The organism is Mycobacterium sp. pW045 (assembly GCF_041287085.1).
In the GTDB taxonomy this organism is placed as follows: domain Bacteria; phylum Actinomycetota; class Actinomycetes; order Mycobacteriales; family Mycobacteriaceae; genus Mycobacterium; species Mycobacterium algericum_A.
The window spans coordinates 1-56,201 of sequence record NZ_JBGGKU010000015.1; the positions used below are offsets into that span (position 1 = coordinate 1).

Sequence of the window (56,201 nt, forward strand, 5' to 3'; positions counted from 1 at the left end):
CGGTGGTGCTGTTCCAGCCGGCGCCGCCGTCGCCGAACAGCCAGCCGCCGTCGCCGCCGTCGGGGTTGTCCTCGGTGCCTGCGGCGCCGTTGCCGATGACCGTCGAGCCGAACAGTGTGTTGATGACGCCGTTGACCTGGCTGCCCAGGTCGCTGTTGATCCAGGTTTGGGTGGCGTCATTTAGCACGGCGTAGAAGTCGAAGCCCACCGCCGGTCCCGGTTCGGCCAGTGCGGCCAGCGCGGCATCCCAGTGCTCCGCTGACAGGAAGGACTCCCATGCGGTCGCGTCGAATACGGCCTCGCCGTCGAATGCGCCCGCAGTGGTCACAAACGGGTCGAACAGCACGTCCATCATGTCGCCGAGGTCGGCCTGCGCCGGCGCGGCCGGGACGGTCAAGGCCAGCAACGCGGCGACCCCGACAACCTTGCTACCCACGACCTTGCTGCGGCGACGAGCCATCTCGGCAGACCCTTCCCAGGACGCGCGCTGTTTCTGAGGCGCGTCTGAGAAGGGTAGACGAGTTACTTATCGCGCGGAAGGGTCCGCGGTAAAACGTGCCGGTTCAAGCCAATCAACACTGGGTCGAGGCGCGGATCCATTCGCGACGGGCGTCGCTTTGACCTGCGCCACACGCCGCGGCGGCGCGCAGCAGTTGAACCGCCCGCTGCTCGTCGCGGTGGCCGCCGCGCGGCTGGGCATGCAGGCAGGGCTGCGTGTTCATGTTCAATACCTCCTGCAGGTCACGCATAGAGAACTGCAGTACGCGACTGCCCGGGGTCGGTCAGTGCACACAGCTAGTCAACGACGCTGCCGCGTAAATATTTCCGAGCGGCAGAGTGAGGCTGCGCACGGCGAGCGCCGTACTGTGATCGCCGTCACCCCGCCTTGGCGATCACGTGCTCGGCGAATCGTTCCAGGTTGCGGATCTTGTCGTCCAGCGGCTCGGTGTCGGGACCGACGATGTAGGGAATCCGGAATCCCACGATGACGTCGGTCACCCCCTTGTCCTCCAGCCGCTTGATCCCGTCGAGGGTGAATCCGTCGGTAGAGATCACGTGGATCTCGAACGGGCCGGACCGACCTTCCTCCTCGCGCAGCTGCTTCAGCCGTGCGATCAGGCCGTCGAGCTCGGCCGGGTCACCGCCGCCGTGCATCCAGCCGTCGTTGCGCGCGGCGCGACGCAGGGCGGCGTCGGCGTGGCCACCGATCAGGATCGGGATGGGCTTCGCCGGCGCCGGGGTCATCTTGGTCTTGGGTATGTCGTAGAACTCGCCGTGGAACTCGAAGTAGTCGCCAGTGGTGAGCCCGCGGATGACGTCGATGCATTCATCCATCCGCTTGCCGCGTCGGGCGAACGGCACCCCCATCAGCTCGTAGTCCTCCGGCCACGGACTGGTGCCGACACCCAGGCTCAGCCGGTCGCCGATCATCGCGGCCAGCGAACCGGCCTGCTTGGCCACCAACGCCGGCGGGCGGATCGGCAGCTTGACCACGAACGGTGTGAACCGCAGCGTGCTGGTGACCGCGCCCAGCGCCGCGATCAGCACGAACGTCTCGATGAATGCCTTGCCGTCCAAAAACTCCCGGTTGCCGTCGGGGGTATAGGGATACTTCGAGTCCGACTCGAACGGGTAGGCGATGCTGTCCGGGATCGACATGCTGTGGTAGCCGGCCGCCTCGGCGGCTTTGGCGAGCGGGATGTAATAGCTCGGGTCGGTCATCGCCTCGGCATAGGTGAATCGCACGTCGTCTCCTCGGTGGTCGCTGGGCGTACTCTTTGAGGAGCTTAGACCCGAGGCGGCATCGCGATTTCGACGTCCTCCAACGGGAACGGTGGATATCCGCCGGCGCCGGAAACCGTCAGCGTCCCCCACGGCGTCCGCTCGGCGACCCGCCCGTCCGCGGTGTGCTCACCGACCCGGATGCTGACCTTGGAGCCGGTCGCATTGCTTCCCGGTAGGTCGACGAAAAACGTGCCTTGCCAATGGTATTGACCGTCAATGGGATCGAAGTGGCCCGCCAGTCGCACCCTGGTCGGGTAGTCCTGGCCGTTGTGGGTCAATATCGCCGGCCCGTCATAGACCTCGGTGTCGGTGCTCTCCGATCCAGTCAGATAGAACCGGGAGAGCCCGCGGGTCGGCAAATACCGGCGCACCCGCACCCGCGCGGGGCGGGCCTCGATGCGGCTGGCTCCACTGCGGCGCATGCCGTCGACGAGCCGGGCCACGTACCGGGCCTGCCGGCGGGTGTGCGGGCCGGGGATCCGGAACCGGTTGGGCATGCCGTGGGCGGCGACGACGCCGTCCGGCGAAGCGGCGGCGTGGATGATCACCCGGGCGGTGAGCCGCTCACCGTCGGCGGCGATCACCGTCCAGGTGTCGCTGCCGCTGTCGAACCGGGTCGCCGCATCCGGGCCGACGACCCGGGCGGCGTCGAGCAGTCCGTGCAGGCGGGCCGGGTCGCCCAGCACGACCACCTCGCAGCTGTCGTTGTGGCTCACAGGAATCCGGCTCGCCGCCACATCCGCCGCGCCAGTCGGCCCATCAACCCGACCTCTTCGAAGAAGGCGGCCAATGGTGCGAACGACGAGCGGCAGGCGGCGTGGAAGTGCGGGTTGGCCCGGGCCACCCGGCGGGCTTCACGTCCGTCCAGGCCGACCCGGTTGTAGACGATCGGCAGGGTGAACAGGTGGTGGTAGAACGGCCCGCCGACACCCTGCAGGTTCGCCAGCATGGCACGGCGATAACGCGGCATCGCCGGGACGCTGCGCCGCAGGCCGTCCCGGGCGTACTGGATGTGGCGGGCTTCCTCGGTGACGTGGATGCGCATCACTCGCCGCACGAGCGGCTGCAGCTCCGGATCATCGAGGATCTGGCGTTGCAGCGCGTCGAAGATCTCCTCGCCGACCAGGGCCGCACCCCACAGGATGCTGCCGCGGAACAAGAACGGCAGCGAGTTGATGACGATGCGCTGATAGAGCTTCGGGCGCACCGGCACCCCACCGATCCGGTCGATGGTCTTGCCGAACATCAGCATGTGACGGGTCTCGTCGCCCAGCTCGGTCAACGAGTAATGCGTGGTGCGTGAAGTCGGGTTCTTGTGCATCATGTCGCGCAGCAGGGCCTGGTTGAGGATGTTCTCGAACCAGACGCCGGCCGAGAGCACGTTGACCAGCTCTTGGCGCGACATCTCGATCTGCTGCTCGCGGGTCATCGACTCCCACAGCTCGGTGCCGTAGAGGGTGCACATCCGCGGCGGCAAGAAGAACTTGTCCGGGTCGATGTCGGCGTCCCAGTCGATGTCGACGACGGGGGCGTAGGACTTCTTCACCGAACCCTTCAGCAGGCGCTCGGCGAACTCCTCGCGGGACGGGCCGCTGGGCCGCGTGACAGTGGTCATCGGGAATCCCTTCTCGATTTGGTCCCTAAAGGTAGGAGCCGCCACCAAAGATGTCAATACCGACGGTACCGGATACTTGCGGTCCGGGTGTGGCGGATGCCGCCCCATGCGCGGCTCAGCTAAGTTTTGCTCAGCGCATTCACAAACAGGCGTTAACTTTGAGCTGCCGTCACGCGTAATCCCTGCCACAATTGTGGCCATGCGTGGAGGTCTGGCGGACCGAAAAGCGGAGAACGTCGCAGTGGTCGCCTTCCTCGAACGCGTCCTGGTCGAACCGGGAACGCTGGTGCTCGAAGGCGAGGCCGGGATCGGCAAGTCGACCCTGATGTGGGAGGCGGCAGAGGCTGCGGTCGCGGCCGGATACTGGTGGTCTCGGCGGTGGGCGCTCCAACGGAGGTGCGCTACGCCTACGCGGCGGTCGCCGACCTGCTCGCCGGTATCGATGACAAGGTGCTCGCCGAGCTGCCCGGTCGGCAACGCGCGGCATTGGATCGGGTCCTGTTGGGCGGTGGCGATGGGCCGGCCGGCGATGAGCGGCTGGTGGCCACCGCGTTCCTGGCGGCGATCCGCCGCATGAGTTCGGCTGCGCCGGTGTTGCTTTGCGTCGACGACGCCCAGTGGCTGGACATGTCGAGCCAAGCGGTGATCGGGTTCGCGGAACGCCGGTTCATCGGCCGGGTCGGTTTGTTGGTCACGGTCCGGACCGGTCCTCAGGGCGCCGCCGACCTGAGCTGGCTGAGCCCGGCCCGTCCCGGATCGTTGGCGCGGCTGCGTATCGGCCCGCTGACGTTGGGCGGTGTGCACGCTCTGATATCTGCACGGCTGGGGCGTACATTGCCGCGGCCGTCGATCACCCGGATTTACGAGATCTCCGGTGGTAACCCATTTTTCGCCCTCGAGCTGGCGCGGTTCATCGCCGAGCAGCCAGACCGGTCCGCGGTCGAGCTCCCCGACGCCCTGGCCGCGCTGGTTCGGCACCACATCGGTTGCCTCGACGATGACGTCGCCGCGGTGCTGTTGGCCGCGGCGTGTGCTGCCGTGCCGACCGTCGAGCGGGTGAGTCAGGCCACCGGCATCGGTGCTGACCGCGTTGTCGAGCTGGCCGAATCGGAGCAGGTCGGCGGCGTGGTCGAGCTCGTCGGTAACGAGATACGATTCCGACATCCCCTTTTTGCCACCGGTGTCTACAGCGCCGCCGGGCCGTCGGTGCGTCGGTCCATGCACCGCCGGCTGGCCAACATCGCCGAAGAGCCCGAGCTGCGGGCGCGCCACTTGGCACTGGCGGCCACCATCGCCGATCCGGACACGGTGCGAGCTCTCGACGAGGCCGCCGCCGCCACCCGTTCGCGCGGGGCTCCGGCGGTGGCCGCTGAGTTGATCGAGTTGGCCATCAAGCTCGGTGGCGACACTCCGGTGCGCCGGATTCAGGCCGCTGAACAGCATTTCCGCGCCGGTGAGCTCGCCCGGGCGCGTTCTCACCTGGAATCGGCGTTGGGTGTTTTGCCCTCGGCGAACCCGTTGCGCTGCATGGCGCTGATGGCTCTGGCCGCGGTCATCGGTTTTGACGAGAACTTGGTGGCGGCCGCCGATCTGCTGACGCAGGCCGTCGATGAAGCCGCCGATCATCCGGTGTTGCAGCTGCGGGCACGGCTGCTGCTGGTACCGCTGACTGGTCTGATCGGCGACATGAAGGGATCTGTTGCCCTGGCGAAAACCGCTGTGACACAGGCCGAACAACTGGATTCCGCAGCACTGCGCAGCCAGGCGCTGACAATCGAAGTGGTGGTCGCGACGATGTACGGTCTCGGCGTGGACTGGCCGGCCCTTCAGTTGGCGCTCGACTTGGAGGACCAGGACGCTCGCGCGCCGGCCACCTATCAAGCCAGCGCCGTCGCGCCGGTGATAGGGGCCTGGAGCGGAGACCTGGTGGCGGCGCGGGACCAGTTGCGCGACGTCCACGAGCGTTTCTTGCTGCAGGGCACCGAGATCGACATCCTGTGGGCGGCCGACTTTGCCGCGATGATCGAGTTGTGGTCGGGGCGCTTCGCGGCGGCGGCCGACATCGCCGCAGACTGCACGCAGCGTGCCGAGCAGCTGGGCGGTCAGACCCTGCTCATCCAAGCCTGGGCCACGCAGGCGGTGATCGCTGCCCACCAGGGCCGCGAAGCGGATACGCGCAACGCGGCATACGCCGTCTTCGAAGCGACGCGTGCCACCGGCGGGGTGCACCAGTCGGGTGCTGCGGCGACGGCTTTGGGGTTGCTAAAGGTGTCACTGAGCGACTACGCGGCTGCTATCGCGGTGCTCGAACCGCTGCTGGCTTCTTTCGATCCCGAGCACGGCACCGAGATCAGCGTCGGGTCCTATCTTCCCGATGCAGTGGAAGCACTGGCCGGGCTCGGTCGGCTCGATGAGGCTGAACCCTTGATCGCTGCGCTCGAACGCAACGGAGCGGGTCACGACCGGCCAGGGATGCTGGCCGTAGGCGCCCGCGGGCGCAGCCACTGGCTGTCTGCGCGCGGTGAGCTCGGCGCCGCCGAGGAGGCCGCCGAAGAAGCGTTGCGACATCACGAACGGCTGCCGATGCCGTTTGAAAAGGCGCGCACCCAGTTGTTGCTGGGCCAGGTTCAGCGCCGTCGCCGCCACAAGCAGGCCGCCCAGGCCAGCCTGCGCGAAGCGGTGGAGACGTTCGAACGCCTCGGGGCGCCACTGTGGGAGCGACGCGCCCGCGCCGAGCTGGACCGGCTGTCCGCGACCTCGGCGGGTGCCGAGCTGACCGCCGGTGAGCGACGAGTCGCCGAGCGCGCTGCGGCCGGACTGTCCAATAAGCAGATCGCCGCCGAGTTGTTCATCGCCCCCAAGACGGTGGAGATGACGTTGAGCAGCGTGTACCGCAAGCTGGGCATCCGCTCCCGTGCCGGGCTGTTCGCGGCGTTGAACTCCGGAGATGTCCAGGGAAAACCCTGATTCACTTTCGGCGCTGACTCACTAGCGTCGACTGGGTGAGCGACAGCGGGCCGGCGCGCCAATGCTTCCTGGTCGAGTGGTATCAGCCTGACCTGATCGACGCGGCCGTGGACGCCGCCATCGATCGGCTCGTCGACGCCGCGGCCGCCGTGAACGCGCAGGTGCTCGTCACGCTGACCTCGCCCAGCGACGAAACCCTGTTCGGGGTGGTCGCGGCGGACTCTGTCGATGCCGTCGCGACGGCCTGCCGGCAAGCCGGCTGGCACATCGACCGGATCACGGCCGGGGTGCGGGCGCGTCTCGGAGTCAGTGCGGACTAGCGGGCCGGACGAAAAGCCGGTTCTTCGTCGCACCGTGCGGCAAGATCTACCCATGGCAGCATTCCTGATCCGTGCCGCGCTGACCGGGTTGGCGCTGTGGATCGTCACGCTGATCGTTGGCGGAATCCGCTTCGTCGGCGGTGACACCACGGCTCAGCGGATCGGCATCATCTTCGTCGTCGCGGTGATCTTCGGGCTGGTCAACGCCTTCATCAAACCGGTGGTGCAGCTGCTGTCGATCCCGCTCTACATTCTCACGCTGGGACTGTTCCACATCGTGATCAACGCGTTCATGTTGTGGCTGACCGCGTGGATCACCGAGAACACCACGCATTGGGGGCTGCAAATCGACCACTTCTGGTGGACGGCCATCTGGGCGGCAATCGTGCTGTCGCTGGTGAGCTGGGTGCTGTCGCTGGTGCTGCGAGACGCCCGGCGGATCACCCGCTGACCGGGCAGACTCGAGTGCATGCCGGAACTGCCCGAAGTCGAAGCCCTCGCCGACCACCTGCGCGGGCATGCCGTGGGTTGCAGCATCGGCCGCATCGACGTGGCGGCGTTCTCGGTGCTCAAGACCTTCGATCCACCGATCGACGCGTTGCACGGCCAGACCGTCACTGGGGCGCGCCGCTGGGGTAAGTACCTCGGCCTGGAAGTCGGCGACCTGTTCCTGATCGCGCACCTGTCCCGGGCGGGCTGGCTGCGCTGGTCGGACAAGCTGGCGCCGGCGCCGCTGCGCCCCGGGAAAGGTCCGATCGCGCTGCGGGTGCACCTGGGCACGCCGGGGCAGGCGCCGGGGTTCGACCTCACCGAGGCAGGCACCCAGAAACGCCTGGCGGTCTGGCTGGTCGACGACCCGGACAAGGTTTCGGGCATCGCCGGTCTCGGTCCCGACGCGTTGGAGGTGACGGCCGACGAGTTGGGCGCGCAGCTGGCCGGCAACACCGGGCGGATCAAGACAGTCATCACCGACCAAAAGGTGCTCGCCGGTATCGGCAACGCCTACAGCGATGAAATCCTGCACACCGCACGTCTTTCGCCGTTCGCCACCGCCGCCAAGTTGTCCGAGGAACAGGTCGCCGGCCTGCACCAGGCGATGCAAGCGGTTCTCGCCGACGCGGTGACCCGTTCCGTCGGCCAGCAGACCGCCACGCTCAAGGGGGAGAAACGCTCCGGGATGCGGGTGCACGCCCGGACCGGGTTGCCGTGTCCGGTCTGCGGCGACACCGTTCGAGAAATATCGTTTGCCGATAAGTCTTTTCAGTACTGCCCGACCTGTCAGACGGGCGGCAAAGTGCTGGCTGACCGACGGATGTCGCGGCTGCTCAAGTAGGCTGACCCCGCGGTTGTTTGACAACCGCGGTTCCGGGATACGCTGCCCGGGTGACCCGCCGCAGAATCCTCATCACCGGCGCCAGCTCAGGACTGGGTGCAGGTATGGCCCGCGCATTCGCCGCACGTGGCCGCGACCTGGCCCTGTGCGCCCGCCGGATCGATCGGCTTGAGGAGCTGAGAGATGAACTGGGCCAGCAGTATCCCGGTGTCAAGGTCTCGGTGGCTGCCCTCGACGTCAACAACCATGATGAGGTGCCCAAGGTGTTCGCCCGGTTCGCGGATGAACTCGGCGGAATCGACCGGGTCATCGTCAACGCCGGGATCGGCAAGGGCGCCCCGCTGGGATCAGGCAAGTTGTGGGCCAACAAGGCGACCATCGAGACCAACCTCCTTGCCGCACTGGTACAGATCGAGACCGCGATCGAGATGTTCACCGCCGCCGGCGGCGGGCATCTGGTGCTGATCTCCTCGGTGCTGGGCAACAAGGGGGTGCCTGGTGTCAAGGCGGCCTACGCGGCCAGCAAGGCCGGGGTGTCATCACTGGGCGAGTCGCTGCGTGCCGAGTACTCGAGCGGCCCGATCAAGGTCACGGTGCTCGAACCGGGCTACATCGAATCGGAGATGACGGCCAAGTCAGCGTCCACAATGTTGCTGGCGGACAACGAAACCGGGGTCAAGGCGATGGTGCGCGCGATCGAACGCGAAACCGGCCGCGCGGTGGTGCCGCCGTGGCCGTGGGTTCCGCTGGTGTGGCTGCTGCGCCGAATGCCGGCGCGATTCACCAAACGCTTCGCCTGAGGCCCGCCGTCTCGGCGTGTCGCGTCGTCAGATTCTCAGTCGTGGGGTTGGTCAGCCGCGGCCCGCTCAGCCGGCTCGGCCGCGGTCCACTCGGTAGCGACGCACCAGTGCATCGGTGGAGCTGTCGGTCTGCGGCTGCGGGGAGGCGTCGTCGGTCAGCACCGGCAGCAGCGCCTTGGCCTGCGTCTTGCCCAACTCCACGCCCCACTGGTCGAAGGAGTCGATACCCCACACCACGCCCTCGGTGAACACCTGATGCTCGTAGAGCGCGATCAGCTGGCCCAGCACCGACGGCGTGAGCCGGGTGGCCAGAATCGAGGTGGTCGGCCGGTTACCCGGCATCACCTTGTGCGGCACCACATCTGCGGGAGTTCCCTCGGCGGCGATCTCCTCGGCGGTCTTGCCGAACGCCAACACCTGGGTCTGGGCGAAGAAGTTGCTCATCAACAGGTCGTGCATGCTGCCGGTGCCGTCGGCGGTGGGCAGGTCATCGAGGGGTTGGGAGAAGCCGATGAAATCGGCCGGCACCAGCCGCGTGCCCTGGTGCAGCAGTTGATAGAACGCGTGCTGGCCGTTGGTTCCCGGCTCGCCCCAGAAGATTTCGCCGGTGTCGGTGACGACCGGGGTGCCGTCGGCGCGGGTCGACTTGCCGTTGGATTCCATGGTGAGCTGCTGCAGGTAGGCCGCGAACCGGTCCAGGTCGTTCGAGTAGGGCAGCACCGCCCGGGACTGGGCGCCGAAGAAGTTGGAGTACCACAGCCCGATCAGACCGAGCAGTGCCGGCGCATTGGATTCCAGTGGCGCGGTGCGGAAATGCTCGTCGACGATGTGGAAGCCGGACAGGAATTCGGCGAAGCGCTCGCGGCCGATCACGGCCATCACCGACAGCCCGATCGCCGAGTCCACCGAGTACCGGCCACCGACCCAGTCCCAGAAGCCGAACATGTTCGCGGTGTCGATACCGAACTCCTCGACCAGCCGGGCATTGGTGGAGACCGCCACGAAATGCTTCGACACCGCGTCGTCGCCCAGCGCATCGGTCAGCCAGCGCCGGGCCGCGGTGGCGTTGGTCAGGGTCTCCAGCGTCGAGAACGTCTTGGAGGCCACGATGAAAAGCGTTGTGGCGGGGTCTAAGCCGGTCAGCTTCGCGGTCAGGTCAGCGGGATCGACGTTGGAGACGAACCGCGCTGAGATGCCGGCGTCGGCGTAATGGCGCAACGCCCGGTCGACCATTACCGGGCCCAGATCCGAGCCGCCGATACCGATGTTGACCACGGTCTCGATGCGTTTTCCGGTAGCGCCGGTCCAGTCTCCGCCGCGGAGCCGGTCGGTGAACTCGCCCATCGCGTCGAGCACGGCATGCACGTCGGCGACCACGTCCTGGCCATCGACATGCAGATCGGCGTCGCGCGGCAACCGCAACGCGGTGTGCAGCACCGCCCGGTCCTCCGACGTATTGATGTGCACCCCGGCGAACATCGCGTCGCGGCGCTCCTCCAGGCCGGCCGTCCGGGCCAGGTCGACCAGGAGGCTCACCGTCTCGCCGGTGATGCGGTGCTTGCTGTAGTCGATGTAGAGATCGCCGACGGCGATGGTGAACTTCTCGCCCCGGTCGGGATCGTCGGCGAACAACTGCCGCAGGTGGGTGTCGCCGATCCGCTGGTGATGGTTGCGCAACGCGTCCCAGGCCGCGGTGGCGGAGATGTCGGGGATGTGTGGAACGGAGCTCATCACACCGACAGTAGCGGCGACACCGCGTCGGGGCGTGGCCCTCAGTGACCGAGCCGGCCGCGGCCCATTCGCAGCAGCAGCATCGCCAGATCCTTGCCGTCCTGGCCGAGCTCGCTGTAACGCTCGAGCACCTGCATCTCGCGACTGTGCACCAAGCGGGTGCCCCCGGACGCCATCCGGGCTTTACCGATCTGCTGGGACACCTCGGTACGGCGTTTCACCGCCGCCAGGATCTCGGCGTCGAGCCGGTCGATCTCCTGGCGCAGTTCGTCGATGTCCGGAAGCTGCTGAGTTTGGTTGGTCATGGGTTCGGACTCCAGATTCTCGCTGTTGGTGTGTTCTGGTCCCATCGGCGATCCGGCCTCACACAACAGACGAGCCCCGGGTCGGCGAAGCGGACCCCGGGGCTTGACGTTGCAGCTAAACCACGGGCACCGCTGACCGGTACCCGTAGAAAAATCGTTGCTGCATGTCGAGCACGAACCGAGTCTGCCACTAAGGGCCGTGCCAGCGCAAAGAGTGTCCCTGCCCGGCGGTACGTTGGGTTGCGTTATGACCGTGCATGCGACGCCAGAAATCGATCACCTCCTCGACGGGCTCAACCCCCAGCAACGCCGTGCCGTGCTGCACGAGGGTTCCCCGCTGCTGATCGTCGCCGGGGCCGGCTCGGGCAAGACCGCGGTGCTCACCCGGCGCATCGCCTACCTGCTGGCCGCCCGCGACGTCGGCGTGGGGCAGGTGCTGGCCATCACCTTCACCAACAAGGCCGCCGCCGAGATGCGGGAACGGGTGGTGGGGCTCGTCGGCCCGCGGGCGCGGGCGATGTGGGTGTCGACGTTTCACTCCACCTGCGTGCGGATCCTGCGCAACCAGGCGTCGGTGGTTCCCGGGCTGAACTCCAACTTCTCCATCTACGACGCCGACGACTCGCGCCGGCTGCTGTTGATGATCGGCCGCGACATGGGCCTGGACGTCAAGCGGCACTCGCCGCGGCTGCTTGCCAACGCCATCTCGAACCTGAAGAACGAGCTGATCGACCCCGACCGGGCGCTGGCCGACCTCACCGAGGACTCCGACGACCTGAGCCGGGTGGTGGCCGCGGTCTACGTCGAATACCAGCGTCGGCTGCGCTCGGCCAACGCGCTGGACTTCGACGACCTGATCGGCGAGACGGTCGCGATCCTGCAGGCGTTCCCGGAGATCGCCCAGCATTACCGGCGCCGGTTCCGGCACATCCTGGTCGACGAGTATCAGGACACCAACCATGCGCAATACGTGCTGGTGCGCGAGCTGGCCGGGCACGGCCAGGAATCGGGTGACATCTCGCCGGCGGAGCTGTGCGTGGTCGGTGACGCCGATCAGTCGATCTACGCCTTCCGCGGGGCCACCATCCGCAACATCGAGGACTTCGAACGCGACTACCCCGACGCCACGACCATGCTGCTGGAGCAGAACTACCGCTCCACGCAGAACATCCTGTCGGCGGCCAACGCGGTGATCGCCTGTAACTCCGGGCGCCGGGAGAAACGGCTGTGGACCGACGCCGGCGACGGCGAGCTGATCGTCGGCTATGTCGCCGACAACGAACACGACGAGGCGCGGTTCGTCGCGCAGGAGATCGAGGGGCTGTCGGACGCGGGGGAGCTCAACTACGGCGACATCGCGGTGTTCTACCGCACCAACAACTCGTCACGGTCGCTGGAAGAAGTGTTCATCCGGACCGGCATTCCGTACAAAGTCGTTGGCGGCGTGCGTTTTTACGAGCGCAAGGAGATCCGCGACATCATCGCCTACCTGCGGGTGCTGGACAACCCCGGTGATGCGGTCAGCCTGCGGCGCATCCTCAACACGCCGCGCCGCGGGATCGGGGACCGCGCCGAGGCGTGCGTGGCGGTGCACGCCGAGAACACCGGCACCGGCTTCGGCGCCGCACTACGTGCGGCCGCGGAGGGGCAGGTACCGATGCTCAACACCCGGTCGCAGAATGCGATCGCCGGATTCGTCGCGATGCTCGATGAGCTTCGGGCGCAGCTGCACTCCGGCGACGACGACCTCGGCGGTCTGGTCGAGCTGGTGCTGGATCGTACCGGCTACCGGGCCGAGCTGGAAGCCTCCACCGACCCGCAGGATCTCGCCCGGCTGGACAACATCAACGAACTGGTCAGCGTCGCACACGAATTCAGCATCGACCGGGCCAACGCGCTCGCCGAACAGGACAGCCTGCCCGAGGAGGAGGACATCCCCGACGTCGGGGTGCTGGCGGCGTTTTTGGAGCGGGTCTCGCTGATCGCCGACACCGACGAGATCCCCGAACATGGCGCCGGCATGGTCACGCTGATGACGCTGCACACCGCCAAAGGCCTGGAGTTCCCGGTGGTGTTCGTCACCGGCTGGGAGGACGGCATGTTCCCGCACATGCGGTCGCTCGGCGATGCCCGCGAGCTGTCCGAGGAACGCCGGCTGGCATACGTCGGCCTCACCCGGGCGCGGCAACGGCTCTACCTGTCCCGCGCGAAGGTGCGCTCGTCGTGGGGCCAGCCCATGCTGAACCCGGAATCACGTTTCTTGCGGGAGATCCCGCAGCAGTTGATCGACTGGCGGCGTACCGATGCCGCTGCGTCGCCGAGTGCTCCGGTCAGCGGTGCCGGCCGGTTCGGGACGCCCAGACCGGCACCGACGGCCCCGAGCCGCTCCGGCAACCGGCCGCTGGTGGTGCTGGCGCCCGGAGACCGGGTTTCGCACGACAAGTACGGGCTGGGCCGGGTGGAAGAAGTGTCCGGCGTCGGGGAGTCGGCGATGTCGCTGATCGACTTCGGCAGTTCCGGGCGGGTCAAACTGATGCACAACCACGCGCCGGTCACCAAGCTTTAGCGCCGGGTCACCGCCGCGGTCAGACGCCGAGCCAGCGCCGGGTGGCCGGGTGCAAGGCGAGCACGACGGTGACGGCCTGGATGATCGGTATGGCGTGCACGATCCACGGCACCCGGGCGCCCGCGAGGAACAGGCTGCCGAAAGTCAGCAGCGCAATCACGGCCCCGATCGCGATCAGGTAGCGGCCGAGCGGGCGTCGCAGCAGCAGCATGATCACGCCGGAAATCGACGTCACCGCGAACACCAGGCTCAAGAATCCGACCGCGACGCAGAACAGCCGGTCGGTATGCCACCAGCTGGCGATCAGATCGGTGGTCACCACCGAGGTGGCCCAGCATCCGATGATGGCGAACACGCAGGCGCTGATCGCCACCGTCGCCGACGGCAGTCGGGTTCCGACCGGCTGGAGCGCTTCGGACGGAAGCATCGCCGGCGGTATCCGCCCGGTGACGATCGGAATGGCACCGGTCGGGGCCCGCCGAATGATGCGACTGGGTGTACTGGCCGGGTTATCGCCGGAACGAGCCGCGCCGGTGGGCGGAGGGTGGCGGTCGGTCACCCAACCAGGTTAAGCGAAATTGATCCCGCGCTTGGCGAGCCAGGCGGTCGGGTCGATCCGGCTGGTGCCGTTCTGCAGCACCTCGAAGTGCAGGTGCGGGCCGGTGGAGTAGCCGCGGTTGCCCATCTCGGCGATCTGATCGCCGGCCATCACGCGCTCGCCGACGCTGACCAGCGACCGGTTGATGTGACCGTAGAGCGTCACGGTGCCGTCAGAATGACGCAGTTTGACCAACATGCCGTAGCCGGCGCTGGCACCGGACTCGATCACGACGCCGTCGGAGGCCGCCACGATCGGGGTGCCGATGGCATTGGCGATGTCGATGCCGGCGTGCAGCACACCCCAGCGGTAGCCGAAGTTCGAGGTGAATGCGCCCTGGGTCGGCGCGACGAACAGCGGCCGCTGCAGCCGGGCCTCACGCTCGGCGCGCTCCTGCGCGTAGGCCACCCCCTTGGCCAGTTCCTCGTTGTGCACGACGACATTGGCCGCGGCCTTGACGGTGATCATCTGCATGCCGTGGCTGGAGGTGGTGGTGCCGTCGTTCAGCGTCGTCTTGCTGGCAGCCAGCACGGCGGGCCGCGAGACCGTCTCGTCCGACTGGTGGGTGGCGGCGTGCGCGGCGGCGGCTGCCGCTCCGGCGGCCATGGCGGCGATCATCACGCGGCTCTTGACCGCACTGGTGGGCTGGCTGCGGTGTCGTCCGCCACGAGCGGGCCGGACCGGCAGGTCGGCTGCGCTGCGCGGACCGTAGAGGTACTCGTCGGGGTAGCCGCCACGAGGGAAGGCCAGCTGCAGGACCGGCATGTTGTCGGTGTCGGTCAGATCATCCAGCTCCGGGGCCAGCAGCACCTCGGATGCGTCGTCGAAGGCATTGCCGCTGATAGTGGCGGCGTCGAGCCGTCCGAACTCGTTGAACGGGATGATGTCGGTGACCTCGGTGGGGCCGGGAACCGAAGACCGGGCCGCAGTGCCGTTCCAATGGCGGCGGGGGGCTCCACCGGGAATCGGGCGCAAGGGCGATCCGTGCTGCATCAGCCTGGAAGATCCTCTGGTCGTGATCAGAACGTTATAAAGACCTGGACTTGGGAACGGTAACCAGTTCCGCGCCGCCTAGGCAAGCTATCGGTCAAATACAGCCTGGAATGTGAAACGAATCACGTTATTTCCGGCGGTGAGATCTACCACAGCGGTGGTAGGGGAGTTCGGAACGTCGCCATCGTGTCGATACAGTGCCTCCGGGGCGAAATCCTCCTCAATCCGAAACCGCCGGCGCGCCGGCACCCATATAAGACAGTGAGCCCATGGATCTATTCGAGTATCAGGCGAAGGAACTGTTCGCTAAGCACAACGTACCGACCACGCCGGGCCGGGTAACCACCTCGGCCGAGGACGCCAAGGCCATCGCCACCGAGATCGGTCGGCCCGTCATGGTGAAGGCCCAGGTCAAGGTCGGTGGCCGCGGCAAGGCCGGTGGTGTCAAGTACGCCGCCACCCCGGAAGACGCGTTCAGCCACGCGCAGAACATCCTCGGTCTGGACATCAAGGGCCACGTCGTCAAGAAACTGCTGGTGGCCGAGGCGAGCGACATCGCCGAGGAGTACTACATCTCGTTCCTGCTCGACCGCTCCAACCGCACGTACCTGGCCATGTGCTCGGTCGAGGGCGGCATGGAGATCGAAGAGGTCGCCGCGACCAAGCCCGAGCGGCTGGCCAAGGTCCCCGTCAACGCGGTCAAGGGCGTCGACCTGGCGTTCGCCCGCTCGATTGCCGAGCAGGGCCACCTGCCCGCCGAGGTGCTCGACGCCGCCGCGGTGACCATCCAGAAGCTGTGGGAGGTCTTCGTCGCCGAAGACGCCACGCTCGTCGAGGTCAACCCGCTGGTGCGCACCCCCGATGACCAGATCCTGGCGCTGGACGGCAAGGTCACCCTCGACGGCAACGCCGAGTTCCGCCAGCCCGGCCACGCCGAGTTCGCCGACATCGAGGCGACCGACCCGCTGGAGCTCAAGGCCAAGGAGAACGACCTCAACTACGTCAAGCTCGACGGCCAGGTCGGCATTATCGGCAACGGCGCCGGCCTGGTCATGTCCACGCTGGACGTCACCGCCTACGCCGGTGAGAAGCACGGCGGCGTCAAGCCGGCCAACTTCCTCGACATCGGCGGCGGCGCCTCCGCGGAGGTGATGGCCGCCGGCCTGGATGTGATCCTGGGCGACCAGCAGGTCAAGAGCGTGTTCGTAAACGTGTTCGGTGGCATCACCGCCTGCGACGCGGTGGCAAACGGAATCGTGTCGGCGCTGAAGATCCTCGGCGACGCGGCCACCAAGCCGCTGGTGGTCCGGCTCGACGGCAACAACGTCGAGGAGGGCCGGCAGATCCTGGCCGACGCCAACCACCCGCTGGTGACGCTCGTCGACACCATGGACGAGGCCGCCGACAAGGCCGCTGAGCTCGCGTACGCCGGAAAGGACGCATAAGCATGTCGATCTTCGTCAACAAGGACAGCAAGGTCATCGTCCAGGGCATCACCGGCAGCGAGGCCACCGTCCACACCGCCCGGATGCTGCGGGCCGGCACCCAGATCGTCGGCGGGGTCAACGCCCGCAAGGCCGGCACTGTAGTCACCCACTTGGACAAGGACGGCAAGGGTGTCGATTTGCCGGTGTTCGGCGGCGTGGCCGAGGCCATGGAGAAGACCGGCGCCGACGTGTCCATCGCGTTCGTGCCGCCGAAGTTCTCCAAGGACGCGATGATCGAGGCGATCGACGCCGAGATCCCGCTGTTGGTCGTCATCACCGAGGGCATCCCGGTGCAGGACAGCGCCTACGCGTGGGCGTACAACGTGGACAACGGTGAGAAGACCCGGATTATCGGGCCGAACTGTCCGGGCATCATCACCCCGGGTGAGTGCCTGGTGGGCATCACCCCGGCCAACATCAGCGGCGCCGGTCCGATCGGCCTGGTGTCGAAGTCCGGCACGCTGACCTACCAGATGATGTACGAGCTGCGGGACTTCGGGTTCACCACCGCGATCGGTATCGGCGGTGACCCGGTGATCGGCACCACCCACATCGACGCCATCGAGGCGTTCGAGAAGGACCCTGCCACCAAGGTCATCGTGATGATCGGCGAGATCGGCGGCGACGCCGAGGAGCGCGCGGCCGACTACATCAAGGCCAATGTCACCAAGCCGGTCGTCGGCTATGTCGCCGGCTTCACCGCGCCGGAGGGCAAGACCATGGGCCACGCCGGTGCCATCGTGTCCGGTTCGTCGGGCACCGCGGCCGCCAAGCAGGAGGCGCTGGAGGCCGCCGGGGTGAAGGTCGGCAAGACCCCGTCGGCAACCGCGGCGCTGGCTCGGGAGATCCTGCAAAGCCTGTAGGCGTTTCTTTGGCGCGAGCAGACGTGAACGCACCCAAATCCGTGCTAATCCGGGGGCGTTCACGTCTGCTCGCCGTAGACGAGGTGAGCACATGAGCATCGATCCGCGCACGCCCGTCGTCGTCGGTGTGGGCCAGGCCGCCGAACGCATCGACGACACCGACTACCGCGCCATGTCGCCAGTGGAGTTGGCCGCTGCCGCCGCGCAGGCCGCACTGGTCGATTCGGGTGTCGAGCCCTCCCGTGTGGCGCATGCCATCGACACGGTGGTGGCCACCCGGCAGTTCGAGAATTCGATCCCGAAAGCGCCTGCGCCACTGGGCAAGTCGAACAATTTCCCGCGCTCGGTGGCCCGGCTGATCGGGGCGGATCCGGCTCGGGCGGTGCTGGACAAGGTGGGCGGTCAGGGGCCGCAGAAGCTGCTCAGCGAGTTCGCCGCCGAGATCGCCGCGGGCACCACCGACGCGGTGCTGCTGTGCGGATCGGATGCGACCTCGACGCTACGGCACTTCGCCAAGCGCGACGACAAGCCGGATTTCAGCGAGACCATCGACGGTCAGCTCGAAGACCGTGGTTACGGCCTGGAGGAGTTCGTCGAGCACTACACCGTCATCCACGGGCTCACCGGTGCACCGGTGCAGTACGGGCTGCTGGAGAACGCCCGGCGTGCCCGGCTGGGCATGGGCACGGCCGACTATCTGCAGGCCATGGGGGAGCTGTTCGCCCCGATGTCCAAGATCGCTGCGAAGAACCCGTTCTCGGCCTCGCCGGTGGAACGCTCGGTCGATGAGCTGACCACCATCAGCACCACCAACCGGATGATCTGCGACCCCTACCCGCGGCTGCTGGTGGCGCGCGACCAGGTCAACCAGGGTGCCGCGGCGCTGCTGATGTCGGTGGCGGCAGCCCGGCGCCTGGGTGTGCCCGAAGACCGCTGGGTGTATCTGCACGGCCACGCCGACATGCGTTCTCAGCGCCTGCTGGAACGCACCGACCTGGGCGCCTACCCGGCCGCCGTGGCGGCCACCACTGCGGCGCTCGCGATGGCCGGCATCGGCTTCGACGACATCACGGCGATGGATCTCTACAGCTGCTTTCCGGTTCCGGTGTTCACCATCTGCGACGCCTTCGGTCTTGCCGGTGACGACCGCCGCGGGTTGACGCTGACCGGCGGGCTGCCGTTCTTCGGCGGCGCCGGCAACAACTACTCGATGCACGCCATCGCCGAGGCGGTCGCGGTAGCCCGAAGCGCCCCGGGGCAATTCGCGTTCGTCGGCGCCAACGGCGGCATGATGAGCAAGTATTCGGCCGGCGTGTACTCGGCTGCCCCGGCGCCGTGGACACCAGATCGCAGCGCCGAACCGCAGGCCGAGCTCGACGCCGCGCCCAAGGTGGCAGTCACCGAGCGGGCCGAAGGTCCGGCGACGATCGAGACCTACAGCGTCCGCTACGACTGGGAGACCCGGACCGGCATCATCATCGGCCGGCTCGACGCCGACGGCAGCCGGTTCCTGGCGACCACCGAGGACGACGATCTGGTGGCGCTGCTCTCCGACGGCGAGCCGCTGGGAACGCCCATCACGGTGCGCGCCCTGGACTACGGCAACCGCTGCTCGTTGCGCTGAGATTTTCCCGCCGAACAGTCCGCGCTAGGAACTGAGCCCGAGCTTGCCGGCCAAGCGCTCGACGTAAGCAGCCACCTCGGCTTCGGACTTGTCCGGGAGCCCGAACAGCACCTCGGTGACCCCGATTTCGGCCCAGTGCGCGATCTTCTCGGGCACCGGCTTGAAGTCCAGCGCGACGATCTGCGGTGCGCCCTCGCGGCCGGCGCCCGCCCAGACGTCCTGCAGCAGCTTCACCGGTTCGTCGATGTCGAAGTCGCGCGGCGTGGTGATCCAGCCGTCGGCGCTGCGGGCGATCCACTTGAAGTTCTTCTCGGTGCCGGCCGCACCCACCAGCACCGGAATGTGCGCCTGCACCGGCTTGGGCCACGCCCAGCTGGGACCGAAGTTGACGAACTCGCCCTCGAAGGAGGCTTCCTCTTCGGTCCACAGCGCGCGCATCGCCTCCAGATACTCGCGCAACATGGTGCGTCGGCGCCCCGGCGGCACCCCGTGATCAGCCAGTTCGTCGGTGTTCCAGCCGAACCCGACTCCCAGGCTGACCCGTCCACCGGAGAGGTGATCGAGCGTGGCGATCGATTTCGCCAGGGTGATCGGATCATGCTCGACCGGCAGCGCCACCGCGGTGGACAACCGCACCCGTGACGTCACCGCACACGCGGTTCCCAGGCTCACCCAGGGATCCAGGGTGCGCATATAGCGGTCATCGGGCAGCGACTCGTCGCCGGTGGTCGGATGGGCGGCCTGGCGCTTGACCGGAATATGGGTGTGTTCGGGCACGTAAAACGTGGTGAATCCATGGTCATCGGCGAGTTTGGCGGCCGCCGCCGGGGTGATTCCACGGTCACTGGTGAACAGCACAAGCCCGTAATCCATGTCCGTGATTAGAACGTGTTCTTGTTCTGGGGGCAACCGCGGGTCCCCTTACCGCGCGGTTATCGCGCGGTGCTGACCCACCGGCCACAGCCGCAAGTGCGCTAGCGTGGATGATCGAACCGCGCCGCCCCGCCGCACCGGCCCACAAGCACAGGAGAGGTCATGACCTACCCGCCCGGGAATCCCGGTTTCCAGCCTGCCCAGCCGCCCGGCTCCTACGGACAGTCGCCCCCGTCGTTCGCCAAGTCCGGCGGCGACACCGAGAGCAAGTTGCCGCTGTACCTGCAGATCGCCGTGGTGGTGTTGGGTTTCGGTGTGTACCTGGGGAATTTCGGTCCGATCGTGACCGTCACCGATGGTGAATTCCCGTTGATCCTCGGCGACGCCGGTCATACGGTTCCGCTGGCGCTGCTGGCGGCGCTGTTGGCCGGGGCGGGCCTGTTGCCCAAGGCGAAGGTCTATACCGCTGTGGTCGCCGCGATCGCCACGCTGGCAGCGTTGCTGGCGATTGCAACCATCGCCGAGGCGGGCGAGAACTACGAGATCGGCTGGGGACTCTGGCTGGTGTTGACCTTCAGCGTCCTGCAGGCCGTCGCCGCCGTCGGATCGCTGTTGCTCGAGGCCGGCGTCGTCACCGCTCCGGCTCCGCGCCCCAAGTACGACCCCTACGCGCAGTACGGGCTGCCGCCGGGCGGCAACTACTACGGCCAGCAGGGTTACGGACACCAGGGTTCGCAGCAGTCCGGCTACCCCTCGTACGGCAACTACCCGTCCGCGCCGTCCAGCGGAGGCTTCGGCGCCCAGTCGGCACCGCCGACCGGCGGATTCAATTCCGGCCCCCAGCAGGCGCAGTCGGCTCAGCAGGGCCCGCCCACGCCGCCGACCGGCTTCCCCAGCTTCAGCCCACCGCCGAGCGGTGGTTCGGGCGGTTCCTCGACGGGCGGCCAGGGCTCCGCGACGGGCGGCCAGAGCGGATCCGGGCAGGATCAGGGCTCGACCGGTGGCCAGCAGTCGCAGGGCGGCTCCGCCCCGTCGGGGCCGGCGCAGTCCTGACGCGCGCCGGCGCGCCGAGTCGATCGTGCTCGCAGCGTGACACCGGTGGCAGGCGGTAAACCAGCCTCGAACCCGACCCGCGACCTGGTGCGGGTTGCGTTCGGTCCCTCCGTCGTGGCGTTGACGGTCATCGCAGCGGTGACGCTACTGCAGTTGCTGATCGCCAACAGCGACATGACCGGGGCATCCGGCGCCATAGCCAGCATGTGGCTGGGGGTGCATCAGGTGCCGATCTCGATCGACGGTCGGGAACTGGGCGTGTTGCCGCTGCTGCCGGTGCTGCTGATGGTGGCCGGCACCGCGCGGACCACCGCGCAGGCCACCTCCGAGGGCGCCTCCTGGTTCGTTGTCCGCTGGATCGTGGCATCGGCATTGGGCGGCCCACTGTTGATCGCGGCGATCTCGTTGGCGGTCATCCACGATGCCGCGTCGGTCATCACCGAGTTGCAGACCCCGCAGGCGCTGAACGCCTTCACGCACGTGTTGGTGGTCCATGCGATCGGCGCCGCGATCGGGGTGGGATCGCGGATGGGCCGGCGGGTGCTGGCCGAGACGCCGCTGCCGAGCTGGCTGGCCGACTCACTGCGGGCCGCCGCCGCCGGCATGCTGGCGTTGTTCGGGCTGGCCGGCGCCGTGACGGTCATCTCGCTGGTCGTGCACTGGGGAACCATGCACGAGCTCTACGCGATCACCGATTCGTTGTTCGGCCAACTCAGCCTCACCCTGCTGGCGGTGCTGTACGTGCCCAATGTGGTGGTCGGCGCCGCAGCGATGGCGGTCGGATCGAGCGCGCACATCGGGCCGGCGTTGTTCAGCGCGTTCACCGTGCTCGGCGGCGACATCCCGGCGGTGCCGATCCTGGCGGCGGCGCCCACCCCGCCGCTGGGCCCGGTCTGGGTGGCGCTGCTGATCATCGGCGCCGCCTCGGGTGTCGCAGTCGGCCAGCAGTGTGCGCGCCGGGCGCTGCCGTTGCTTCCCGCCTTGGCCAAGGTCGTGAGCGCCGCGTTCATCGCCGCGGTGGCGATGGCGCTGCTCGGGTTCGCCGGCGGGGGCCGGTTGGGCAACTTCGGCGACGTCGGGGTGGACCAGGCCACCTTCGGCCCGGCAGTGTTCGGCTGGTTCGCTGCGATCGGTGCGCTGACCGTCGTGATGGTCGGCGGGGTCGCGCGAGGCACGGCCGGGACGCCCCCGATGTCGCCGACGGCTCCGCACCGCGCCGCAGACGCCGACAGCCTCCCGCAGCCCGACTCGCAGCCCGAATCGGCGCCGGAGCCGGCCCCGGCCCAGGTCGAGGTCGTCGATCCCGAGGAACCCGGCCGGCTGTTCGAGCCCGACGAGCTGTTCGAGCCCGACGAGGTGGCCGGCGGCGCCGAGCTGAGCTGGACGCCCGAGCCCGATGCGCCGCGGCAGTTCGAATCGCAGGCACCGACCGAGCCGCCCGGGCCGCTGGAAGATCCCGAAGACCTGATGTTCACCGACGACGACGGATTCGACACCAGAAATTGAGGACTTCGGTCCCTTATATCCGGACCGGCGGCCTGGTCGCATAGGGACATGACCCATGCCGTAAGCGCCGCCGACGTCGGTGTCCGGAATCTGCACAGCCTGGCGCGCGCACGTGCCGAGCTGCTGACGCGGCTGGTGCTGCCGCCCGGGCACGACCCGATCCTCGATGTCATGGCGATGATCTGGCTGGATGGCGCCGCGGCCGGTTTTCAGATGGTCGAGCACCCGGCGCCGGCCGGGCTGACCACGCCGTTGGCCGGCGCGCTGTACGACAGGCTGGCGGGCGCCGAGCTGTGCAGCGAATACGAGGAATTCCCGGAGCTGGACGACTCGGATTTCCAGGACCTGGCGTGCGGACGGGTGGAGAAGATCAGCCACGGCATCCACCCGGCCGGGCATCCCGACGTGATCTGGGACAAGGTGGAGATCTGGACCGACGGGGTGGCCGCCGCCCTCAGGATCAGCCGGGACGAAGCCCGGCAACAGGCCTGATTGTCCGGCCGGCCTGCACGCTAGGCTCCTTCACGTGCAACCGATCCACGTGGCCCCGAGCGTTCCGGCCCGGCTGGTGGTGTTGGCGTCGGGGACCGGATCGCTGCTGGAGTCGCTGCTGGCTGCGGCGGTCGGTGACTACCCTGCGCGGGTGGTGGCCGTCGGTACCGACCGGGACTGCCGTGCCGTGGAGGTCGCTCGTTCGGCCGGGTTGCCGGTGTTCACCGTGCGAATGGCCGACTTTCCCGACCGGGCGGCGTGGGATCTCGCGCTGGCGGAGGCCACCGAGGCGCACGCCCCCGATCTGGTGGTCTCGGCCGGCTTCATGAAAATCCTGGGGTCACACTTCCTCACCCGGTTCCTGGGGCGCACCGTCAACACGCACCCGGCGCTGCTGCCCGCCTTCCCCGGTGCCCACGCGGTGCCCGAGGCGCTGGCCTACGGAGTGAAGGTCACCGGGTGCACCGTGCATCTGGTGGACGCCGGCACCGATACCGGCCCGGTGCTGGCCCAGGAACCGGTCGCCGTGCTCGACGACGACGACGAAGAAACCCTGCATGAACGCATCAAGACAGTGGAACGCAAGCTTCTGGTGGACGTGCTGGCCGCGCTGGCGACCGGCGGCGTGACCTGGACCGGACGAAAGGCAACCATAGGATGACCGACGGCAAGCGACCGATTCGGCGGGCGCTGATCAGCGTCTACGACAAGACCGGCCTGGTCGACCTCGCCACCGGACTGCATGCCGCCGGGGTGGATATCGTCTCCACCGGGTCCACCGCGAAGACGATTGCGGCCAAGGGTATTCCGGTCACGCCGGTGGAGCAGCTGACCGGCTTCCCGGAGGTGCTCGACGGCCGGGTCAAGACGCTGCACCCGCGGGTGCACGCCGGGCTGCTGGCCGACCTGCGCAAGCCGGAGCATGCCGCGGCGCTGGGCGAACTCGACATCGCTCCGTTCGAGCTGGTGGTGGTCAACCTCTACCCGTTCAGTGAGACCGTGGATTCCGGTGCCGGGATGGATGACTGCGTCGAGCAGATCGACATCGGTGGGCCCTCGATGATCCGGGCGGCCGCCAAGAATCACCCCAGCGTGGCGGTGGTGGTCGACCCACTGGGGTACGACGGTGTGCTGGCCGCGGTCAATGCCGGCGGGTTCACCCTGCCCGAGCGGAAACGACTGGCGTCACTGGCATTTCGCCACACCGCCGAGTACGACGTGGCGGTTGCCGGTTGGATGTCGTCGACGCTGGCGCCGGAGGAGCCACGCCAGCCGATGCCCGAGTGGTTCGGCCGCACCTACCGCCGGGCGGCGCAGCTGCGCTACGGCGAGAACCCGCACCAGCAGGCCGCCCTCTTCTGTGACGGTGGCGCCTGGCCGGGTATAGCCCAGGCTGACCAGCTGCACGGAAAAGAGATGTCCTACAACAACTTCACCGATGCCGACGCAGCCTGGCGCGCCGCATTCGACCACGAAGAGACCTGCGTGGCGATCATCAAGCACGCCAACCCGTGCGGGATCGCGATCTCGTCGGTCTCGGTGGCCGACGCCCATCGCAAGGCGCACGAGTGCGATCCGTTGAGCGCGTTCGGCGGGGTGATCGCGGCGAACACCGAGGTCAGTGCGGAGATGGCGGAGTATGTGAGCACCATCTTCACCGAGGTCATCGTCGCGCCGGCCTATGAGTCGGGCGCGGTCGAGATCCTGGCGCGCAAGAAGAACATCCGGGTGCTGCTGGCCTCCGAACCGCTGCGCGGTGGTGTCGAGTGGCGCCAGATCAGCGGCGGACTGCTGATGCAGGGCCGCGACGGCCTCGACGCAGCCGGCGACAACCCGGTGAACTGGACCCTGGCCACCGGGCCCGCCGCGGATCCGGCCACCATGGCCGACCTGCTCTTCGCCTGGCGCGCCTGTCGCGCGGTCAAATCCAACGCGATCGTCGTCGCCGCCAACGGCGCCACCGTTGGCGTCGGGATGGGCCAGGTCAACCGGGTCGATGCCGCCCGGTTGGCGGTGGAGCGCGGCGGTGACCGGGTGGCCGGGGCGGTGGCCGCCTCCGATGCGTTCTTCCCGTTCCCCGACGGGCTGCAGACGCTGACCGGGGCCGGCGTGAAGGCGATCGTGCACCCGGGCGGCTCCGTCCGTGACGACGAGGTGACCGCGGCGGCCGCCGAGGCCGGGATCACGCTGTATCTGACCGGGGCGCGGCACTTCGCGCACTAGCCTTGACAAAAAGATTGTAGGCGCTCACTATCTAACTCAATCCCGAGTTAGGAGACGTCGTGGCCTACGACCTCATCATCCGCAACGGCCTGTGGTTCGACGGCCTGGGCAACCCACCGCAGGTTCGCACGCTGGGTATTCGCGACGGTGTCGTCGCCGACATCGTGACGGGCGACCTGGACGAAGCGGCCTGCCCGGAGGTGATCGACGCGGCCGGCAAGTGGGTGGTCCCGGGGTTCATCGACGTGCACACCCACTACGACGCCGAAGTGCTGCTGGACCCGGGGCTGCGAGAATCCGTGCGCCACGGCGTCACCACGGTGCTGCTGGGCAACTGTTCGCTGTCAACGGTCTACGCCGACGCCGAGGACGCCGCCGACCTGTTCAGCCGGGTGGAGGCGGTGCCGCGCAAATTCGTGCTGGATGCGCTGCGGTCCCGCAAGACCTGGTCGACACCGGCGGAGTACGTGCAAGCCCTCGACGAGTTGCCGCTCGGACCCAATATCGGCTCCATGCTTGGTCATTCGGACCTGCGGACCGCGGTGCTCGGCTTGGATCGCGCCACCACCGACGGTGTCGTGCCGACCGACGCCGAACTGGAGAAGATGGCCGCGCTGCTCGACGACGGACTGGCCGCCGGACTGCTGGGCATGTCCGGCATGGACGCGGCCATCGACAAACTCGACGGTGATCGGTTCCGGTCGCGGGCGCTGCCGTCGACGTTCGCCACCTGGCGGGAGCGCCGGCGGCTGATCAAGGTGCTGCGCAAGCGCGGCCGGATGCTGCAGAGCGCCCCCAACGTCAAGAAGCCGCTGACGGCGCTGAACTTCTTCTTGACCAGCAGCGGGATGTTCGGCCGCCGGCGCGGCGTGCGGATGAGTCTGCTGGTCTCCGCCGACGCCAAGTCGTCACCGGGCGCCGTCCGGGTCATGGGTCCGGCCACCCGGCTGCTCAACGCCGTGCTCGGCTCATCGGTGCGCTTCCAGCATCTGCCGGTGCCGTTCGAATTGTATTCCGACGGAATCGATCTGCCGGTCTTCGAGGAGTTCGGCGCCGGCACCGCCGCGCTGCACCTGCGAGACCAGTTGGAGCGCAACGCGTTGCTGGCCGACACCGAGTACCGCCGCCGCTTTCGCAAATCCTTCGACCGCAAGAAGCTGGGTCCGTCGTTGTGGCATCGCGACTTCCACGACGCGGTGATCGTCGAATGCCCGGATGCGAGCCTGATCGGCAAGAGCTTCGGCCAGATCGCCGACGAACGCGGGCTGCACCCGTTGGACGCCTTCCTGGATGTGTTGGTGGACAACGGTGAACGCAACGTGCGCTGGACCACCATCGTGGCCAACCACCGGCCGAAGTACCTCGACATGCTGGCCAAAGAACCGGCCATCCACATGGGGTTCTCCGACGCCGGTGCCCACCTGCGCAACATGGCCTTCTACAACTTCTCGCTGCGACTGCTCAAGCGAGTTCGCGACGCGCAGGCGGCCGGCCGGCCGTTCCTGAGCACCGAGCGGGCGGTGTACCGGCTGACCGCTGAGGTCGCCGACTGGTTCGGCCTCGACGCCGGCACGCTGCGCCGCGGTGACCGTGCGGACTTCGTGGTGATCGACCCGGCCGGCCTGGATGACGCTGTGGACGGCTACCACGAGGAGCAGGTGCCGTTCTACGGGGGGCTGTCGCGGATGGTCAACCGCAACGACGACGCCGTGGTGGCGACCGGCGTGGGCGGCACCGTGGTGTTCCGCAACGGACAGTTCCGCGACGGCTACGGCACGACGGTGAAATCCGGCCGCTTCTTGCGCGCCGGATCCCCTGAGCTGCAACCGGTCTGACCATGGCTCGTACCCAACGGGAGCGCCGTGAGGCCACCGTCGCAGGATTGCTGGACGCCAGCATCGCCACCATCGCCGAGGTCGGCTATGCGCGGGCGTCGGCCAAGGTGATCGCGGCGCGCGCCGGGGTCTCCGATGGGGCGTTGTTCCGCCACTTCGACACCATGGGCGACTTCATGGCCGCCACTGCGCAGGAAGTCCTGCGCCGCCAGCTGGAGCGGTTCGGCAAGCAAGTCGCCGAGATCCCGGCCGAGGTGCCGGCGCTGGAGGCGGTGCTGACCGTGCTGCGCGACCTGACTGCCAATTCCACCAACGCGGTGCTCTACGAGCTGCTGATCGCTGCGCGCACCGACGAGAAGCTGCGAGCCACCCTGCAGCATGTGCTCACCGAATACAGCGCCAAGATCGGCGAAGCCGCCCGGGTGCTGCCTGGCGCGGATGCCTTTCCGCCGGAACTCTTCCCGAATCTGGTGGCGCTGTTGACCAACACCTTCGACGGTGCGGCGATCGTGCGCGCCGTGTTACCCCAGCCCGAGATCGAGGCGAATCGGATTCCGCTGCTGTTGACGCTACTGGAGGGCCGTATCTGAGCGCGTCGAGTCGGCACCCGCCGATGCTGCGGGCGTCACGTAATCGACGAAGGCTGCGATCTCGGCGACGGCACGGCGAGCGTCGGGGTTGAAGTCGAAGGTCAGCTGGAACATGTGCAGCGCGCGGTCCCAGACCTGTACCCAGTTCGGCACCCCGGCGGCGGTGAGCTTGTCGGCCAGCACGAAGGTGTCGTTGCGCAGCATCTCGTTGTTGGCGACTTGCAGCAGAAACGGGCCCAGCCCGCGCAGCTCCGCTTCCGGGGGCATCACCGGCAGCTCGCGGGTGCCGTTGACGGTGGCGAAGACCCGGTAGATGAACATGAACGCCATGAACGGGAAGAACGGGTCGCGGTGGGAGCGCGCGGCCTGTCGTTTGATCTCCATGTCCGACGACGTCAGCGCCGACATCAGTACCTGACCGGCGGGTACCGGCAGCCCCGCGTCGCGCGCCGTCAGCGCAGTGTTCACCGCCATCAGGCCGCCGGCCGAATCCCCCGCCACCACAATGCGGTCCGCGGTGAATCCGGCGTCGAGCACATGGCGGTAGGCGCACAGTCCGTCGGCGATGGCCTCGTCCACACCGGCCAGCGGCGCCAAGCGGTAGCCGACATTGAACACCTTCGCTCCGGTGACCTCGGACAGCTTGCTGGCAAAGCGGCGGTGCGAATTGAGGCCCAGCGTCACCAGCGCCGAACCATGGAAGTAGACGATCACCCGGTCCGAGTCGCGGGCGGCAGGGGCCACCACCCACTCTGCCGGACAGTCGGTCAGGCGCTCCCGCGTCACCTCGGTGCCCGGCAGCGCCCGGATGTAACGCATCGGTTGGTCGATGAGGTCGAGGCGCGCCCGCTGCAGTCCGGCGGGCCAGATCCGATTGACGATCATGCCGATGACCGTCAGCACGGCGATAGAGGTCCGCAGGAAGATCGCGGCGCCCACGGCCAGCAGGCGGGCCTGCCATGATGCCGGACCGAAGTATGTCTGAGCCGGTCGATCCCGCCATTCCAGTGAGTTCACGGTACCCAGGGTATCGGGTATTTGGCGGCGTGATGACGTGGGACGCCGTGACGGACCACCGCGCCCGTCGTAGCGTGGAGTGGTGACCGCGCTGACTACCCCGCACGATCTGCCCACCACACTCGGCGAACTCCGGGCCGCCGGCCACCGCGAAAGGGGGGTCAAGCAGGAGATTGCCGAGAACCTGCTGGCCCGCCTCGCCGACGGCGACGACGCCGCGACCGTCTGGCCCGGCATCTTCGGATTCGAGGACACCGTGCTGCCGCAACTGGAGCGGGCGCTGATCGCCGGCCACGACATCGTGCTGCTGGGGGAACGCGGCCAGGGCAAGACCCGACTGCTGCGGGCCTTGACCGGGTTGCTCGACGAGTGGACGCCGGTGATCGCCGGTGCCGAACTCGGTGAGCACCCGTATTCGCCGATCACCCCGGAGTCGATCCGGCGGGCCGCTGAGCTCGGCGACGACCTCCCGGTGGCCTGGCGGCACCGCAGCGAGCGTTACACCGAGAAGCTGGCCACCCCGGACACCAGCGTGGCCGACCTGGTCGGCGACATCGACCCGATCAAGGTCGCCGAGGGACGTAGCCTGGGCGATCCCGAGACCATCGCCTACGGGCTGATCCCCCGCGCGCACCGCGGCATCGTGGCCGTCAACGAACTTCCCGATCTCGCCGAGCGCATCCAGGTGGCGATGCTCAACGTGATGGAGGAACGCGACATCCAGGTGCGCGGCTACACGCTGCGGCTGCCGCTGGACGTGCTGGTGGTGGCCAGCGCCAACCCGGAGGACTACACCAACCGGGGCCGCATCATCACCCCGCTCAAGGACCGGTTCGGCGCCGAGATCCGCACCCACTACCCGCTGGAACTCGACGCGGAGGTCGGCGTGATCGCCCAGGAGGCCCACCTGAGCGCGCAGGTGCCCGACTATCTGCTGGCGGTGCTGGCCCGGTTCGCCCGCTACCTGCGCGAGTCCCGCTCGGTGGATCAGCGCTCGGGCGTCTCGGCGCGGTTCGCAATCGCGGCCGCCGAGACCGTGGCGGCCGCAGCGCGACACCGCGGCGCGGTGCTGGGTGAGACCGATCCGGTGGCCCGGGTGGTCGATCTGGGCACCATCGTCGACGTGCTGCGCGGAAAGCTGGAGTTCGAATCCGGTGAGGAGGGCCGCGAGCAGGCGGTGCTGGAACACCTGCTGCGCCGGGCCACTGCCGACACCGCATCGCGCGCACTGGGCGGGATCGACGTCGGGCCGCTGGTGGCCGCTGTCGAAGACGCGGCGGTGACGACGGGGGAGCGGGTGTCGGCCAAGGCGGTGCTGGCGGCGCTGCCGGATCTGCCGGTGATCGATGCCATCGCGCAGCGGTTGGGTGCGGAGTCCGACGGCGAACGTGCCGCGGCACTCGAATTGGCCTTGGAGGCGCTGTATCTGGCCAAGCGTATCGACAAGACCTCGGACGAGGGCGAAACCGTCTATGGCTAGAAGCCACGGCTCACGGTATTCGGCCTACACCGGTGGGCCGGATCCGTTGGCGCCGCCGGTCGATCTGGCCGAGGCGCTGGAGGAGATCGGCCGTGACGTGATGGAGGGGACCTCGCCGCGGCGGGCGCTGCAGGAGCTGCTGCGGCGCGGCACCAAGACCATGACCGGTGCCGACCGGCTGGCCGCCGAGGCGCAGCGTCGGCGTCGGGAATTGTTGCGCCGCAACAACTTGGACGGCACCCTTGCCGAGGTCAAGAAGCTGCTCGATGAGGCGGTGCTGGCCGAACGCAAGGAACTGGCCCGGGCGCTGGACGACGATGCCCGGTTCGCCGAGATGCAGATCGAGGGCCTGTCGCCGTCGCCGGCCAAGGCGGTGCAGGAGCTGTCGGACTACAACTGGCGCAGCAACGAGGCCCGCGAGTCCTACGAGAAGATCAAGGACCTGCTCGGTCGCGAGATGCTCGACCAGCGCTTCGCCGGCATGAAGCAGGCGCTGGAAGGCGCCACCGACGAAGACCGGCAACGGGTCACCGACATGCTGGATGACCTCAACGACCTGTTGGACAAGCATTCTCGCGGCGAGGACACGAGGGCGGACTTTCAAGACTTCATGGCCAAGCACGGCGAGTTCTTCCCGGAGAACCCGCGCAACGTCGAGGAGTTGCTCGATTCGCTGGCCCAGCGGGCCGCCGCTGCGCAGCGCTTCCGCAACAGCTTGAGCGCCGATCAGCGCGCCGAGCTGGATGCGTTGGCCGAGCAGGCGTTCGGCTCCCCGGCGCTGCAGCAGGCGCTGGGCCGCCTGGACGCACACCTGCAGGCGGCCCGGCCGGGCGAGGACTGGAGCGGCTCGTCGGAGTTCTCCGGCAACAACCCGCTCGGCATGGGGGAGGGTGCTCAGGCGTTGAGCGACATCGCCGAGCTCGAGCAGTTGGCCGAGCAGTTGTCGCAGGCCTATCCGGGCGCGAGCATGGACGACGTGGATCTGGACGCGCTGGCCCGCCAGCTCGGCGACCAGGCTGCCGTCGATGCGCGGACGCTGGCCGAGCTGGAACGTGCCCTGCTCAATCAGGGCTTCCTGGATCGCAGCTCCGATGGACAGTGGCGGCTGTCGCCCAAGGCGATGCGCCGGCTCGGCGAGACGGCGCTGCGCGATGTGGCGCGCCAACTCTCGGGGCGCCGCGGCGAGCGTGACCATCGTCGGGCCGGGGCGGCCGGTGAACTGACCGGGGCCACGCGGCCGTGGCAGTTCGGTGATACCGAGCCCTGGAACGTCACCCGCACCCTGACCAACGCGGTGCTGCGGCAGGTCGCCGGCGGTTCAGGCGGCGGTTCAGCCGGCGGCCGGCTGTCGATCAGCGTTGACGACGTCGAGGTCTCCGAGACCGAGACCCGCACCCAGTCGGCCGTCGCGTTGCTGGTGGACACTTCGTTCTCGATGGTGATGGACAACCGCTGGCTGCCGATGAAGCGCACCGCGCTGGCGTTGCACCACCTGATCAGCACCCGGTTCCGTTCGGATGCATTGCAGATCATCGCATTCGGACGCTACGCGCGCACCGTGACCGCCGCCGAGCTGACCGGCCTGGAGGGCGTCTACGAGCAGGGCACCAACCTGCATCACGCGCTGGCGCTGGCCGGCCGGCACCTGCGTCGGCACCCGAATGCCCAGCCGGTGGTGCTGGTGGTCACCGACGGCGAGCCGACCGCGCACCTGGAGGATTTTCGCGGCGACGGTGCATCGGTGTTCTTTGACTACCCGCCGCACCCGCGGACCATCGCCCACACCGTCAAGGGGTTCGACGACGTGGCCCGCCTCGGTGCGCAGGTGACGATCTTCCGGCTGGGCGACGACCCCGGGCTGGCCCGGTTCATCGACCAGGTGGCGCGACGCGTCCAGGGCCGGGTCGTGGTGCCCGAACTCGACGGGCTGGGCGCGGCCGTGGTCGGCGACTACCTACGGTCACGGCGCCGCTGATCATCCCCGAGACAGCAGTCGCCGCTTCTGTTCGGCGAACTCCGCCTCGGTCAGATACCCGGCGTCGTGCAGTTCGCCGAGCTCGCGGATCCCGGCTGCCAGTTCGACGACCGAGCTCGGCGGTGCATACGCTGCGGCCGCCGGGGCGCCTGCGCCCGACTCCGCTGCCGCCGGGTCCGCCGAGGCCGCCGGCGCCGCCTTGCCGGCTTCTGGCGACTTGGTCTGTTGACCGCGGTTCTGGTTGACGGCGCCGGCCAACGCGCTGCCCCCCATGCCGGCCAGCGCCATCTGACCGAAAGCCGTCCCCAATCCGGCCGGCGTTGGTGAAGCGGCAGCGCTGAGCGGCGTCGAGAAGCTGGCATGACGGATCTCCGGGGCCAACTCCGCCCAGCTGATCGGCACCGAGAGCGCTCCGAGGGGGAATCCCTCGGCCAAGGCGGCCACCACCGAGGCGTGGGGCACCCGAAGGTTCTCGGTGCCGGGCAGCTCCGCGAAACCGCCGATCTGGCCCAGCGCCTCCAAGATGCTTCGCTGGCCGCCGCGGAGAATGTCCTGGGTATCGAAGATCTCGCGAGAGTCCAGCTCCGCGAAGTACATCGCGGCGCCCGCCAGCCAGACGCCGAGAATCGACAGCGGCAGGGCGATGCCGAGAGCGGTCTCGTCGGCGATGATGCCCAGCCAGTCGAAGGGCCCGGTCGGCACGTCGGCCTGCGCCAGCATGGCCGGAAACTGCGAACCGGCATCGGATGAGCCCGGCAGCGCCGAGGCCAGCTTTGACGGCAGCGTCTGGGCCGTGTTGGCGGCCGAGTTGAGTCCGGCGGACTCCGAGCCGTTGAGCGGCCCGGCCGGGTTGGCGGTGTGCGGCGGCGGCTGGAACGGCTCCATCTCGGTGGCAGTCGCCGACAACGACGCATAGCTGTACATGGCGCCGGCGTCCTGGGCCCACATCGCGGCGTATTCGGCTTCGTTGGCCGCGATGGCCGCCGCGTTCTGGCCCAAGATGTTGGTGGCCAGCAGCGTCAGCAACGCAGCGCGGTTGGCCGCGATCGCCGGTGGCGGCACCACCGTGGCGAAGGTGGCCTCGTAGGCGGCCACGGCGGCCTTGGCCTGCATGCCGGTCTTCTCGGCCTGGACCGAGGTCATGTTCAACCACGACACGAACGGGGTGATCGAGGCCGCCATGGCTGCGGCCGAGGGTCCCAGCCAGGGTCCGCTCGTGAGCTCGGTGACCACTGACTCGTAGGCCGTGGCGGCCAGGTGAAGTTCGGCGGCCAGCCCGTCCCAAGCCGTGGCAGCAGTCAGCATCGATGCCGGGCCGGCGCCCGCATACATCAGACCGGAGTTGACCTCCGGTGGTAAGGCCGCGAAATCCATTTCTCAGCCCCGGGCAGGGCGCGGCATCCGGACCACGCTGTCACCGGTAGCCGGTGGATGCGCCCCGGTAATGCGATTCATGGCGGTTGCATCCCTCCGTTTACTGGGTCGTCTGGGTGATGTGGGTTACTCTACGGTCTGATCCCCTCGATCTAACCCGCTCAGAACTGGCCGGCGCGCTCGACACCCGGGTCGCTGCACGCCGTCGATTGTCGCGCAGCGCTGGGCGCAATTCCATTCTCCGAGCGGCAACCGCTCGGTCGCCATGGTGTTTGACACCCATTCGGGCTTCGCGGCAACCCGTATGGACAACCGGGTGCTGCGGAGACGATGGTGGTGGCATGCACCGTTGGACAGCGGTCATCGACAGGTTTCGGCAGCGGGCGCGCCCGCCTGCGCGCGGGCTGTTTCGCCGGGTCGTGCTGATCAATGGTCTGGTCTTCACCCTGGGCACACTGGTGCTTGCCATGTCCCCGGCGAGGGTGTCGACGCGCATCCAGCCGGCCGAGATCCCGGTTCTGGTCATCGGGCTGGCCATCGTGGTGGGCGCCAACGCACTGCTGTTGCGATCGAGTCTTGCCCCCCTGGATCGGCTCGCCGCGTCAATGCGGCGAGTCGATCCGCCCCATCCCAGTGACCGCGTGCACGACCCGGGTGCCGGCGACCTGCATCACCTCATCGAATCCTTCAACGCCATGCTCGACCGGCTGGAAACGGAGCGGGCCTCATCGAACGCGTCGGTGCTGACCGTGCAGGAGAACGAGCGGCAGCGGATCGCCCGGGAGTTGCACGACCAGATCGGCCAAACCCTCACCGTCGCGCTGCTCACGCTCAAGCGGGCGGTGGACGCCGCGCCCGCGGAGATTCGCGGTGATCTCGGGGACGCCCAAGAAATCGTGCGGGCCAGTCTCGACGAAGTGCGCAGCATCGCCCGCCGGCTGCGCCCGGACGCGCTGGAAGACCTCGGGCTGCGCAGCGCACTGCAAGCCCTGTGCAACCAATTCACCCAGGGGACCGGCATCGACGTCGTCAAACAGATCAGCTCGCACGCCGATCACGTGAGTCCCGACGTCAGCCTGGTCTGCTATCGCGTCGCCCAGGAGAGCCTGACCAACATCGCCCGCCATTCCGGAGCGCAGAAGGCATGGCTGGACCTGCACATCGACGCCGCGTCAAAACTGACGCTGCGAATCGCCGACAACGGCAAGGGCGGCGTGAGCGCAGAAGGCGCTGGAATCACCGGAATGCGAGAACGCGCCCTGCTGGTGCAGGCCACCCTGACGATCACCTCGCCGAGCAACGAGGGAACCGAAGTCCGGCTGACGGTGCCGGCCCGACTGAGCGACGGAGGCCGGTAATGGCACCCCCGGCCCGCATCATGCTCGCCGACGACCACGCCCTGGTGCGCAGCGGGCTGCGGATGATCCTGGATGCCGAGCCCGACCTGTGCGTGGTGGCCGAAGCGGCTGACGGATCCGAGGCGCTGGCGGCGCTGCAGAACACGCCGGTCGATCTCGCGATCCTTGATATCGCGATGCCCCGGATGACCGGGCTGCAGGCCGCGCGCGAGATCAACCGCAGCCATCCCCATGTCCGGGTGCTGATGCTGTCGATGCACGACAACGAGCAGTACTTCTTCGAAGCGCTCAAGGCGGGGGCATCGGGCTACGTGCTGAAATCCGTCGCCGACCGCGACCTGCTCGAGGCCTGCCGGGCGACGATGCGCGGCGAACCGTTTCTGTACGCCGGGGCGGTGACCGCACTGATCCGGGACTATCTGCACCGGTCGCGGCAGGGCGCTGACTTGCCGGACAACATCCTCACGCCGCGTGAGGAGGAGGTGCTGAAGCTGATCGCCGAGGGTTTGTCGGCGCGCGAGATCGCGAAAACACTCGGTATCAGCGCCAAGACAGTCGACCGCCACCGGACGAACACGCTGCAGAAGCTCGGCTTGCGTGACCGCTTGGCGCTCACCCGTTATGCGATCCGCGCCGGCCTGATCGAGGCCTAGTGGCGGGCGCAGCGAGACGCCGCCGGTCGTCGCCGTGGGGGTCCGGACCCGCACCGAATGGGGGTCGTATTCCATGGCGCTCGACGGTGTCGCCGCAGAAACTGGATTGAGCCGAGGCAGGCGATTCAGGGTACGTTTGAACTGGACTCGACGCGCCTGTCGCTGCCGCGGCCGCCTGCGGTGCCGCCCGGCGCCGCTCAATGTGTCCGACGTGTCGTACCAGAACTGATTCCGTTGCCGGGATCAATTTGTCCCGTGGAGCGTGATGCTAGCGATACTGCTTGCCCATACAGTCGGCACGGCTTTGGCGCCGCTGATGGTGCGCAGCTGGGGACGGGCGGCGTTCTATCCGCTGGGAGCGATCCCGTTGGTATCGCTGGTGTGGGTGGTGGCGAACTGGCCCACCGACCCGGCCGACGATCACCGAACGACGGTGTCGTGGGTGCCCGGGCTGTCGATGGACATCGACCTTCGCTTCGACTCGCTGGCCGCGATCATGAGCGTGCTGGCACTGGGCATCGGTGCCCTGGTGCTGTTCTACTGCGCCGAGTACTTCCGCCCCGTCAGCCCCCACTGTGACCTCGATCCGCGGCTGCCCAGCTTCGCCGCGAAGATGGTCGGATTCGCCGGATCCATGTTCGGGCTGATGGTCGCCGACAACATGCTGGTGCTGTACGTGTTCTGGGAACTGACCACGGTGTTGTCGTTCCTGCTGATCGGCCACTACGCCGAACGTGCCGTCAACCGCCGCGCTGCCATCCAGGCGTTGGTGGTGACCACCGGGGGTGGGCTGGCGATGCTGGTCGGCGTCATCATGCTGGGCGAGACGGCGGGTACCTATCTGCTGTCGGAGCTGGTGGTCCGTCCGCCGTCGGGCACGGTGGTCACCGTCGGCGTGCTGTTGGTCCTGGTCGGGGCGCTCAGCAAGTCGGCGATCATCCCGTTGCATTTCTGGCTGCCGGGCGCGATGGCCGCGCCGACGCCGGTCAGCGCCTACCTGCACGCCGCGGCGATGGTCAAGGCCGGGATCTATCTGGTGGCGCGGCTGACGCCGGCGTTCGCCGACTCACCGGGATGGCGGCCGACGGTGTTGGTGTTGGGCCTGGCCACCGCCCTGCTCGCCGGCTGGCGTGCCATCCGCGAATACGACCTGAAGCTGCTGCTGGCCTACAGCACCGTCAGCCAGTTGGGGCTGATCATCACGCTGGTTGGTGCCGGTGGCGGCGACCTGATGTTGGCCGGCCTGACCGCCATGTGTGCCCACGCAGCCGCCAAAGCGACGCTATTCATGGTGGTGGGGATCATCGACCACGCCACCGGCACCCGCGACCTGCGGGAGCTGGCCGGCTTGGGCCGCCGCGCTCCCGGACTGTTCGTGGTTGCCGCGGCTGCGGCCGCCAGCATGGCCGGGGTACCGCCGTTCGTGGGGTTCATCGCCAAGGAGACGATTTTCGGGACCGAGGTCGACGCCCCGTCGTTGGGCTCTTCCAGCCCGTACGTATTGGGTGCCGCGGTGCTGGCCTCGGTGTTCACCGTGATCTACAGCGCGCGGTTCGTCTGGGGCGGCTTCGCCGACAAGGGCCTGCCAGAACCCAGTACCCATGTCGCCGAAATGCACCGACCGACTGCGGCGTTCTTGGCGGCTCCCGCGGTGCTGGCCGCCACCAGCCTGGCGCTCGGATTGTGGTCGATCGGGTTGGACACGGTGTTGCACGGCTACGCCGACACGCTGCCCGACGGCTCCGGCTACCACCTTGCGTTGTGGCACGGCGCAGGGCTGCCGGTACTGCTCTCGGCGACGGTGCTGCTGGCGGGCTTCGGTGTCTTCGCCGCGCGCGGCCCGCTGGGCCTCACCCGGCTGCGCCGACTTCCGCTGGGCAAGGCCGACGAGATGTACGACGACTTCATCCGGCTGCTCGATGTGGCTGCGGTCCGGCTGACCGCGATCACCCAGCGCGGTTCGCTGCCGTTCAACCAAGCGGTCATTTTTGTGACGCTCGTGGTGCTGCCGCTGGGCGCGCTGATGCTGGGCGCGCGTGACCGGATCGATCTGCAACTGTGGGATACCCCGTTGCAGCTCACCTTGGCCGTGCTGGTGGTGGCAGGCGGAGTCGGCGCGACCCTGGCTCGCAACCGGCTGTCTGCGGTGCTGATGGTCGGGGTCACCGGGTACGGCTGCGCCGTGGCGTTCGCATTCCACGGCGCGCCCGACCTGGCATTGACCCAGTTGCTCGTCGAGACCGTGACCGTGGTGATCTTCGTGCTGGTGCTGCGGACGCTGCCGGCGGAGACCGCGCGCCCCACGATGGAGACGAACCGGCTGTCGCGTGCGGTGCTGTCCATCATGGTCGGCGCCAGCGTCGCTGTGTTCGGGGCCTTCGCGATGGCGGCCCGTACCGGCGAGGGTGTCGCGGGCCTGCTGCCCGAGGCAGCCTATCTTCGCGGGTATGGCGCCAACACGGTCAACGTGATCCTGGTCGATATCCGGGCCTGGGACACCCTCGGGGAGATCTCGGTGTTGCTGGTGGCCGCCACCGGCGTGGCCTCGATGGTGTTCCGCACCCGCCGATTCGGCCGTGCGCCACGGACCGCCGATGCCGATGCCCATCGGATGGATCCGGGAATCGCCACCCCCTACAGCCCCGCGGTCGGGTCCACCACCTGGCTGCGCGGCAGTGCCTACTACGACCCCGATCAGCGATCGCTGGTGTTGGAGGTCGCGAGCCGGATCATCTTCCCGCTGATCATGGTGGTTTCGGTCTATTTCCTGTTCGCCGGGCACAACAACCCGGGCGGAGGCTTCGCCGGCGGGTTGGCCGCCGGACTGGCACTGGCGCTGCGCTATGTGGCGGGCGGGCGATACGAACTCGGCGAGACGCTGCCGCTGGACTCCGGAAAGATCCTGGGCGTCGGCCTGAGCCTGGTCGGGGGCACGGCCCTGGCGTCGCTGTTCGTCGGTGCGCCGGTGCTGTCGTCCGCGGCGTTTACCTTCACCCTGCCGGTCCTGGGTCAGGTGAAACTGGTGAGTTCGTTGTTCTTCGATGTGGGGGTGTATCTGGTCGTGGTCGGCATGGTGCTCGACGTGCTGCGCAGTCTCGGCGCCCGGCTGGATGAGGTGGCCGAGCTGCAACGACCGGAGCAGCGCTCGGTGGTGAGGGCGCCATGACCGCACATCTGGTTCCGTTGCTGATGGCCGCCGGGCTCACCGCCTGCGGGGTGTACATGCTGCTGGAGCGCAACCTCACCCGAGCGCTGCTGGGCTTGATGATGGTCGGCAATGCCATCAATCTGCTGATCATCGATGTGTCCGGGCCGGGGGGCAGCCCACCGATCTACAACAGCACCGAGGGCATGGAGACCGACGCGGACCCGCTGGCCCAGGCCATGGTGCTGACGGCCATCGTCATCACCATGGGCATCGGCGCCTTCGTGCTGGCGCTGATCTACCGCTCCTACCACCTGACCACCGAAGACGACATCGGCGACGACGAAGAGGCGACCCGGCTGTCCCAGCTCTCCGACGAGGAGATCATCGCCGCCGAGTCCGACGACAGTGAGCCGGTTGCGCCCGGCGAATTGGACGCCGTCACCGAAAGTGGGGTGTCCCGGTGAGTATCGCTACTGTCCTGCTCCCGCTTCCGGTGCTATTGCCCACGCTGGGCGCTGCGCTGACCCTCATCGTCGGCCGGCGACCCAGGTTGCAACAACCGATCACCATCGGTGTGCTGGCGGGGGACGTCGCGGTGACCGCTGCGTTGCTGTTTCTCTCCGACCGGCAGGGCACCTTGGCGTTGCACGTCGGCGGCTGGGGTCCGACCGAGGGCGCCCTCGGGCCGCTCGGCATCACCTTGGTGGTCGATCGGTTATCGGCGCTGATGCTGATCGTGTCGGCGGTGGTGCTGCTGGCGGTGATCATCTACGCCATCGGCCAGGGGGTCCGCGACGGTGACGACCGCCAGCCGGTGTCGATCTTCCTGCCCACGTATCTGACCCTGTCCGCCGGTGTCTCCCTGGCGTTTCTGGCCGGTGACCTGTTCAACCTCTTCGTCGGCTTCGAGATGCTGTTGGCCGCAAGCTTCGTGTTGCTGACCATCGGTGCCAGCGCCGAACGGATCCGGGCCGGTATCGGCTACGTGATGGTGTCGATGGTGTCGTCGTTGATCTTCCTGCTCGGTATCGCTCTGGTCTATGCCGCGACCGGCACCCTGAACCTGGCTGAGCTGGCTACCCGCACCAACGGCCTGCCCGACGGCACCCGCAGTGCGGTATTCGCGGTGTTGCTGGTGGCGTTCGGCATCAAAGCCGCCGTTTTCCCGCTGTCGGCCTGGTTGCCCGATTCCTATCCCACCGCACCCGCCCCGATCACCGCCGTGTTCGCCGGCATCCTGACCAAGGTCGGTGTCTACGCGATCATCCGGGCGCATTCGCTGCTGTTTCCCGACGGTGGTTTGGACTCGGTGCTGCTGGTCGGGGCGCTGCTCACCATGCTGATCGGTATCTTCGGCGCCATCGCGCAGAGCGACATCAAGCGGATCTTGTCATTCACGTTGGTCAGCCATATCGGCTTCATGGTGTTCGGGGTGGCGCTGTCGAGCAAGTTGGGCATGACCGGCGCCATCTTCTACGTGATGCACCACATTATCGTGATGACGACATTGTTCTTGGCGGCCGGACTGATCGAACGGCAGGGTGGGGCGTCGTCGCTGAAGCGCCTCGGCGGCCTGGTCGCCAACCCGGTGCTGGCATTCATGTTCTTGGTCCCGGCGTTCAATCTTGGGGGCATTCCGCCTTTTTCGGGCTTCATCGGCAAAACGGCGGTGCTGCAGGCCGGTGTCGACGATGGGTCGGTGCTGGCCTGGTTCCTGGTGGGCGGTGCGGTGGTGACCAGTCTGCTGACGCTGTATGTGCTGGCGCGGGTGTGGAGCAAGGCGTTCTGGCGCCTGCGCAGCGACGCCCCCGAGGGTGAGCTGGTGCGGGCCGCACCACCGGTGCTGCTCGACGATGTCGCCGAGGTCGCCTTCGACGACCGCGAGGATGTCGGGAAGATGCCGTTAGGGATGGTGGTGCCGACGATCGCGTTGATCGTGCTGGGGCTGACCTTCACCGTGCTGGCCGGCCCGATCTTCGGCTACACCGAACGCGCCGCAGCCGAGGTACTCGACCGTGGCGAGTACATCTCGGCCGTATTGAGCGGAGGTGTGCCGTGAGGTCGATCGCACTGCGGGTCTTTGCGGTGTGCGCCCTAGCCATCGTCTGGACGCTGCTGTGGGGCCGCTTCACCGTCCCCAACATCGTCCTCGGGGGGGTGGTCGCCGTGGCCATCATGGTGCTGCTGCCGTTGCCGCCGGTACCGGTGCAGGGCAAGGTGCACCCGTGGTCGGTGCTCAAGCTGCTGGGACTGTTCGGCTGGTATCTGGTGGCCTCGAGTGTCCAGTTGATGTGGCTGGCAATCAAACCCGGCCCGCCGCCGCAGACCGGGGTGCTGCGGGTGCCGCTGACCCTCAAATCCGATCTGGTGCTGGTGCTGGCGTCCAGCATCACCACGCTGATTCCCGGATCCATCGTGCTGGAGATCGACCAGGTGCGTCGCATCCTGTATTGCCACGTGATCGATGTCGGAAATGCGCGTTCAGTCGAGCGGTTTTATCACCAGGCCGCGCAGGTGGAGCGACTGTTGATCGCCGCCTTTGAACGCGACTCCGAGTGGCAGCCGGTGGGAGGAAGCGCATGACCGTGATCTGGGGCACCGCCGGCGTTCTGCTGGGGTTCGCCGCGGTCATCACCATGTATCGGCTACTGGCCGGGCCCAGCACGCTGGACCGACTGGTGGCGCTGGACACCCTGGCCGCGATGACGATGTGCGGCATCGGTATTTGGGCTGCGGTCACCCGGGACACCACCGTGACCTACAGCCTGGCGGCGCTGGCCCTGGTCGGCTTCATCGGATCGGTCAGTGTGGCCCGCTTCCGGGTGCCGGACACGCCGCTGGATTCAGGGAGGCAGCCATGATCGTCCTCGACCTGTTCGCCAGCGTGCTCGGTCTCGCCGGGGCGATACTGGCGCTGACCGCGGCGATCGGCGTGGTGCGCTTCCCGGACACCCTGGCCCGGATGCACTCGGCCACCAAACCGCAGGTACTGGGACTGATACTGGTGCTGATCGCCGCATTGATCCGGCTACGCGGCAGCCACGACGCCGGGATGGTGACCGTGAGCATCATCTTCACCCTGATCACCGCGCCCGTCGTCGCCCACCGGGTGGGCCGACTGGCCTACCAGGAGCAGGACATGACCGAGGTGCTGGCCGTCGACCAGTTGGTCGAGCTCACCGACGAGGAGGATCAGGCTTCGCGCTGACCCGGGCGCAGCACCGCGACCAGAAAGTCGGAATCGCCGGTGAAGGGCCGCAGATCCCAGGTGCCCAGCAGCAGATCGACCACGAATCCGGCGGTCGCCGCGTCGTCGAGGAACTGGTCGAACTCATAGTCCCGGTCGGCGCCGAAACCGATCACGGTCCGTCCGTCCTCGGCGCAGTGGTTGCACAGCCGGCGCAATATCTCGACGCGGGTGCTCGGTGCCACGAACGTCATGACATTGCCGGCTGACACGATCACGTCGAACAGTTCGGGGATGCCGCGGGCGGGCAGGTCCAGTTCGGCCAGGTCACCGACCAGGTAGCGCGGGCCCGGATGATCGTGTTCGGCGGCCTCGATGAGCTCCGGGTCGACGTCGACACCCACCACGTCGTGACCGGCCGCGGACAACAGGCCGGCCACCCGGCCCGGGCCGCAGCCGGCATCGAGAATGCGAGCGCCACGGGAGGCCATCGCGTCGATGAACCGTGCTTCGCCGGCCAGGTCGTTACCGGCGCGGGCCATTTGGCGGAAGCGCTCGATATACCACTGCGAGTGCCCGGGATCGGCGGCGACCTTTTGCATCCAGAGGCTCGGCTCGACCATGAGGCCATTCTGGCAGGGCCGCTGTGTTACCGGTCGGGCAGGCGGACTTCCAGCGAATCGAGGATGGCCTGCTTGGCGGCGATGTAGTGCGGGTTGTCGGCGTCGGTGGTCTGGATGGTGATGGTGATCGCCCAGATCCGGTCCTTGGCGTTCTGCACCGCGACGATCAAGCCGGTCGCGGGCCGGCCCTGCAGGTTGTAGGTGATCGTTCTGCTGGCAAGACCCGACTTCGTTCCGGGGACGTCGGTGTCGAGTTCACCGACGACGTCGGTGACCGCGGCGCGCTCCTTGGCCAAGGCCTGCGACGGCAGTCCGACCTGGCCGGTCAGTTCCTCGCACGTCACCACCGCGTTCGGGGTGAAGCCATGCCGGCGCAGCTCCTGGTTGTAGAGCACGCCGCGGATGAGAGTTTCGTCGTTGCCCGGCATGAACTCCCAGCCCGGCGGCCGGGGGAGGGTGATCGTGGGTTCGTCGGGGTCGCGGGGATCCAAGGTGATCGATCCCTCGCCCGGAGGCTGGGCGGCGGGTTCCATGCCAGGTCCTTTCGGTACGTCAAGAACGAGAGCCAGGCCCGTAGACCTTGCGGAGATATACGCCGCCGAAGCTGAGGTAGGAAAAGATCGCCCCGGCGACGACCGCACCGATCAGGTCCGTCGTCTCGGAGTTCTTCATCGAGCTGTAGAACGCAATCGCCAGGAATGTGGCGGACACCATCGGCCCGACGACCCAGTAGAGCCACTTCGACCTTGCGTCCTTATGAGGGTCCACCGGAATCCCGATGAAAAGCATGACCAGCAGGGCGACCCCGATGAAGCCGTTCGCGTTACTGATAGTCGACCTCCTTACCGGTGGACAAGCTCAGCCGAAGAGGCTTCGCCAAACCCTCTGGGACACATCCGAAATGTCTTCGCCCATCCTCTTACCGATGTCGCTACCGATCATGCCGCCGACCAGCGCTCCAGCGCCGGCGCCGATGATGGTTCCGGGTCCCGGTGCGATCATGGTCCCGAGCCAGGCTCCCACTTCCGCGTCATATTGGCCTGCGAGGCCGCGCGGGCCTGGGCCAGCGCGGCGGCGATGGTCTCCAGATCGGCCGCGATCTGGCCGAGCTGGGCGTTGGTGGCGTGCAGGCCGTCTTTGACCCGCTGCACTTCGGCGCCGGCGTTGATGGGCTGTTCGCCGCTCTCGCGGTTGTACTGCTCGAAGTGGTGCTGGGCGGTCTGGAAGGTCTGCTCGGCGGCGGTGGCCGAGCCGGCGGCCTGGTGGAACGCCTGGGCCAGGAAGGCGATCTGGGTAGGGCTGCCGGCCTGCAGGCTGTCATCAACTGCCCACGGGTCACAGCCGGCATGAGCGATCAGCTCGGCGATCTGCAGGTGTTGCAGGCTCGGGCGGCTCACCGTCCGATGCCGGGCCCGGCGACGTTTCGCAGTTGCTCGGCGTTGTGATTGTCCATGCGGGTGAAGGCCGTGGCGGCGGTGCGCACGTTCTCGGCGATGCCGGTGAGGTTCTGGTGGTGATCGTGCAGCGCGTCGCGGTGGCCGTCCTTGGCGGTGCCCAGCGCGGTGTGGAAGCTGTGTGCCTCGTCGAAGTCGCCGAAAATGCCTGAGGTCACCCCGGTGGATCCCAGCCGCTGCGCACCGTTGCGGGCGTGGCCACCGGCGTCATCGGACACATTGGCCCCGGTGCGCAACGCTTGAGGGTCGACGTGCATCACCTACCGCCTTCCTGCCGCACCAACTCTGCAAAAGCGTAGCGAGCGGTGGGCAGGCGTCAATTCACCCCGTCGCTACACCAGCGGGCGGCCGGTGCGGATACGCCGGTCGACGTCCCACAGCAGCACATTGAACGGAAAGCCGCGCAGGAACTTCGGCAGCAGGTTGTTGACCCCTCGAATCACGCTCATCAACCGGTCGAACTGACGTTGCTTGTCGGCGTCCCATGGCAGCTGCATCTCGTCGCGGAAGCGCTGCGGCAGGAATCCGGTGGTGATCAACAGGGCGAGCCGTTCGTTCGCCCGCTGCAGCGGTCCCGGCAGGGTCATGCCCCGCAACCGGCTGGCCGCGATGGGCAGCAGATATTCGCGGACGGTGTCGTCGATGTGCACCTTGTCCAGTTGCTCCTGCCAATACCGGTCGAAGGCGGCCCGATCGGGCGGCCACATGTCCTCGGGGACCTGGAGCATGGTGGCCATCGCCTTGCCCTCGTTGTGGTAGTGCCGGTCGGCGTGCTCATCGTCCATCTCACCGAGGAAAATGCGGTGCACGTCGACGTTGCCCTTGTACAGGCAGGCGCCCACCCACAGCTGCAGATCGCGGTCGAAGGCGTTGTACTTCACCGGGCTGTCGGCCGTCGAGCGAACCTGGCGGTGCGCACTGTTGACCGCCTCGCGGAACGCGGTCTTCTGCTGGTCGCTGCCCTGGGTGGCGACGACCAAATAGGTGAACGTGGTGCGAGCCCGCTTGATCGGATGCAGGTCGACGCGCCCGCTTTCGACGCGGCTCTCCAGCACGCCGTAACCCACGCCGGGACGCGCGAGTTGCATGATCACGTTGGCGGGCCCGGCCAGCAGCGCCACACCCATCATCATGTTGTCGGTGCAGGAGATCTGCGGCAGCAACGACCGCCGCTGAGGTGCGGGTTGTGTACTCGTCGAATCGCTCACCGAACGCTCCACCAACGGGATCGGTTCGCTGATCGTCATGGCTTACACCCCTCGCAATTGTGAGAACATTGGTTTCCTGATATTGCCGAGCCCGGGGCCCGCTGTCAACATGGTGGGTGTGGGAAGTGTTGCGCCGGAGCGCCCGTACCGGGGGGTGCGGGCCGCAGACCGGTTGGCCGAACGCCGGGAACGGCTGCTGGTCGCCGGGCTCGATCTGCTCGGGGGCCGGGAGATGCCCGCATTGACCGTTCGTGCGGTGTGCCGCCGGGCGGGGGTGGCGTCCCGCTATTTCTACGAGAGTTTCACCGACAAGGACGAGTTCGTCGCGGCCGTCTTCGAGTGGGTGGTCAATGACCTGGCTGCCAGCACCCAGGACGCCGTGGCCGCGGCGCCTCCCGCCGAACAGACGCGCGCCGGCATGGCCCACCTGGTGGCGGCCATCGCCGGAGACGCCCGCGTCGGCAGGATCTTGTTCAGCACCCGGCTGACCAACGCGTTGCTGGTGCGTAAACGGGCGCAGTCGAGTGCGCTGTTCGCAATGCTGTCCGGCCGCCACGTCGAAAACGTGCTCCGGGTGCCGGGCAACGACCGGATCAAGGCGGCCGCCCATTTCGTGGTCGGCGGGGTAGCCCAGACGATCGGCGCCTGGCTGGCCGGTGACATACACCTGCAGCCCGATCAGCTCGTAGACCAGCTGACCGCGCTACTGGGCCAGCTCGACGACCCGGCGCTTTACCGCGACCAGCCGTGATCGGTCGACGCAGGCCCTAGCACCCTCAGCTGCGGGACTTGCGCTGTTTGCGCTTGATGCCCACTCCGCCCCACAGTGCGAAGCCGCGGATGCGCACCGTCGGGGCGCCCGGTGTGCCCCGGCCCTCAACACGCTGGTCGAAGCCGCCCATGACGCCATGCCCCTGGATGTCGACGTTGACTTCCGGCGGCAACAGAATGGTCTGCCCGCCCATGATCGAGTAGGCGTTGATCTCGACGTCGGGTGCGGTGAAGTCGGCGTAACGCAGGTCGACGACGCCGCCGCCCCACAGCGAGAACGTGGTCAGCCGTTTGGGTACGTTCCACCGCCCGCGCCGCTCGAATGAGCTCATGATCGCCAGCAGCAGTGTGGAGGGCGCGGGTTTGCAGTCGCCGCCGCGGTGCGGGCACACCGACGAACCCGGAAGGTCGGCACGCAGCCGGTCGAGCTCGTCGTAGGTCTGCGCTGCATAGGCCTTGGCCAGCCGGTCCTCATACTCGCTCATCGGCAGTTGGCCCTGCGCAGCGGCGTCACCGAGCAGCTGCGCCAGCTGGATCCGGTCGGTGTCCGCGGCACGCGAGGGCGTGCCGTGGGTCTCGTCGCTTCGCGGGGCTGAGTTTCTCATTGGCTAGACAGCCTACGACGAACTGATTTGCCACGAGCAGGGTTGCCCCAAAGTGGGTGTCAGCCGGCCCAGCTGGGGGGACGCTTCTGCAGGAAGGCCAGCATGCCTTCGCGGGCCTCCTCGGAGACGAACATCCGCGCTGAGGCGACGCTGAGCCGTTCGGCGTCCCGGTCGAATCCGGCCAGTACCGCCGCTGTGGTCAGCGCCTTGGAGGCCGCCAGCCCTTGCGGAGATCCGAGCCGCAGATCGGCGACCAGGCCCGCGACGGTCGCCTCCACATCCTCGGCGGCCAGTGTGACGAGCCCGATCTCCGCGGCTTCGACGGCGCCGAATTTCTCCCCGGTCAGGTAGTAGCGCGCCGCTGCCCGGGCCGACAGCTTCGGCAGCAGCGTCAGCGAGATGATCGACGGCGCCACGCCGATCCGGGCCTCGGTCAGTGCGAAGGTGCTGGCCGGCCCGGCGACCGCGATATCGCACGCGCCGACCAGCCCCATGCCGCCGGCGCGGACGTGGCCGTTGACCGCGGCGATCACCGGTCGCGGCGACTCGACGATCGCCCGCAGCAGCGCCGCCATCTCGCGGGCCCGGTCGGCCGCCAGCTCGCCCGGTCCAAGCGGCGGTCCCAGCTTCGCCTCTCCTGCGTCGAGCCTCGCTGAACCGCCGGGGTCACCCTCGCTGGCCTCGCTCAGATCCGCCCCGGCGCAGAACGTGTTGCCGGTGTGTCCGAGCACCACCACCCGCACGTTCGGGTCGGCCGCGGCGTCGCGCAGGCCGGCGTGCAGTTGGGCGACCAGCCGGCTCGACAGCGCGTTGCGGTTGTGCGGCGAATCCAGGGTCAGCCGGGCCGAGCCGTCTCCGGTGTCCTCGGGACCGGTGTAGGAAACCAGCGTGTCCATCAGTACGACCGGGGCAGGCCCAGCGACGTCTGGGCGACGAAGTTGAGGATCATCTCCCGGCTCACCGGCGCGATGCGGGCCAGCCGAGACGAGGTGATCGCGGCGGCGATGCCGTATTCCTTGGTCAGGCCGTTACCGCCGAGCGACTGCACCGCCTGGTCCACCGCCCGCGTCGACGCCTCGCCGGCGGCGTATTTGGCCATGTTGGCCGCTTCCGCGGCCCCGAAGTCGTCGCCGGCGTCGTACAACGTCGCCGCCTTCTGCATCATCAGCTTGGCCAACTGGATCTCGATGTGATTCTGAGCCAGCGGATGCGACAGGCCCTGGTGCGCGCCGATCGGGGTCTTCCACACCTGACGGGTGTTGACGTAGTCGACGGCCTTGCCGATCGCGAAGCGGCCCATGCCGACCGCGCTGGCCGCGCCCATGATGCGTTCGGGGTTCAGCCCGGCGAACAGTTGCGCGATGGCGGCGTCCTCGGAGCCCACCAGCGCGTCGGCCGGCAGCCGGACGTCGTCGAGGAACACCTGGAACTGGCGCTCCGGGCTGACCAACTCCATCTCGATCGGGGTGTAGGTCAGGCCCGGGGTGTCGGTGGGCACCACGAACAGCGCGGGCCGCAGGTTGCCGGTCTTGGCGTCTTCACTGCGGCCGACCACCAGCACCGCCTGCGCCTGGTCGATACCGGAGATGAAGGTCTTCTGGCCCTTGAGGATCCAGTCCGACCCGTCACGGCGCGCGGTGGTGGTGATCTTGTGCGAGTTCGACCCGGCGTCGGGCTCGGTGATGGCGAACGCCATCGTCAGCGATCCGTCGGCGATGCCGGGGATCCACCGCTTCTTCTGCTCGTCGGTGCCGAACTTGGAGATGATGGTGCCATTGATGGCCGGCGAGACGACCATCATCAGCAGCGCGCACCCGTTGGCCGACATCTCCTCCATGACCAGCGACAGCTCATACATACCGGCGCCCCCACCGCCGTACTCCTCGGGCAGGTTGACGCCGATGAAGCCGAGTTTGCCGGCCTCGTTCCACAGTTCGTCGGTGTGCTGCCCGGCGCGGGCCTTCTCCAGGTAGTAGTCCTGGCCGTAGTTCGAGGCCATCGCCGCGACGGCATCGCGCAGGGCGCGGCGTTCGTCGTTCTCGATGAAGCTGGTGTCGCTCATTCTGGGTCTCCTTCTGCTTGCTGTTCGACACGGGCCAGCACGGCACCGACCTCGACCTGGTCGCCGGGCTTGACGTCGAGTTGGGTGAGCACCCCGTCGGAGGGCGCGCTGATGGTGTGCTCCATCTTCATGGCTTCCAGCCAGATCAGCGGTTGGCCGGCGGTCACCGCATCACCCAGTTCGGCGCCCAGCCGGATCACGTTGCCCGGCATCGGTGCCAGCAGTGATCCCTGTTCGACAGCCGATTCGGGGTCCGGGAAGCGAGGCAACGCCACCAGATGCACGCCGCCGGCGGGGGAGTCGACGTAGACATCCTGGGAAGCCGAGTCGTAGCGGGCGACGGTGAACGTGCGGGCGACACCGGCCGCGTCGGCCAGCACCACTTCGTCGGGGCCGGCCGAGACCAGACTGACATCGCTGTCCTTGACGATCAATCCGGTTCGGGTGAAACGGTATTCGATCCGATGCTCGGTGCCGTCGTCGGCGGCGTAGCTCTTGGTCTGAAATCCCGACGGCAAGTTGCGCCAGCCGCCGGGAACGGAGCCGAACGCCTCGGCGGTGGCCCGGTTGTGCGCGGCGTCGGCCAGCGCGGCCGCGACCGCCGCGGTGCGCACCGCGGCCGTATCGGCCAGCGGCGCGGACAGTTCGGCCAATCCGTGGGTGTCGAAGAACGCCGTGTCGGTTGCCCCGTCCAGGAATGCCGGGTGGCGCAGCACGTTGACCAGCAGATCGCGGTTGGTGCGCAACCCGTGCAGTCGGGTTCGGGCCAGCGCGCTGCTTAGCACCGTGGCCGCCTGCCGGCGGGTCGGCGCGTAGCTGATCACCTTGGCCAGCATCGGGTCGTAGTGGATCGAGACGGTCGATCCGTCGACGACACCGGAGTCCAGCCGGATGCCGGTGTGTCGGCACAGCGAGCCGAACTGCGCCGCGACGCCGGGCACGTCGACGGCGTGCACCGTGCCGGCCTGCGGCTGCCAGCCGCTGCCCGGGTCCTCGGCGTAGAGCCGCACCTCGATCGAATGTCCTTGGGCCGCCGGTGGTTCGGGGTCGAGTCGGGCGCCGTCGGCCACCGCGATCTGCAGTTCGACCAGGTCGACGCCGGTGGTCTCCTCGGTGACCGGGTGCTCGACCTGCAGCCGGGTGTTCATCTCCAGGAAGTAGAACTCGCCTCGGGAGTCGGCCAGGAACTCCACCGTTCCGGCACCGGTGTAGCCGATCGCACTCGCCGCCAGCCGGGCGGCCTCGAAGAGTTTGGCGCGCATCCCGGGGGTGCGCTCCACCAGTGGGGAGGGGGCTTCCTCGATGACCTTCTGGTGACGGCGCTGAATCGAGCATTCCCGTTCACCGACTGCCCACACCGTGCCGTGCGCATCGGCCATCACCTGGACCTCGATGTGGTGGCCGGTCGGCAGGTAGCGCTCGCAGAACACCGTGGGGTCCCCGAATGCCGAGGCGGCCTCGCGCTGGGCGGCCGCGACCTCGTCGGCCAGGGCCGACAGTTCGGTGACCACCCGCATGCCGCGGCCGCCGCCGCCGGCGGAGGCCTTCACCAGCACCGGAAGTTGGTCGGCGGTGACCGATGCCGGGTCCAGTTCTTCCAGGACCGGCACGCCGGCGGCGGCCATCATCTTCTTCGACTCGATCTTGGAGCCCATCGAGGTCACCGCGGCCACCGGCGGCCCGATCCAGATCAGCCCGGCGTCCTGCACGGCGGCGGCGAAAGCGGCGTTCTCGGACAGGAATCCGTAGCCGGGGTGGATGGCGTCGGCCCCGGCGGCACGGGCCGCGTCGATGATCGCCTCGGCCGACAGGTAGGACATGGTCTGCGGCAGGCGCACTTTCGCGTCGGCTTCGGCGACGTGCGGCATGGCGGCGTCGGGGTCGGTGTAGACCGCGACGGTGCCCAGCCCCAACCGGCGGCAGGTGGCGAAGACCCTGCGGGCGATCTCGCCGCGATTGGCCACCAGGACATTGCTGATCATGGGAGTCCTCACATCCGGAAGACGCCGAAGTTCGACGTCCCCTCGACCGGGCCATTGGCAATGGCGGACAAACACATTCCCAGCACGGTGCGGGTGTCGCGCGGGTCGATCACCCCGTCGTCGTAGAGCCGGCCGGACAGGAACATCGGCAGCGACTCCGCCTCGATCTGGGCTTCGATCGCGGCCCGCAGCGCGGCATCGGCCGCCTCGTCCACCTGCTGGCCGCGGGCCTCGGCAGCGGCACGGCTCACGATCGAGATGACCCCGGCCAGCTGCGCGCCGCCCATCACCGCGGCTTTGGAGCTCGGCCAGGCGAACAGGAACCGCGGGTCGTAGGCCCGCCCGCACATGCCGTAATGCCCGGCGCCGTAGGAGGCTCCGATCAGCAGCGAGATGTGCGGCACCGTCGAGTTCGACACGGCGTTGATCATCATCGAGCCGTGCTTGATCATGCCGCCCTCCTCGTAGGCCTTGCCGACCATGTACCCGGTGGTGTTGTGCAGGAACAACAGTGGGGTGTCAGACCGGTTGGCCAGCTGGATGAACTGGGTGGCCTTCTGGGACTCCTCGCTGAACAGCACCCCACGCGCGTTGGCCAGGATGCCGATCGGATACCCGTGCAGCCGGGCCCAGCCGGTGACGAGCGACGAGCCGTACATGGCCTTGAACTCGTCGAAGTCCGAGCCGTCGACGATGCGGGCGATCACCTCCCGCGGATCGAACGGGATGCGCAGATCGGCCGGCACGATGCCGATCAACTCTTCGGCGTCGTACTTCGGCTCGATGACCGCAGCCGGCTTCGGACCCTGCTTGACCCAATTCAGCCGGGCCACGATCCGGCGGCCGATGCGCAGTGCGTCGAGCTCGTCTTTGGCGAAGTAGTCGCCCAGACCGGATGTGCGGGAGTGCATCTCGGCGCCACCGAGTGATTCGTCGTCGGACTCCTCGCCGGTGGCCATCTTCACCAGCGGCGGGCCGGCCAGAAACACCTTCGAACGTTCCCGGATCATCACCACGTGGTCGGACATGCCCGGCACATAGGCCCCGCCGGCAGTGGAGTTGCCGAACACCAGCGCGATGGTCGGGATGCCGGCGGCCGACAGCCGGGTCAGGTCGCGGAACATCTGACCGCCGGGGATGAAGACTTCCTTCTGGGTGGGCAGGTCCGCCCCGCCGGATTCCACCAGGGAGATCAGCGGAAGCCGGTTCTCGAAGGCGATCTGGTTGGCCCGCAGAATCTTTCGCAGCGTCCACGGGTTGGACGTGCCGCCTTTGACCGTCGGGTCGTTGGCGATGATCATGCACTCGACGCCACTGACCGCACCGATTCCGGTGACCACGCTGGCACCGACCTGGAAGTCGCTGCCCCAGGCGGCCAGCGGGCACAGCTCGAGGAACGGCGAGTCGGCGTCGATGAGCAGCTCGATGCGCTCTCGGGCGGTCAGCTTGCCCCGGGCGTGGTGCCGTTCGACGTACTTCGGTCCGCCGCCGGCGAGTGCCTTGGCGTGTTCGGCATCGATCTCGGCGAGCTTGTCGGTCAGCGCCGAGGCCGCCTCGACGTAGGCCGGGGAATTGGGGTCCAGGGTGGACTTCAAGGTCGTCACGATTGATATCCCAGGGTCTTGGCGGCCAGTGAGGTCAGGATCTCGGTGGTTCCGCCGCCGATGCCGATGATGCGCATGTCCCGATACTGACGCTCCACCTCCGATTCGGCCATGTAACCCATGCCGCCAAAGAGCTGCACCGCCTGGTGGGCTACCCATTCACCGGCCTCCACCGCGGTGTTCTTGGCGAAACACACCTCGGCGATGAGGTTGAACTCCCCGGCCAGTTGGCGCTCGACGACGTGGCGGGTGTAGACCCGGGCGACGTCGATCCGGCGGGCCATCTCGGCCAGGGTGTTCTGCACCGCCTGCCGCGAGATCAGCGGCCGGCCGAAGGTCTCCCGGTCCCGGCACCACGCCACGGTCAGGTCCAGGCAGCGCTGCGCGCTGGCGTACGCCTGCGCGGCCAGCCCGACCCGTTCGGAGACGAACGCGGCGGCGATCTGAGCGAATCCGGTGTTCTCGACGCCGACCAGATTGGCCACCGGCACCCGGGCGTCGACGTAGGACAGTTCGGCGGTGTCACTGGAGCGCCAGCCCATCTTGTCCAGCTTGCGCGAGACCTCAAATCCGGGGGTGCCCCTCTCGACCACCAGCAGCGACACCCCGGCCGCGCCGGGGCCGCCGGTGCGCACCGCGGTGACGACGTAGTCGGCGCGGACCGCGGAGGTGATGAAGGTCTTGGAGCCGTTGACCACGTAGTGATCGCCGTCCAGGCGCGCGGTGGTGCGCAGGTGCCCGACATCCGACCCGCCGCCGGGCTCGGTGATGGCCAGCGAGCCGATCTTCTCCCCGGCCAGGGTGGGGCGCACGAACTCCTCGATCAGCCTCGCGTCGCCCGAGGCGATCATGTGCGGCACCGCGATACCGCAGGTGAACAAGGAGGCGAACACGCCGCCGGGTGCTCCGGCCTGGTGCATCTCCTCACAGACGATTACCGCGTCGGCGCCGTCGCCGCCGCTGCCGCCGACCTCCTCGGGGAAGCCCGCGCCCAGCAAGCCGACCTCGGCGGCCTTGCGGTGCAGTTCGCGCGGCAGTTCGCCGCTGCGCTCCCACTCGTCGATGTGCGGGGAGATCTCGCGTTCGACGAAACCGCGCACGGTCTTGCGCAGCGCCTCACGCTCGGGGGTGGTCCAGATACTCACGGTGCCCTTTCTGACAGCAGCTGTTCGGGTATCTCGAGGTGACGGCTGCGCAGCCATTCGCCCAGCCCCTTGGCCTGCGGGTCGAACCGGGCCTGGTAGGCCACGCCTTGGCCGAGGATGTCCTCGATGACGAAGTTCACCGCGCGCAGCTTCGGCAGCAGATGCCGGGTGACCGGCAATTCGGCGGTTTCGGGCAGCAGCTTCTGCAACATCTCGGTGGTCAGTGTGTGCGCCAGCCAGCGCCACTGCTCGTCGGTGCGCACCCAGACCCCGACATTGGCGGAGCCGCCCTTGTCGCCGCTGCGGGCGCCGGCGATCAGTCCCAGCGGCGCGCGCCGGGTCGGCCCGGCCGGCAACGGCTCGGGCAGCGCCGGCTCGGCGGCGGGCGCCAGCTCGAGCGTTTCCGACGCGGCCGGGATGTCGACGCGGGTGCCGTCGGCGTGTACCGCGACGTGGGGCACCGCCGTGGCGTCGACGTAGCCGGGGGTGAACACACCGTAGACCTGGCCGTCACCGGGCGGGGCGGTGACGCAGAACCCCGGGTAGCTGGCCAGCGCGAGCTCGACGCCGGCCGCGGAGAACTTGCGGCCCACGTTGGCCGGGTCGGGGTCGCGCACCACGCAGTGCAGCAGGGCGCTGGCGGTCTCCTCGGTGTCGGCGTCGGGATGGTCGGTGCGGGCCAAGGTCCATTCCAGCTCGGCCGGACGCACTCGTAGCGCCGCCTCCAGCTGGGTGCGTACCAGCTCGGCCTTGGCCTCGATGTTCAGGCCGGTCAGTACGAACGTGGTGGAGTTGCGGAACCCACCGATGCTGTTGAGCGAGACCTTGTAGGTGGGTGGGGGCGGCTCGCCGGTCACGCCGGAGATGCGGACCCGGTCCGGGCCGTCGGGTGACAGCTCGATGCTGTCGATCCGGGCGGTGACGTCGGGGTTGGCGTATCGGGCCCCGGCGACCTCGTAGAGCAGCTGCGCGGTGACGGTGTCAACGCTGACCAGCCCGCCGGTGCCGGGATGCTTGGTGATCACCGATGACCCGTCGGCGTGGATCTCGGCGAGCGGGAAGCCGGCATGCAGCAGCTGCTCGGTGGGAATCTCGGTGAAGAACGCGTAGTTCCCGCCGCTGGCCTGGATGCCGCATTCGGTGACGTGACCGGCCACCACCGCGCCGGCGAGCCGGTCATAGTCGGTGCGGGCCCAGCCGAAGTGCGCGGCGGCGGGCCCGACGGTCAGCGAGGCGTCGGTGACCCGCCCGGTGATCACCACGTCCGCGCCGCCGGCCAGGCACTCGGCGATGCCCCAGCCGCCCAGGTAGGCGTTGGCGGTCAGCGGAGTGCCCAGCCCGAGCTCGGTGGCGCGGGTGAGCAGGTCGTCGCCTTCGACGTGGGCCACCCGCGCCGGGATGCCGAGCCGGTCGGACAGTTCCCGCACCGCGTCGGCCAGGCCGGCCGGATTGAGCCCGCCGGCGTTGGCCACGATGCGAACGCCCTGGTCACGGGCAAGGCCGAGGCATTGTTCGAGCTGGGTCAGGAAGGTCTTGGCATACCCGCGTTCCGGATGCTTCATCCGATCGCGCCCCAGAATCAGCATGGTCAGCTCGGCCAGGTAGTCGCCGGTGAGGTAGTCCAGGTCGCCCCCGGTGAGCATTTCGTGCATCGCCGCGTGCCGGTCGCCGTAGAAGCCTGAGCAGTTACCGATTCGAACCGCTGCTGTCATGCGCAATCCCATCACTCAACCAACCGGTAGGTTAGCCGGTACCGCTGGTGTCGCGTCAAGGCGGCCGCCCCGGTGGGGGTCGGCGGCGCCCCCTGCGGCGGTTCCAGGTTCGCCTCTCCTCCGTCGAGCCTGGCAGTGCCATTTTGGAGCCGACACAGATTAGGCGCTATTCTTTTGCAGAAGTCCCGCTATCGGTATCTGCCTGGTATCTGGCGGCAAACCGCACGATTTTTGAGGAGATGCTCGACCATGGCCGTGCCGAAGCGCAGGATGTCGCGCGCGAACACCCGTTCCCGCCGCGCGCAGTGGAAGGCCGAGGCAACCGGCCTGGTCAACGTGTCGGTCGCCGGCCGCGCGCACAAAGTGCCGCGCCGACTTCTCAAGGCCGCTCGACTGGGCCTCATTGATCTCGACCGTCGCTAATAGGGCTCCGACACGACCGGCGCCTGACGCTCCAGCTCGCCCTTCGATGATTGGATAGCACACATGGCTACCCGGGTACTGGTTGTTGATGATGACCGCGCGGTGCGTGAGTCGCTGCGCAGGTCCCTGTCGTTCAATGGTTATTCCGTCTCGTTGGCCACCGACGGCGTCGAGGCACTTGAGGCGATCAGTAACGAACGGCCCGATGCGATGATCCTGGACGTCATGATGCCGCGGCTGGACGGTCTGGAGGTCTGCCGTCAGCTGCGCAGCACCGGTGACGACCTGCCGATTCTGGTGTTGACCGCCCGCGACTCGGTTTCCGAGCGGGTGGCGGGGCTGGACGCCGGCGCCGACGACTACCTGCCGAAGCCGTTCGCCCTGGAGGAACTGCTGGCGCGGATGCGGGCGTTGCTGCGCCGCACCACCGCCGAGGACCTGTCCGAATCGGTGGCGATGTCGTTCGAGGACCTGACGCTGGATCCGGTGACCCGCGAGGTCACCCGCGGTGACCGGCAGATCAGCCTCACCCGAACCGAATTCGCGTTGTTGGAGATGTTGATCGCCAATCCGCGCCGCGTGCTCACCCGCAGTCGCATTCTCGAGGAGGTGTGGGGCTTCGACTTCCCCACCTCGGGCAATGCGCTGGAGGTCTACATCGGGTACCTGCGTCGCAAGACTGAAGCCGAAGGGGAGCCGCGGCTGATCTACACCGTGCGCGGGGTGGGTTACGTGCTTCGCGAGACACCACCCTGATGCAGTTTTTCCACCGGCGGCAGGACGGCGCTTCGGCGCAGAGCACATCCCTGTCGCTGCGCTGGCGGGTGATGCTGCTGGCGATGTCGATGGTGGCGCTGGTGG

The 56,201-nt window shown here is 68.1% G+C and carries 55 protein-coding genes and 2 pseudogenes (1 of these 57 running past the window's edge); 31 read left to right on the forward strand and 26 right to left on the reverse strand.

The genetic code is table 11. The features are described 5' to 3' along the window. From ACAG20_RS19810 to ACAG20_RS19830, 5 genes and pseudogenes are all read right to left on the reverse strand, one after another. Nucleotides 1-436: pseudogene (locus ACAG20_RS19810) on the reverse strand (endoglycoceramidase); the annotation flags it as partial. 136 nt (nt 437-572) lie between these two features. Next, nucleotides 573-722 carry a hypothetical protein gene (locus ACAG20_RS19815; RefSeq protein ID WP_165824871.1) on the reverse strand — a complete coding sequence of 50 codons (150 nt, stop codon included), beginning with the start codon at nt 720-722 and terminating at the stop codon, nt 573-575. A gap of 154 nt (nt 723-876) precedes the next feature. Further along, on the reverse strand, nt 877-1,746 hold the full coding sequence (locus ACAG20_RS19820) for a TIGR03619 family F420-dependent LLM class oxidoreductase (protein ID WP_370493809.1): 870 nt from the start codon (nt 1,744-1,746) through the stop codon (nt 877-879). A gap of 41 nt (nt 1,747-1,787) precedes the next feature. Continuing rightward, the gene (locus tag ACAG20_RS19825) at nt 1,788-2,501 is read right to left on the reverse strand and encodes a DUF4873 domain-containing protein (RefSeq protein ID WP_370493810.1); all 714 of its coding nucleotides are present in this window, start codon (nt 2,499-2,501) and stop codon (nt 1,788-1,790) included. Further along, a complete protein-coding gene (locus tag ACAG20_RS19830; protein ID WP_370493811.1) occupies nt 2,498-3,400 on the reverse strand; it encodes a diiron oxygenase in 903 nt (300 codons plus the stop codon). The genes ACAG20_RS19825 and ACAG20_RS19830 overlap by 4 nt, the downstream gene beginning before the upstream one ends. Before the next feature lie 378 nt (nt 3,401-3,778). On the opposite strand from ACAG20_RS19830, the gene ACAG20_RS19835 reads away from it, so the two are divergent. The 6 genes and pseudogenes from ACAG20_RS19835 to ACAG20_RS19860 all read left to right on the forward strand — a co-directional run bounded on the left by ACAG20_RS19835 (nt 3,779) and on the right by ACAG20_RS19860 (nt 8,820). Further along, nucleotides 3,779-6,367, forward strand: coding sequence for a LuxR C-terminal-related transcriptional regulator (locus tag ACAG20_RS19835; protein WP_370493812.1), 2,589 nt, complete (start codon nt 3,779-3,781; stop codon nt 6,365-6,367). A 35-nt stretch (nt 6,368-6,402) separates the two neighbouring features. Beyond that, nucleotides 6,403-6,687: a hypothetical protein gene (locus tag ACAG20_RS19840; protein ID WP_370493813.1), complete on the forward strand. Its 285-nt coding sequence runs from the start codon at nt 6,403-6,405 to the stop codon at nt 6,685-6,687. A gap of 52 nt (nt 6,688-6,739) precedes the next feature. Beyond that, on the forward strand, nt 6,740-7,138 hold the full coding sequence (locus tag ACAG20_RS19845) for a phage holin family protein (RefSeq protein WP_112683380.1): 399 nt from the start codon (nt 6,740-6,742) through the stop codon (nt 7,136-7,138). An 18-nt stretch (nt 7,139-7,156) separates the two neighbouring features. Further along, nucleotides 7,157-7,402 (forward strand): annotated as a pseudogene (locus ACAG20_RS19850) (DNA-formamidopyrimidine glycosylase family protein); the annotation flags it as partial. Between the two features lie 159 nt (nt 7,403-7,561). Next, on the forward strand, nt 7,562-8,020 hold the full coding sequence (locus ACAG20_RS19855) for a zinc finger domain-containing protein (protein ID WP_370493847.1): 459 nt from the start codon (nt 7,562-7,564) through the stop codon (nt 8,018-8,020). A 50-nt stretch (nt 8,021-8,070) separates the two neighbouring features. After that, nucleotides 8,071-8,820, forward strand: coding sequence for an SDR family oxidoreductase (locus ACAG20_RS19860; RefSeq protein ID WP_112683378.1), 750 nt, complete (start codon nt 8,071-8,073; stop codon nt 8,818-8,820). 66 nt (nt 8,821-8,886) lie between these two features. Here ACAG20_RS19860 and pgi read toward each other — a convergent pair whose 3' ends face one another. Both pgi and ACAG20_RS19870 read right to left on the reverse strand, forming a co-directional pair. Further along, entirely contained in the window at nt 8,887-10,551 is a 1,665-nt protein-coding gene (pgi, locus tag ACAG20_RS19865) for a glucose-6-phosphate isomerase (protein ID WP_370493814.1), read from the reverse strand. Between the two features lie 41 nt (nt 10,552-10,592). After that, nucleotides 10,593-10,901, reverse strand: a complete 309-nt coding sequence (locus ACAG20_RS19870) for a chorismate mutase (RefSeq protein WP_112683376.1) — start codon at nt 10,899-10,901, stop codon at nt 10,593-10,595. Between the two features lie 202 nt (nt 10,902-11,103). On the opposite strand from ACAG20_RS19870, the gene pcrA reads away from it, so the two are divergent. Then, the gene (pcrA, locus tag ACAG20_RS19875; RefSeq protein ID WP_370493815.1) at nt 11,104-13,422 is read left to right on the forward strand and encodes a DNA helicase PcrA; all 2,319 of its coding nucleotides are present in this window, start codon (nt 11,104-11,106) and stop codon (nt 13,420-13,422) included. A gap of 19 nt (nt 13,423-13,441) precedes the next feature. Here the strand turns inward: pcrA and ACAG20_RS19880 are convergent, their stop codons facing one another. Then, nucleotides 13,442-13,981 carry a hypothetical protein gene (locus ACAG20_RS19880; protein ID WP_370493816.1) on the reverse strand — a complete coding sequence of 180 codons (540 nt, stop codon included), beginning with the start codon at nt 13,979-13,981 and terminating at the stop codon, nt 13,442-13,444. Between the two features lie 9 nt (nt 13,982-13,990). Next, nucleotides 13,991-15,013: a M23 family metallopeptidase gene (locus tag ACAG20_RS19885; RefSeq protein WP_370493817.1), complete on the reverse strand. Its 1,023-nt coding sequence runs from the start codon at nt 15,011-15,013 to the stop codon at nt 13,991-13,993. A 269-nt stretch (nt 15,014-15,282) separates the two neighbouring features. On the opposite strand from ACAG20_RS19885, the gene sucC reads away from it, so the two are divergent. The 3 genes from sucC (at nt 15,283) to ACAG20_RS19900 (ending at nt 18,987) form a co-directional block, all read left to right on the forward strand. Continuing rightward, complete coding sequence (gene sucC, locus ACAG20_RS19890) at nt 15,283-16,458, forward strand: ADP-forming succinate--CoA ligase subunit beta (RefSeq protein ID WP_370493818.1); 1,176 nt, start codon at nt 15,283-15,285, stop codon at nt 16,456-16,458. A 2-nt stretch (nt 16,459-16,460) separates the two neighbouring features. Further along, nucleotides 16,461-17,363 carry a succinate--CoA ligase subunit alpha gene (gene sucD / locus ACAG20_RS19895; RefSeq protein ID WP_370493819.1) on the forward strand — a complete coding sequence of 301 codons (903 nt, stop codon included), beginning with the start codon at nt 16,461-16,463 and terminating at the stop codon, nt 17,361-17,363. A gap of 91 nt (nt 17,364-17,454) precedes the next feature. Further along, nucleotides 17,455-18,987, forward strand: a complete 1,533-nt coding sequence (locus ACAG20_RS19900) for an acetyl-CoA acetyltransferase (protein ID WP_370493820.1) — start codon at nt 17,455-17,457, stop codon at nt 18,985-18,987. 24 nt (nt 18,988-19,011) lie between these two features. Here the strand turns inward: ACAG20_RS19900 and ACAG20_RS19905 are convergent, their stop codons facing one another. Then, a complete protein-coding gene (locus ACAG20_RS19905; RefSeq protein ID WP_370493821.1) occupies nt 19,012-19,860 on the reverse strand; it encodes an LLM class F420-dependent oxidoreductase in 849 nt (282 codons plus the stop codon). Nucleotides 19,861-20,022: 162 nt separating this feature from the next. Here ACAG20_RS19905 and ACAG20_RS19910 point away from each other — a divergent pair, with 162 nt between their 5' ends. From ACAG20_RS19910 to ACAG20_RS19940, 7 genes are read left to right on the forward strand one after another with little or no spacing between them, the layout of a single operon-like run. Next, nucleotides 20,023-20,913 carry a DUF5336 domain-containing protein gene (locus ACAG20_RS19910; RefSeq protein WP_370493822.1) on the forward strand — a complete coding sequence of 297 codons (891 nt, stop codon included), beginning with the start codon at nt 20,023-20,025 and terminating at the stop codon, nt 20,911-20,913. Nucleotides 20,914-20,958: 45 nt separating this feature from the next. Continuing rightward, a complete protein-coding gene (locus ACAG20_RS19915) occupies nt 20,959-22,419 on the forward strand; it encodes a DUF6350 family protein (RefSeq protein ID WP_370493823.1) in 1,461 nt (486 codons plus the stop codon). 48 nt (nt 22,420-22,467) lie between these two features. After that, a complete protein-coding gene (locus tag ACAG20_RS19920) occupies nt 22,468-22,911 on the forward strand; it encodes a hypothetical protein (protein ID WP_370493824.1) in 444 nt (147 codons plus the stop codon). Between the two features lie 34 nt (nt 22,912-22,945). Next, nucleotides 22,946-23,572: a phosphoribosylglycinamide formyltransferase gene (purN, locus tag ACAG20_RS19925; protein ID WP_370493825.1), complete on the forward strand. Its 627-nt coding sequence runs from the start codon at nt 22,946-22,948 to the stop codon at nt 23,570-23,572. Next, complete coding sequence (gene purH / locus ACAG20_RS19930) at nt 23,569-25,134, forward strand: bifunctional phosphoribosylaminoimidazolecarboxamide formyltransferase/IMP cyclohydrolase (RefSeq protein ID WP_370493826.1); 1,566 nt, start codon at nt 23,569-23,571, stop codon at nt 25,132-25,134. Before purN ends, purH begins: the two co-directional genes overlap by 4 nt. A gap of 59 nt (nt 25,135-25,193) precedes the next feature. Further along, entirely contained in the window at nt 25,194-26,969 is a 1,776-nt protein-coding gene (locus ACAG20_RS19935) for an amidohydrolase family protein (protein WP_370493827.1), read from the forward strand. 2 nt (nt 26,970-26,971) lie between these two features. Continuing rightward, complete coding sequence (locus ACAG20_RS19940) at nt 26,972-27,559, forward strand: TetR/AcrR family transcriptional regulator (protein WP_370493828.1); 588 nt, start codon at nt 26,972-26,974, stop codon at nt 27,557-27,559. Here ACAG20_RS19940 and ACAG20_RS19945 read toward each other — a convergent pair. Continuing rightward, entirely contained in the window at nt 27,539-28,576 is a 1,038-nt protein-coding gene (locus ACAG20_RS19945; protein ID WP_370493829.1) for an alpha/beta hydrolase, read from the reverse strand. The two genes, ACAG20_RS19940 and ACAG20_RS19945, sit on opposite strands and share 21 nt — an antisense overlap. A 91-nt stretch (nt 28,577-28,667) precedes the next feature. Between ACAG20_RS19945 and ACAG20_RS19950 the strand changes: the two genes are divergently transcribed. After that, nucleotides 28,668-30,056, forward strand: a complete 1,389-nt coding sequence (locus tag ACAG20_RS19950; protein ID WP_370493848.1) for a sigma 54-interacting transcriptional regulator — start codon at nt 28,668-28,670, stop codon at nt 30,054-30,056. After that, nucleotides 30,049-32,031: a VWA domain-containing protein gene (locus tag ACAG20_RS19955; RefSeq protein WP_370493830.1), complete on the forward strand. Its 1,983-nt coding sequence runs from the start codon at nt 30,049-30,051 to the stop codon at nt 32,029-32,031. The genes ACAG20_RS19950 and ACAG20_RS19955 overlap by 8 nt, the downstream gene beginning before the upstream one ends. Here the strand turns inward: ACAG20_RS19955 and ACAG20_RS19960 are convergent, their stop codons facing one another. Further along, entirely contained in the window at nt 32,032-33,405 is a 1,374-nt protein-coding gene (locus ACAG20_RS19960; RefSeq protein ID WP_370493831.1) for a PPE domain-containing protein, read from the reverse strand. 341 nt (nt 33,406-33,746) lie between these two features. On the opposite strand from ACAG20_RS19960, the gene ACAG20_RS19965 reads away from it, so the two are divergent. The 8 genes from ACAG20_RS19965 to mnhG all read left to right on the forward strand — a co-directional run bounded on the left by ACAG20_RS19965 (nt 33,747) and on the right by mnhG (nt 41,772). Further along, a complete protein-coding gene (locus ACAG20_RS19965) occupies nt 33,747-34,763 on the forward strand; it encodes a histidine kinase (protein ID WP_370493832.1) in 1,017 nt (338 codons plus the stop codon). Next, complete coding sequence (locus ACAG20_RS19970) at nt 34,763-35,416, forward strand: response regulator (protein ID WP_370493833.1); 654 nt, start codon at nt 34,763-34,765, stop codon at nt 35,414-35,416. Before ACAG20_RS19965 ends, ACAG20_RS19970 begins: the two co-directional genes overlap by 1 nt. Nucleotides 35,417-35,681: 265 nt before the next feature. Further along, entirely contained in the window at nt 35,682-38,582 is a 2,901-nt protein-coding gene (locus ACAG20_RS19975; protein WP_370493834.1) for a Na+/H+ antiporter subunit A, read from the forward strand. Then, nucleotides 38,579-39,028: a Na(+)/H(+) antiporter subunit C gene (locus tag ACAG20_RS19980; RefSeq protein WP_370493835.1), complete on the forward strand. Its 450-nt coding sequence runs from the start codon at nt 38,579-38,581 to the stop codon at nt 39,026-39,028. Before ACAG20_RS19975 ends, ACAG20_RS19980 begins: the two co-directional genes overlap by 4 nt. Then, on the forward strand, nt 39,025-40,623 hold the full coding sequence (locus ACAG20_RS19985; protein WP_370493836.1) for a Na+/H+ antiporter subunit D: 1,599 nt from the start codon (nt 39,025-39,027) through the stop codon (nt 40,621-40,623). Before ACAG20_RS19980 ends, ACAG20_RS19985 begins: the two co-directional genes overlap by 4 nt. Further along, nucleotides 40,620-41,147 (forward strand): Na+/H+ antiporter subunit E, encoded by a 528-nt coding sequence (locus ACAG20_RS19990; protein ID WP_112683355.1) that lies wholly within the window; start codon nt 40,620-40,622, stop codon nt 41,145-41,147. Before ACAG20_RS19985 ends, ACAG20_RS19990 begins: the two co-directional genes overlap by 4 nt. Then, the gene (locus ACAG20_RS19995) at nt 41,144-41,425 is read left to right on the forward strand and encodes a monovalent cation/H+ antiporter complex subunit F (RefSeq protein ID WP_112683354.1); all 282 of its coding nucleotides are present in this window, start codon (nt 41,144-41,146) and stop codon (nt 41,423-41,425) included. Before ACAG20_RS19990 ends, ACAG20_RS19995 begins: the two co-directional genes overlap by 4 nt. After that, entirely contained in the window at nt 41,422-41,772 is a 351-nt protein-coding gene (gene mnhG, locus ACAG20_RS20000) for a monovalent cation/H(+) antiporter subunit G (RefSeq protein ID WP_112683353.1), read from the forward strand. Before ACAG20_RS19995 ends, mnhG begins: the two co-directional genes overlap by 4 nt. On the opposite strand, the gene ACAG20_RS20005 is transcribed toward mnhG, so the two are convergent. The 7 genes from ACAG20_RS20005 to ACAG20_RS20035 form a co-directional block, all read right to left on the reverse strand. Beyond that, the gene (locus tag ACAG20_RS20005) at nt 41,757-42,374 is read right to left on the reverse strand and encodes a class I SAM-dependent methyltransferase (RefSeq protein WP_370493837.1); all 618 of its coding nucleotides are present in this window, start codon (nt 42,372-42,374) and stop codon (nt 41,757-41,759) included. The two genes, mnhG and ACAG20_RS20005, sit on opposite strands and share 16 nt — an antisense overlap. A 26-nt stretch (nt 42,375-42,400) precedes the next feature. Beyond that, complete coding sequence (locus ACAG20_RS20010; protein ID WP_370493838.1) at nt 42,401-42,907, reverse strand: LpqN/LpqT family lipoprotein; 507 nt, start codon at nt 42,905-42,907, stop codon at nt 42,401-42,403. 19 nt (nt 42,908-42,926) lie between these two features. After that, entirely contained in the window at nt 42,927-43,163 is a 237-nt protein-coding gene (locus ACAG20_RS20015) for a hypothetical protein (RefSeq protein ID WP_112683350.1), read from the reverse strand. 69 nt (nt 43,164-43,232) lie between these two features. Continuing rightward, nucleotides 43,233-43,376 (reverse strand): glycine zipper domain-containing protein, encoded by a 144-nt coding sequence (locus ACAG20_RS20020; protein WP_370493839.1) that lies wholly within the window; start codon nt 43,374-43,376, stop codon nt 43,233-43,235. After that, entirely contained in the window at nt 43,373-43,771 is a 399-nt protein-coding gene (locus ACAG20_RS20025) for a hypothetical protein (protein ID WP_370493840.1), read from the reverse strand. Before ACAG20_RS20025 ends, ACAG20_RS20020 begins: the two co-directional genes overlap by 4 nt. After that, a complete protein-coding gene (locus tag ACAG20_RS20030; RefSeq protein ID WP_370493841.1) occupies nt 43,768-44,085 on the reverse strand; it encodes a DUF2563 family protein in 318 nt (105 codons plus the stop codon). Before ACAG20_RS20030 ends, ACAG20_RS20025 begins: the two co-directional genes overlap by 4 nt. A gap of 75 nt (nt 44,086-44,160) precedes the next feature. After that, a complete protein-coding gene (locus ACAG20_RS20035) occupies nt 44,161-45,075 on the reverse strand; it encodes an oxygenase MpaB family protein (protein ID WP_370493842.1) in 915 nt (304 codons plus the stop codon). 70 nt (nt 45,076-45,145) lie between these two features. Here ACAG20_RS20035 and ACAG20_RS20040 point away from each other — a divergent pair, with 70 nt between their 5' ends. Next, complete coding sequence (locus tag ACAG20_RS20040) at nt 45,146-45,787, forward strand: TetR/AcrR family transcriptional regulator (RefSeq protein ID WP_112683347.1); 642 nt, start codon at nt 45,146-45,148, stop codon at nt 45,785-45,787. 25 nt (nt 45,788-45,812) lie between these two features. Here the strand turns inward: ACAG20_RS20040 and ACAG20_RS20045 are convergent, their stop codons facing one another. The 7 genes from ACAG20_RS20045 to ACAG20_RS20075 are packed head-to-tail and all read right to left on the reverse strand — an operon-like array spanning nt 45,813 to nt 54,917. After that, nucleotides 45,813-46,412: a DUF1707 domain-containing protein gene (locus tag ACAG20_RS20045; RefSeq protein ID WP_112683346.1), complete on the reverse strand. Its 600-nt coding sequence runs from the start codon at nt 46,410-46,412 to the stop codon at nt 45,813-45,815. 59 nt (nt 46,413-46,471) lie between these two features. Then, nucleotides 46,472-47,308: an enoyl-CoA hydratase family protein gene (locus tag ACAG20_RS20050; RefSeq protein WP_370493843.1), complete on the reverse strand. Its 837-nt coding sequence runs from the start codon at nt 47,306-47,308 to the stop codon at nt 46,472-46,474. Further along, a complete protein-coding gene (locus ACAG20_RS20055; RefSeq protein WP_112689024.1) occupies nt 47,308-48,474 on the reverse strand; it encodes an acyl-CoA dehydrogenase family protein in 1,167 nt (388 codons plus the stop codon). The genes ACAG20_RS20050 and ACAG20_RS20055 overlap by 1 nt, the downstream gene beginning before the upstream one ends. Then, nucleotides 48,471-50,456 carry a biotin carboxylase N-terminal domain-containing protein gene (locus tag ACAG20_RS20060; protein WP_370493844.1) on the reverse strand — a complete coding sequence of 662 codons (1,986 nt, stop codon included), beginning with the start codon at nt 50,454-50,456 and terminating at the stop codon, nt 48,471-48,473. The genes ACAG20_RS20055 and ACAG20_RS20060 overlap by 4 nt, the downstream gene beginning before the upstream one ends. Nucleotides 50,457-50,464: 8 nt before the next feature. Beyond that, nucleotides 50,465-52,060 carry an acyl-CoA carboxylase subunit beta gene (locus tag ACAG20_RS20065; protein WP_370493845.1) on the reverse strand — a complete coding sequence of 532 codons (1,596 nt, stop codon included), beginning with the start codon at nt 52,058-52,060 and terminating at the stop codon, nt 50,465-50,467. Beyond that, complete coding sequence (locus tag ACAG20_RS20070) at nt 52,057-53,205, reverse strand: acyl-CoA dehydrogenase family protein (RefSeq protein WP_112689018.1); 1,149 nt, start codon at nt 53,203-53,205, stop codon at nt 52,057-52,059. Before ACAG20_RS20070 ends, ACAG20_RS20065 begins: the two co-directional genes overlap by 4 nt. Continuing rightward, the gene (locus tag ACAG20_RS20075) at nt 53,202-54,917 is read right to left on the reverse strand and encodes an acyclic terpene utilization AtuA family protein (RefSeq protein WP_370493846.1); all 1,716 of its coding nucleotides are present in this window, start codon (nt 54,915-54,917) and stop codon (nt 53,202-53,204) included. Before ACAG20_RS20075 ends, ACAG20_RS20070 begins: the two co-directional genes overlap by 4 nt. A gap of 249 nt (nt 54,918-55,166) precedes the next feature. Between ACAG20_RS20075 and rpmF the strand changes: the two genes are divergently transcribed. From rpmF to ACAG20_RS20090, 3 genes are all read left to right on the forward strand, one after another. Next, a complete protein-coding gene (gene rpmF, locus ACAG20_RS20080; RefSeq protein WP_013827873.1) occupies nt 55,167-55,340 on the forward strand; it encodes a 50S ribosomal protein L32 in 174 nt (57 codons plus the stop codon). A 63-nt stretch (nt 55,341-55,403) separates the two neighbouring features. Continuing rightward, on the forward strand, nt 55,404-56,096 hold the full coding sequence (locus ACAG20_RS20085) for a response regulator transcription factor (RefSeq protein WP_013827874.1): 693 nt from the start codon (nt 55,404-55,406) through the stop codon (nt 56,094-56,096). Next, a protein-coding gene (locus tag ACAG20_RS20090) for a HAMP domain-containing sensor histidine kinase (RefSeq protein WP_112686480.1) crosses the window boundary here: on the forward strand, nt 56,096-56,201 show its 5' end (the start). The gene runs 1,349 nt beyond the window's last position; the window shows 106 of its 1,455 coding nt (coding positions 1-106); it begins with the start codon at nt 56,096-56,098; the stop codon falls past the right edge of the window. Before ACAG20_RS20085 ends, ACAG20_RS20090 begins: the two co-directional genes overlap by 1 nt.

Excerpts from the sequence above, each read along its gene's own strand:
- ACAG20_RS19815 (WP_165824871.1), bottom strand. The coding sequence starts at position 722 with ATGAACACGCAGCCCTGCCTGCATGCCCAGCCGCGCGGCGGCCACCGC.
- ACAG20_RS19830 (WP_370493811.1), bottom strand. The coding sequence starts at position 3,400 with ATGACCACTGTCACGCGGCCCAGCGGCCCGTCCCGCGAGGAGTTCGCC.
- ACAG20_RS19845 (WP_112683380.1), top strand. The coding sequence starts at position 6,740 with ATGGCAGCATTCCTGATCCGTGCCGCGCTGACCGGGTTGGCGCTGTGG.
- pgi (WP_370493814.1), bottom strand. The coding sequence starts at position 10,551 with ATGAGCTCCGTTCCACACATCCCCGACATCTCCGCCACCGCGGCCTGG.
- ACAG20_RS19870 (WP_112683376.1), bottom strand. The coding sequence starts at position 10,901 with ATGGGACCAGAACACACCAACAGCGAGAATCTGGAGTCCGAACCCATG.
- pcrA (WP_370493815.1), top strand. The coding sequence starts at position 11,104 with ATGACCGTGCATGCGACGCCAGAAATCGATCACCTCCTCGACGGGCTC.
- ACAG20_RS19885 (WP_370493817.1), bottom strand. The coding sequence starts at position 15,013 with ATGCAGCACGGATCGCCCTTGCGCCCGATTCCCGGTGGAGCCCCCCGC.
- sucC (WP_370493818.1), top strand. The coding sequence starts at position 15,283 with ATGGATCTATTCGAGTATCAGGCGAAGGAACTGTTCGCTAAGCACAAC.
- sucD (WP_370493819.1), top strand. The coding sequence starts at position 16,461 with ATGTCGATCTTCGTCAACAAGGACAGCAAGGTCATCGTCCAGGGCATC.
- ACAG20_RS19900 (WP_370493820.1), top strand. The coding sequence starts at position 17,455 with ATGAGCATCGATCCGCGCACGCCCGTCGTCGTCGGTGTGGGCCAGGCC.
- ACAG20_RS19905 (WP_370493821.1), bottom strand. The coding sequence starts at position 19,860 with ATGGATTACGGGCTTGTGCTGTTCACCAGTGACCGTGGAATCACCCCG.
- ACAG20_RS19910 (WP_370493822.1), top strand. The coding sequence starts at position 20,023 with ATGACCTACCCGCCCGGGAATCCCGGTTTCCAGCCTGCCCAGCCGCCC.
- ACAG20_RS19920 (WP_370493824.1), top strand. The coding sequence starts at position 22,468 with ATGACCCATGCCGTAAGCGCCGCCGACGTCGGTGTCCGGAATCTGCAC.
- purH (WP_370493826.1), top strand. The coding sequence starts at position 23,569 with ATGACCGACGGCAAGCGACCGATTCGGCGGGCGCTGATCAGCGTCTAC.
- ACAG20_RS19940 (WP_370493828.1), top strand. The coding sequence starts at position 26,972 with ATGGCTCGTACCCAACGGGAGCGCCGTGAGGCCACCGTCGCAGGATTG.
- ACAG20_RS19955 (WP_370493830.1), top strand. The coding sequence starts at position 30,049 with ATGGCTAGAAGCCACGGCTCACGGTATTCGGCCTACACCGGTGGGCCG.
- ACAG20_RS19960 (WP_370493831.1), bottom strand. The coding sequence starts at position 33,405 with ATGGATTTCGCGGCCTTACCACCGGAGGTCAACTCCGGTCTGATGTAT.
- ACAG20_RS19965 (WP_370493832.1), top strand. The coding sequence starts at position 33,747 with ATGCACCGTTGGACAGCGGTCATCGACAGGTTTCGGCAGCGGGCGCGC.
- ACAG20_RS19970 (WP_370493833.1), top strand. The coding sequence starts at position 34,763 with ATGGCACCCCCGGCCCGCATCATGCTCGCCGACGACCACGCCCTGGTG.
- ACAG20_RS19975 (WP_370493834.1), top strand. The coding sequence starts at position 35,682 with ATGCTAGCGATACTGCTTGCCCATACAGTCGGCACGGCTTTGGCGCCG.
- ACAG20_RS19980 (WP_370493835.1), top strand. The coding sequence starts at position 38,579 with ATGACCGCACATCTGGTTCCGTTGCTGATGGCCGCCGGGCTCACCGCC.
- ACAG20_RS19995 (WP_112683354.1), top strand. The coding sequence starts at position 41,144 with ATGACCGTGATCTGGGGCACCGCCGGCGTTCTGCTGGGGTTCGCCGCG.
- mnhG (WP_112683353.1), top strand. The coding sequence starts at position 41,422 with ATGATCGTCCTCGACCTGTTCGCCAGCGTGCTCGGTCTCGCCGGGGCG.
- ACAG20_RS20005 (WP_370493837.1), bottom strand. The coding sequence starts at position 42,374 with ATGGTCGAGCCGAGCCTCTGGATGCAAAAGGTCGCCGCCGATCCCGGG.
- ACAG20_RS20010 (WP_370493838.1), bottom strand. The coding sequence starts at position 42,907 with ATGGAACCCGCCGCCCAGCCTCCGGGCGAGGGATCGATCACCTTGGAT.
- ACAG20_RS20015 (WP_112683350.1), bottom strand. The coding sequence starts at position 43,163 with ATGCTTTTCATCGGGATTCCGGTGGACCCTCATAAGGACGCAAGGTCG.
- ACAG20_RS20020 (WP_370493839.1), bottom strand. The coding sequence starts at position 43,376 with ATGATCGCACCGGGACCCGGAACCATCATCGGCGCCGGCGCTGGAGCG.
- ACAG20_RS20030 (WP_370493841.1), bottom strand. The coding sequence starts at position 44,085 with ATGCACGTCGACCCTCAAGCGTTGCGCACCGGGGCCAATGTGTCCGAT.
- ACAG20_RS20035 (WP_370493842.1), bottom strand. The coding sequence starts at position 45,075 with ATGACGATCAGCGAACCGATCCCGTTGGTGGAGCGTTCGGTGAGCGAT.
- ACAG20_RS20040 (WP_112683347.1), top strand. The coding sequence starts at position 45,146 with ATGGTGGGTGTGGGAAGTGTTGCGCCGGAGCGCCCGTACCGGGGGGTG.
- ACAG20_RS20045 (WP_112683346.1), bottom strand. The coding sequence starts at position 46,412 with ATGAGAAACTCAGCCCCGCGAAGCGACGAGACCCACGGCACGCCCTCG.
- ACAG20_RS20050 (WP_370493843.1), bottom strand. The coding sequence starts at position 47,308 with ATGGACACGCTGGTTTCCTACACCGGTCCCGAGGACACCGGAGACGGC.
- ACAG20_RS20055 (WP_112689024.1), bottom strand. The coding sequence starts at position 48,474 with ATGAGCGACACCAGCTTCATCGAGAACGACGAACGCCGCGCCCTGCGC.
- ACAG20_RS20060 (WP_370493844.1), bottom strand. The coding sequence starts at position 50,456 with ATGATCAGCAATGTCCTGGTGGCCAATCGCGGCGAGATCGCCCGCAGG.
- ACAG20_RS20075 (WP_370493846.1), bottom strand. The coding sequence starts at position 54,917 with ATGACAGCAGCGGTTCGAATCGGTAACTGCTCAGGCTTCTACGGCGAC.
- rpmF (WP_013827873.1), top strand. The coding sequence starts at position 55,167 with ATGGCCGTGCCGAAGCGCAGGATGTCGCGCGCGAACACCCGTTCCCGC.
- ACAG20_RS20085 (WP_013827874.1), top strand. The coding sequence starts at position 55,404 with ATGGCTACCCGGGTACTGGTTGTTGATGATGACCGCGCGGTGCGTGAG.